The 49,160-nt window shown below is 53.9% G+C and carries 45 protein-coding genes; 7 read left to right on the top strand and 38 right to left on the bottom strand.

From position 1 onward, the window contains the following. Positions 1–191: 191 nt before the first annotated feature. Complete coding sequence (locus WCO56_08210) at positions 192–1,175, top strand: hypothetical protein (GenBank protein ID MEI7729542.1); 984 nt, start codon at positions 192–194, stop codon at positions 1,173–1,175. 107 nt (positions 1,176–1,282) lie between these two features. Here the strand turns inward: WCO56_08210 and WCO56_08205 are convergent, their stop codons facing one another. Together WCO56_08205 and WCO56_08200 are read right to left on the bottom strand one after the other, a co-directional pair. Beyond that, a complete protein-coding gene (locus tag WCO56_08205; protein ID MEI7729541.1) occupies positions 1,283–2,638 on the bottom strand; it encodes a polysaccharide deacetylase in 1,356 nt (451 codons plus the stop codon). 60 nt (positions 2,639–2,698) lie between these two features. After that, entirely contained in the window at positions 2,699–3,961 is a 1,263-nt protein-coding gene (locus tag WCO56_08200; protein ID MEI7729540.1) for a CvpA family protein, read from the bottom strand. 120 nt (positions 3,962–4,081) lie between these two features. Between WCO56_08200 and WCO56_08195 the strand changes: the two genes are divergently transcribed. After that, on the top strand, positions 4,082–5,428 hold the full coding sequence (locus WCO56_08195; GenBank protein MEI7729539.1) for a Gfo/Idh/MocA family oxidoreductase: 1,347 nt from the start codon (positions 4,082–4,084) through the stop codon (positions 5,426–5,428). 58 nt (positions 5,429–5,486) lie between these two features. Here the strand turns inward: WCO56_08195 and WCO56_08190 are convergent, their stop codons facing one another. The 31 genes from WCO56_08190 to WCO56_08040 form a co-directional block, all read right to left on the bottom strand. Continuing rightward, the gene (locus WCO56_08190; protein MEI7729538.1) at positions 5,487–6,302 is read right to left on the bottom strand and encodes a WbqC family protein; all 816 of its coding nucleotides are present in this window, start codon (positions 6,300–6,302) and stop codon (positions 5,487–5,489) included. A gap of 66 nt (positions 6,303–6,368) precedes the next feature. Continuing rightward, on the bottom strand, positions 6,369–7,049 hold the full coding sequence (locus WCO56_08185; protein ID MEI7729537.1) for a PIG-L family deacetylase: 681 nt from the start codon (positions 7,047–7,049) through the stop codon (positions 6,369–6,371). A 43-nt stretch (positions 7,050–7,092) separates the two neighbouring features. Next, positions 7,093–7,674 (bottom strand): hypothetical protein, encoded by a 582-nt coding sequence (locus WCO56_08180; protein MEI7729536.1) that lies wholly within the window; start codon positions 7,672–7,674, stop codon positions 7,093–7,095. A 64-nt stretch (positions 7,675–7,738) separates the two neighbouring features. Further along, on the bottom strand, positions 7,739–8,989 hold the full coding sequence (locus tag WCO56_08175; GenBank protein MEI7729535.1) for a WcaI family glycosyltransferase: 1,251 nt from the start codon (positions 8,987–8,989) through the stop codon (positions 7,739–7,741). Further along, positions 8,986–9,888: a glycosyltransferase family 2 protein gene (locus WCO56_08170; protein ID MEI7729534.1), complete on the bottom strand. Its 903-nt coding sequence runs from the start codon at positions 9,886–9,888 to the stop codon at positions 8,986–8,988. Before WCO56_08170 ends, WCO56_08175 begins: the two co-directional genes overlap by 4 nt. Further along, positions 9,885–10,451, bottom strand: coding sequence for a WcaF family extracellular polysaccharide biosynthesis acetyltransferase (locus tag WCO56_08165; GenBank protein MEI7729533.1), 567 nt, complete (start codon positions 10,449–10,451; stop codon positions 9,885–9,887). The genes WCO56_08170 and WCO56_08165 overlap by 4 nt, the downstream gene beginning before the upstream one ends. Continuing rightward, on the bottom strand, positions 10,448–11,608 hold the full coding sequence (locus tag WCO56_08160; protein ID MEI7729532.1) for a glycosyltransferase: 1,161 nt from the start codon (positions 11,606–11,608) through the stop codon (positions 10,448–10,450). The genes WCO56_08165 and WCO56_08160 overlap by 4 nt, the downstream gene beginning before the upstream one ends. 1 nt (position 11,609) lies before the next feature. Beyond that, the gene (locus tag WCO56_08155; GenBank protein ID MEI7729531.1) at positions 11,610–12,779 is read right to left on the bottom strand and encodes a glycosyltransferase family 1 protein; all 1,170 of its coding nucleotides are present in this window, start codon (positions 12,777–12,779) and stop codon (positions 11,610–11,612) included. Positions 12,780–12,829: 50 nt separating this feature from the next. Then, a complete protein-coding gene (locus WCO56_08150; GenBank protein ID MEI7729530.1) occupies positions 12,830–13,996 on the bottom strand; it encodes a hypothetical protein in 1,167 nt (388 codons plus the stop codon). Positions 13,997–14,328: 332 nt separating this feature from the next. After that, on the bottom strand, positions 14,329–15,558 hold the full coding sequence (locus WCO56_08145) for a glycosyltransferase family 4 protein (GenBank protein MEI7729529.1): 1,230 nt from the start codon (positions 15,556–15,558) through the stop codon (positions 14,329–14,331). Next, positions 15,559–16,569 (bottom strand): glycosyltransferase family 4 protein, encoded by a 1,011-nt coding sequence (locus tag WCO56_08140; protein MEI7729528.1) that lies wholly within the window; start codon positions 16,567–16,569, stop codon positions 15,559–15,561. It lies immediately after the preceding gene. Continuing rightward, the gene (locus tag WCO56_08135) at positions 16,566–17,483 is read right to left on the bottom strand and encodes a hypothetical protein (protein ID MEI7729527.1); all 918 of its coding nucleotides are present in this window, start codon (positions 17,481–17,483) and stop codon (positions 16,566–16,568) included. Before WCO56_08135 ends, WCO56_08140 begins: the two co-directional genes overlap by 4 nt. A gap of 256 nt (positions 17,484–17,739) precedes the next feature. After that, positions 17,740–18,876: a glycosyltransferase family 87 protein gene (locus tag WCO56_08130; protein ID MEI7729526.1), complete on the bottom strand. Its 1,137-nt coding sequence runs from the start codon at positions 18,874–18,876 to the stop codon at positions 17,740–17,742. 71 nt (positions 18,877–18,947) lie between these two features. After that, entirely contained in the window at positions 18,948–19,841 is an 894-nt protein-coding gene (locus WCO56_08125) for an FkbM family methyltransferase (GenBank protein MEI7729525.1), read from the bottom strand. Positions 19,842–19,851: 10 nt separating this feature from the next. After that, positions 19,852–20,979: an exostosin family protein gene (locus tag WCO56_08120; protein ID MEI7729524.1), complete on the bottom strand. Its 1,128-nt coding sequence runs from the start codon at positions 20,977–20,979 to the stop codon at positions 19,852–19,854. A gap of 33 nt (positions 20,980–21,012) precedes the next feature. Further along, complete coding sequence (locus WCO56_08115; protein ID MEI7729523.1) at positions 21,013–21,714, bottom strand: class I SAM-dependent methyltransferase; 702 nt, start codon at positions 21,712–21,714, stop codon at positions 21,013–21,015. Next, entirely contained in the window at positions 21,715–21,930 is a 216-nt protein-coding gene (locus tag WCO56_08110; protein ID MEI7729522.1) for a hypothetical protein, read from the bottom strand. Between the two features lie 9 nt (positions 21,931–21,939). Next, on the bottom strand, positions 21,940–23,034 hold the full coding sequence (locus tag WCO56_08105; protein MEI7729521.1) for a glycosyltransferase: 1,095 nt from the start codon (positions 23,032–23,034) through the stop codon (positions 21,940–21,942). A 12-nt stretch (positions 23,035–23,046) separates the two neighbouring features. Next, positions 23,047–23,964: a glycosyltransferase family A protein gene (locus tag WCO56_08100; protein ID MEI7729520.1), complete on the bottom strand. Its 918-nt coding sequence runs from the start codon at positions 23,962–23,964 to the stop codon at positions 23,047–23,049. After that, the gene (locus WCO56_08095) at positions 23,961–24,809 is read right to left on the bottom strand and encodes a glycosyltransferase family 2 protein (protein MEI7729519.1); all 849 of its coding nucleotides are present in this window, start codon (positions 24,807–24,809) and stop codon (positions 23,961–23,963) included. Before WCO56_08095 ends, WCO56_08100 begins: the two co-directional genes overlap by 4 nt. After that, entirely contained in the window at positions 24,794–26,044 is a 1,251-nt protein-coding gene (locus WCO56_08090) for a glycosyltransferase (protein ID MEI7729518.1), read from the bottom strand. Before WCO56_08090 ends, WCO56_08095 begins: the two co-directional genes overlap by 16 nt. Continuing rightward, on the bottom strand, positions 26,041–27,894 hold the full coding sequence (asnB, locus tag WCO56_08085) for an asparagine synthase (glutamine-hydrolyzing) (protein MEI7729517.1): 1,854 nt from the start codon (positions 27,892–27,894) through the stop codon (positions 26,041–26,043). The genes WCO56_08090 and asnB overlap by 4 nt, the downstream gene beginning before the upstream one ends. A gap of 2 nt (positions 27,895–27,896) precedes the next feature. Beyond that, complete coding sequence (locus WCO56_08080) at positions 27,897–28,970, bottom strand: glycosyltransferase family 2 protein (GenBank protein MEI7729516.1); 1,074 nt, start codon at positions 28,968–28,970, stop codon at positions 27,897–27,899. 1 nt (position 28,971) lies between these two features. Beyond that, the gene (locus tag WCO56_08075) at positions 28,972–30,162 is read right to left on the bottom strand and encodes a glycosyltransferase (protein ID MEI7729515.1); all 1,191 of its coding nucleotides are present in this window, start codon (positions 30,160–30,162) and stop codon (positions 28,972–28,974) included. Positions 30,163–30,187: 25 nt separating this feature from the next. Next, positions 30,188–31,234, bottom strand: coding sequence for a glycosyltransferase family 4 protein (locus WCO56_08070; GenBank protein ID MEI7729514.1), 1,047 nt, complete (start codon positions 31,232–31,234; stop codon positions 30,188–30,190). A gap of 122 nt (positions 31,235–31,356) precedes the next feature. Then, positions 31,357–32,172 (bottom strand): FkbM family methyltransferase, encoded by an 816-nt coding sequence (locus WCO56_08065; protein MEI7729513.1) that lies wholly within the window; start codon positions 32,170–32,172, stop codon positions 31,357–31,359. 35 nt (positions 32,173–32,207) lie between these two features. Continuing rightward, a complete protein-coding gene (locus WCO56_08060; protein MEI7729512.1) occupies positions 32,208–33,542 on the bottom strand; it encodes an ABC transporter ATP-binding protein in 1,335 nt (444 codons plus the stop codon). Between the two features lie 17 nt (positions 33,543–33,559). Continuing rightward, positions 33,560–34,450, bottom strand: a complete 891-nt coding sequence (locus tag WCO56_08055; GenBank protein ID MEI7729511.1) for an ABC transporter permease — start codon at positions 34,448–34,450, stop codon at positions 33,560–33,562. A 12-nt stretch (positions 34,451–34,462) separates the two neighbouring features. Continuing rightward, positions 34,463–35,185 (bottom strand): hypothetical protein, encoded by a 723-nt coding sequence (locus tag WCO56_08050; GenBank protein MEI7729510.1) that lies wholly within the window; start codon positions 35,183–35,185, stop codon positions 34,463–34,465. Between the two features lie 143 nt (positions 35,186–35,328). Next, positions 35,329–35,853 carry a hypothetical protein gene (locus tag WCO56_08045; GenBank protein MEI7729509.1) on the bottom strand — a complete coding sequence of 175 codons (525 nt, stop codon included), beginning with the start codon at positions 35,851–35,853 and terminating at the stop codon, positions 35,329–35,331. Between the two features lie 62 nt (positions 35,854–35,915). Beyond that, positions 35,916–36,377 carry an Rrf2 family transcriptional regulator gene (locus WCO56_08040; GenBank protein ID MEI7729508.1) on the bottom strand — a complete coding sequence of 154 codons (462 nt, stop codon included), beginning with the start codon at positions 36,375–36,377 and terminating at the stop codon, positions 35,916–35,918. 243 nt (positions 36,378–36,620) lie between these two features. Between WCO56_08040 and WCO56_08035 the strand changes: the two genes are divergently transcribed. From WCO56_08035 to WCO56_08020, 4 genes are all read left to right on the top strand, one after another. Then, entirely contained in the window at positions 36,621–37,583 is a 963-nt protein-coding gene (locus tag WCO56_08035; GenBank protein MEI7729507.1) for a sulfate ABC transporter substrate-binding protein, read from the top strand. Positions 37,584–37,668: 85 nt separating this feature from the next. Then, entirely contained in the window at positions 37,669–38,493 is an 825-nt protein-coding gene (gene cysT, locus WCO56_08030; GenBank protein ID MEI7729506.1) for a sulfate ABC transporter permease subunit CysT, read from the top strand. A 3-nt stretch (positions 38,494–38,496) separates the two neighbouring features. Next, positions 38,497–39,414 (top strand): sulfate ABC transporter permease subunit CysW, encoded by a 918-nt coding sequence (gene cysW / locus WCO56_08025; protein MEI7729505.1) that lies wholly within the window; start codon positions 38,497–38,499, stop codon positions 39,412–39,414. A gap of 20 nt (positions 39,415–39,434) precedes the next feature. After that, positions 39,435–40,538 (top strand): ABC transporter ATP-binding protein, encoded by a 1,104-nt coding sequence (locus WCO56_08020; protein MEI7729504.1) that lies wholly within the window; start codon positions 39,435–39,437, stop codon positions 40,536–40,538. A 17-nt stretch (positions 40,539–40,555) separates the two neighbouring features. On the opposite strand, the gene WCO56_08015 is transcribed toward WCO56_08020, so the two are convergent. From WCO56_08015 to WCO56_08000, 4 genes are all read right to left on the bottom strand, one after another. Further along, positions 40,556–43,657, bottom strand: a complete 3,102-nt coding sequence (locus tag WCO56_08015) for an efflux RND transporter permease subunit (GenBank protein MEI7729503.1) — start codon at positions 43,655–43,657, stop codon at positions 40,556–40,558. 1 nt (position 43,658) lies between these two features. Next, positions 43,659–44,666, bottom strand: coding sequence for a hypothetical protein (locus WCO56_08010; GenBank protein MEI7729502.1), 1,008 nt, complete (start codon positions 44,664–44,666; stop codon positions 43,659–43,661). Continuing rightward, on the bottom strand, positions 44,663–46,096 hold the full coding sequence (locus tag WCO56_08005; protein MEI7729501.1) for a TolC family protein: 1,434 nt from the start codon (positions 46,094–46,096) through the stop codon (positions 44,663–44,665). Before WCO56_08005 ends, WCO56_08010 begins: the two co-directional genes overlap by 4 nt. Before the next feature lie 159 nt (positions 46,097–46,255). After that, positions 46,256–46,843, bottom strand: a complete 588-nt coding sequence (locus WCO56_08000) for an acetate uptake transporter (GenBank protein MEI7729500.1) — start codon at positions 46,841–46,843, stop codon at positions 46,256–46,258. 109 nt (positions 46,844–46,952) lie between these two features. On the opposite strand from WCO56_08000, the gene WCO56_07995 reads away from it, so the two are divergent. Further along, entirely contained in the window at positions 46,953–47,342 is a 390-nt protein-coding gene (locus WCO56_07995) for an RbsD/FucU family protein (GenBank protein MEI7729499.1), read from the top strand. Positions 47,343–47,359: 17 nt separating this feature from the next. On the opposite strand, the gene WCO56_07990 is transcribed toward WCO56_07995, so the two are convergent. Next, positions 47,360–48,028 (bottom strand): nucleoside monophosphate kinase, encoded by a 669-nt coding sequence (locus tag WCO56_07990; protein ID MEI7729498.1) that lies wholly within the window; start codon positions 48,026–48,028, stop codon positions 47,360–47,362. Positions 48,029–49,160: the final 1,132 nt, after the last annotated feature.

Here is a 49,160-nt window from a genome sequence, read left to right as displayed (position 1 = left end):
GTTCCGCGTGAATCACCCCCCATGCGGTTTTCCCCGCTGTCACTGACGCATTACGAATGGCGGCGTAAAACGGTTGCAACAAAATCTGGAGGCGAGTAGTCTTCAAAGAAAGTCGCCGGGCGAAATGAGTTGGAACCAATGAAACAACACCTGGCAAACCTGGAATGTATCAGGCCGCTGGAAAGCATAACATGAAACCGGTTCAAACCTACCTGCACGCGTTGCTCAGCAGCCAGCTTGCGCTGGTCGCCCTGGTATCGGGAGCAGAGCCATTCAGTAATCCAAAATCTGATGTCCAGACGACTATCATTAAGCATCCTCCCCAAGGGCTGGAATCCCGGCAAACGGCCGCCGATTCCACAAAGCCCGGCTACCCGTTCATCGCCTGTGATGTGGATACCTATGAAATCACCAAATTCAACGCGGACGGTGAACCGGTCTGGGTCTATTCCCAAGTCCGCCCGATTGACGCATGGCCCATGCCTGATGGTGCCGTACTGGTCGCGTACCTGCCTTCACCCCGCACCGGCAAAAAGGGTGGTGTGCGCCTGATCAGTGCCGACAAACAGACGCTCTTTGATTACCAGTACGAGGACGAAATCATGTCCTGCCAGCCCATGCCCAATGGTAATATCCTGATCAATGAATGCGACGCAGGCCGCATTACCGAAATTGATCGCCAGGGCCAACCCCTCCGCAGTTTCAACGTCAAAGCCAAGGGCAAAGGGCACGCGACCGCACGCTTCATCCGGTTGACCCCGCAAAACACTGTGCTGGTGGGCGAATGCTACTCGCACAAACTTCGCGAATACGACTTCACCGGGAAATTACTCAAGGAGTGGGATCTGCCGATGGCTTATAGCGCCAGCCGCCTGGCCAATGGCAACACCCTTATTTCCGGTTACAAGCCAGCTCAAGTAGTGGAAGTTGATCCAGCAGGAAAAATTGTCTGGACATTGACCGCCACGAACCTTCCCACCGAACTCAACATTGGCAGTTTTTGCGAATCCACACGCCTCGCCAGCGGAAATACCCTCATCGCCTGCGCCTCGCGTTCGTCCAAGCCGGGCGCGCGCGTTGTCTTCCTGGAAGTCGCACTCGACAAACGAATCGTCTGGAAGCAAATGGAGCCTTCCCACACACGGGAAACCACCGCCGTGAAACCCATCCCGTAACCCTAAGCGATCTTGCCCCACAGAGTGCTGAGGCACCCATGAAAATGGGGCGGACAACTACGAACCGTATGCGCTACCATACCAGCGCCAGCTACGGTATCGAATTGTTACCGTAGCTTTTTGTATTCAGACGGGTGAATGAAGACAGCTTTCTGTTCCACCAGGAAGTCAATGATGCGGACGAACTCGTTAAAACGCGCCTCGCCCCATGGAACGGGATGTCCTTGTAAAACGAAATAGTCACGCTCCGGACTCGCGGCGTAGCCAGCGACAAAACGGTCGAAATCCGGTACCCCCACGGCACTTTCAAAATTCACGGCCCAAACCCGATCAAGGATGACCACCTTCCCCTGCCCTTCGAGGGCTTTGCCGGCGTCATCCATTGGCTGGGGATAGAGCCAAGCTTTCATATACGGGTCAGCCTGCATGACGCGATAGGTATTGGCATCCATGCCATCCCCCGTGCCACCGCCCGGCGGACCGAAGGTCTGGAAGGCAAAACCAAGTTTCTCCAAGGCCAACTTCTGCGATTTATCGAACCGCGCCTTCTGATCTTCGTAACTGCGCCCGTTGAATTCCTTGAGTTCGACGCCGTTCTCGACGTGCGTACCGTGATCCCATCCGTGATACCAAAATTCGATGAGGCCGGAGTCGTGGTGTTCCTTGATCCATTTGACATAAGCCGGAGCGGCCTCCTGCAACGTCTCGCACACCACGCCGAACCCGCCCTTGATCTGGCGAGACTTGAGGAAGTCCGCCACTTTCACCCATGGAACGCTGATGTTGCCACGGACTTGTTTGACGTCATCCAGTTTGATGATGATGATCGGCGGAGATTTGCGGGACGGCAACTTGACCGGTTGGCCAGCGCCAGGAGCGGGTGCCACTTTCCGGGGCGGCGCGGGCGGCACGGCAACCGCGTCCGGCGCAATGCCCGCAAAGGCGAAGTCATCGAAATCCACCAACCCGGTAGCACCCGAAAAGGAATGGACCCAGATGCCGACGAACGCGGCGTTGGTGGGTGCTTGGGCCGAGAGGCTATAGGCATTCCATTCACCCTCTTGCTTATCCACTACGCATACCGGGTGTCCGCCACCGCCACGAAACCTCGGGTCTGCGTTGGCGACGGATTTCCCAGCGTCATTTGCGAACATCAGGTAAACCCCGCAGCATTTGGGCACGCCTTTGGCGTAGAAAGAGAGGGTGAATTCCTGTCTGGGAGTCACCGGCAAACGGGCGCTGGAAACCGACGCGCCCATCGGGTTGTATTTGAGGGAACCAATCCGCAGCCCCAACTTCCCAGTGCGCGCGGCCTCGGGAATGATCTGCGAAGAGTTGTCGCCAATGGACCACCACATCTTGTTAGTGCCGTCCTCAAATCCAGCGTTGGGCAGCGGGTTTTCCGCCAAGCAAACTCCGTTCCCCACTACCAATAGCAGCACTAAGAAAACAAAAGTGCGCATTATAAGGTTTTTCTTCGTGAACAAATTTGGTGGCCTCAGGCACCTTTGCCGAACGTTCCATCAGTCATCATGATCAAACACAATGACCCACTTGAATTGGGGCGCGGCCTTGGCGGGCATCTCCATCTTGGTCTCCATCTGGAACCGATCACCATCAATGGAAATCATGACTTTGTTTCCACCGGCGTCGCTGAGTTCGTATTTTCCAGTGCCGATATTATTCCAAGTGCCTTTATCCACTTTCATCACGGGCGGTTCGGGGGGAGCCCCAGGCTGTACACTCGGATGCCCGAAATAGGTGCGCACCACGAACTGTTTGTCCACCAACCCGACCGCGGTACAGCGGAATTCCGATTTGTCAAATGCCTGCCGGAACGCACCCCAAGTTTGCGCCGGATACTTCGGATTGGCGCGCTGCATGGCTTTGAGCGAAGCACCCTGATTTACCGTCCAGCGTCCTAATATTTTTTCCTCCTCAAATTTGGGCGATTTACCGGTCCACAAGTAATTGGTCAAATCCTCGTAATCGAGCTTGAGAAATTCATCGAACAATTGTTTGACCAAATCCGCATTGGTCATCACTCCCTGAATTTTGGGGTCGGCAAGCAGCTCACCGATGGGCTTGGGTGGTTGTTCCATCAGGAGCCGGCTGACCTGCTGGTCGCTGCCGATGGCCTGAAATTCATCGCGCTCGCCGAACACCAGCAACGGCGGATAGCTGGTCAAACGCCCCCACAACATGGGGTTTTGATGCACCAAACCGATGATATCGCAATATTGATAGTACTTTTTGGGCGCTGGATCGAACGCCGCCGCCACCTTGTGCATTTTAGTGTCCTTGAGCGACTCGGCCGCCATGACCAGGTAGCGCATATTGGAAGGATCTTCGCTATTGGAAAGCAACAATGCCGGATAGCCCATCACGTAAATGAGCGTGGCGATCAGGGTCGTGTAAACCAAGGCGCTAACCAAGGCCACGGCGAGGCCAAACCGTTCATTGGTGCGCTTCCAAAGAGTCATCCGCAATTCCGGCTCCTTGTATTTGTAATGAGTTTCCACCTGGTGATGCACCGCGTTGGCGATCACCTTGACCACAACCATCGCCCCAGCCAACACTAACACGGGAGCGATGAAAATCGGAATCAGCGGGTTGGCAAACCCGATTTTATTCAGCATCGGCTGAAGAATGGCCCCACCGGGCACGCAGATCGCGGCGGCGATCATTAAACCAACGGTGGAAACAATCCCCTTCACCGCCCCCTGGGTGTACCCCAGGACCACAGTCGCAACGATGCACAACGCAGCAATAATCCAAATGATCATACGCGGCAATCTAACCAACCCCGCCGCGAAAAGCACGCGAAAAATGCGTCCATGTTTTTTACCGGTTGCAACCGTAGAAAAAAACGGCATATTTCCAGCAACACAGTGCCAAAACAAATAATGAAGACACAAGTAAACCGGCGCGCGTTCTTGAAGCAGACGCGCAATGCCAGTGTTGGTATTGGTGCCACCTTGGCACTTCCAAACATTTTCCTGAATGAAACCAAGGCGGCCACCGGAGAAAATCCCAGCGACCTTGCGCGTATTGGTTTCATCGCGGTAGGCAACCGCGGCATGCAAAACATGGGATTTTTCCTCAAGAAGAAGATGGTGGCCGCCATCTGCGACGTGGATAAAAACATTATCGCCAAAGCCCAGACGGCGATTGTCAAGGCCCAGGGCAAACCGGTTACCGCCTATGGTGATTACCGCAAGCTATTGGAAGACAAAAGCCTGGATGGCGTCGTGATTTCGACGCCGGATCATTGGCACGCAATGCAGGCAGTGGATGCCTGCCAAGCCGGCAAAGATGTCTATTGCGAAAAGCCGCTCACCTTGTTCATCGAAGAAGGTAAAACCCTCGTTAAGATCGCCCGCAAAACCAACCGGATTGTGCAGACCGGCAGTATGCAGCGATCCATGAAAACTTACCGCACCGCCATTGAGATGTTGCGCTTGGGTAAAATCGGCAAGGTCCACACCATCAAAGTCGGGCTCCCGAAAGTCAACTGGGACCCAAAGTTGGATAACACACCCGATAGCGCGCCGCCGCCAGAGTTGGATTATAACATGTGGCTCGGCCCGGCACCCGACCGCCCGTACAACAAGTCACGGGTGCATTACTATTTTCGCTTCTTCTGGGATTATTCCGGCGGCCAGATGACCAACTGGGGCGCTCATCATCTCGACATCGCACAATGGGGGCTGGAGATGGATAATACCGGACCAGTCGAGATTGAAGGCAAGGCAGAATATGATCCGCAGAAACGCTTCGAGGTTTTCACCTGGAGTTCCATCCAATACAAGTATGCCAACGGCGTAAAGATTGACCTGAATCAGGGTGCGAAAGCCGACCAACCGGCCACCAAGAGCAAATCCGAAATTACCGGCACCGTTTTTATCGGTGATAAGGGCATTATTCACGTCAACCGCCCTTTCGTGCGAACCTGCGATACTCAGAAAATGGAGGACTTGGACGACATCCCCGCCATGCCGGATGATCAGCTCAAGCACATTTACGTGAGCTTGGACCACTACCAAAACTGGCTTGACTGTATCAAGTCCCGAAAACTGCCAATCTGCGACGTGGCTATTGGCCATCGTTCCGCCACCGTATGCCACTTGGGCAACATTGCCGCCCGTTTAGGCCGCAAGATTAAGTGGGATCCGGAAAAGGAAGAAATGATGAACGACGCCGAAGCAGCCAAACTGACGGGCAAGGTGTACCGCCCACCGTGGAAATTATGATCTTCTCTCCGCAACGCCGGTATTCGTTGCGGCAGAGCTATTTCCACGGCCAACCAGGCTAATACTGGAAGCAACGAGAAGGGTGATTGAGGTTGGAACGAAGCAATTGTTGAAAACCGGCGACGGCTTCCTCAGGCTCTTCAAGAAACCACTCCATCGCAAACGCGGCAGCGTGGAATGGATGGCCGGAAGTTTGTTTCCAGATTGGGTGTTTAAACTCATGGAAACTTACACCGGTGCCAGCTTGAGCAAAAATTGCCATATCGAGATAAGTACGGGCTCCCGGTCCGGACAAATAATGGTCCCCGCCCACCGCACGGGTGAGATTCAGCATCAGCTCACTTTTAACCCCAACAACCGGAAGCTGTGAGGCAATATGGACAACAGGTTTCAAATGAAACAAATCCAGCGACAGACGCGTCGTGGCCCAGCATACTTCGTCCATGCGTTCAAAGGGGTGATGGTAAATGTACGCTAGTCGTTCTTTGACGTGTTTCCAGCCCGGAGTTTTACCATAGCGATGGCGCAGAGTTTGAAAGTGTTTTGGAAGAATCTGTTTATCCGCCAAAAGCACGTCCTTGATCAATACCCGATTCGTTTGCGTCCCTTTGGAACATACGGAAAGGCTCAAATATTTCAGGCCATGCTCGGTGGAATAGCGGGTGCGATGTTGAAAATCCCACCGGTTATATTGGACAGTATCGAGCCAAATAAAAATATCACTGGCAGCAATTTTGGCCAGCAAACCCAGCCAGGGTAAGTAATGGGGCTGGTGAATGGAAACCACCCGTTGGGCCAGCGCGGTTGCCGCGACAGAACCAACAGATTCACTGCAATTGAGTTTGGAAGGTTGGCTTGCCTCGGGAGAGAGCATACTCCGATCAACGGTGTTCGTTACATGGATTGTCGGCGAAGGGCCTCTGTTTAGGCGCAAGGATGGCTAGATGGCACGAATATAGGTTTGCAACGCCTCGGCATACTGACAGCGCGCCTCAATGCCGCGATAGCGGGCCCAACTCCGAATACCTTCTTCCGAAAGGTAGTTGTCACCTTTTCGAATCTGACTGGGAAAACAGGTCCGGAAGCAATTTAACTTCAGTTTCAATTCCCGCTCGGTAAGCTGCACATAGGTATCCGGCTTAAAATCCGTCTGCGGGCCAAGGGAATGGACATAGGTAGGATTCTCCATGAGATACATTCCTTTGGGGAAAAAACGGGAGGTTGGGCGGGTGGCCGCCATGGTGGCCTCATGGACAGCGCGGTGATCCTGGTGAAAAGAAGGCCCCTGACAGATCAGTAATGATGGGCGCACCCGGTTAATGGTGAATTCAATAATTTGCACCAACGTCCTGAAAGGCACCTGGTCCAACTCGCCGTCCGCATCCAACGGAACCTGCGAATCCGAATGCCAGCGTCCCTCAAAATATTTCACATACGTCTCGTATTCTGCAATTCGTTGCGCGCGCGTGACCGTCCCGGCATGGTGCATCTTGACATCGGATGCGGCCAAGAGCAGAAAGTGATAATTGTACTTCGCGCGAAATTTCTCCAAAAAACCAGCCACGCTGATTACTGAATCATCACTGTGCGCTTCTACAACCAGTACGTTTTCTTTTTTCATTATTTCCCGCCAAACGATTTATCAGACTCGTAGTGCCCTATCTCTATAGGACCATTGTGACGTAAGCCATAATGCCGTCATGCCGGTCAAAAATAAAGAACTTTTGCACCGTGAAGCCAAACTTTTTTATTTTGCACTGATAAAATTCCTGTGCAAAGTCGAAATCCAACCGTGCGGGGTCGGAAATTCCGTAATACGCCTGCCGCCGCCGCCGCCATTCAGGATTGGAATCATATCCGTAGGGATGATAATTGATGTTAAAGATGAGCACGCCATGCTCTTTCATCAGGATTGGAACCAATTCCAACGCTTCAAAATGCTCGCAAAGTTCCCCGTTCTTTCCGAATAAACAGAGTGGATTATCGAATACCAGGAAATCGAACGCATGCGTAAATTCAGGTTGTCGGGCCAGAATAAACGAATCACCGATGCGAATGTTGGCCAGCGGCAAATTACGCCGCAAGGCCGGTTCACACTGCGGGTTGATTTCCCAGGCATCCAAGGAACTTACCTCGGTCGCATAGCTTACCGTATGCCAGTCGCCTTCCCGTGCGAAAAATTCCAGGGCACGCATGGACCTGACCGGGACATCCATGCTTTTCAGCTTGCCCAGCATCCTGCGCATGGGCTGCTGGATTACTTCCGGTGAATAAGTCCGAGGAGAAGCCATAGCTGTTTATAAGTCAACTTTACACATTCTTCTTTAAGGTTTCAGGAAAACGACAAAGGGACCTCAACTCCTGCTCAAAGGCGGTGAGCACAGTTTTCCGGTCAAATTGCCGGACATAGTCGCAGCCAGCTTGGGCCATCCCCGCCAAGGATTCGGGAGATTTTGCGAGTTGCATTATGGTTTGGGCAATCGTAGCAGCATCAAGCGTTGCCAGGGTAATGCCAAAGCGGCCAGACTGGGTGACACGAAAAAGCTCACTTTTACCATCCGCAACCGCCAGCACTGGCTTGCCCAGCGCCAGTGTCGGAAGGAGTTTACTGGGGAAAAACGCATACCCGGTTCCGGGTTGTTGGGTAATTACACACAGATTGGCGTCCCGCAACATAGCGACATACTTGGCTTCAGGTTGCAATGGAAGCAGCAGGATTTGTGATAAATTGCGATCCTTGATCTGCCTGGCCAACGCCTCACGCATGGCCCCATCGCCGCAAAGCACCAATTTAATGGTCTCGTCGCGCAAATGCGCGGCGCAATCAAGCAGCAGCGTCAACCCCTGTTTAACGCCGAGGTTGCCGGAATATACGACCAGAAAGTCATCCTTTGACAACGCGTGCTGTCGGCGAAACGCGCCTGGTTCTTGCGGATAATCCAAGTCGTATGTCAAAGAGATGCTATTGGGAAAATACAGGATTTTATGCTCTGCGACGTGCTTGCGGCGAAACGCCTGTAACATCCCCTGACTGATGCCGGATACTCGCGCTGCCCGACGATACGCAATGGTTTCCAGAGCATACAGACCGCGCAATAACAGGCCAGACTGGACCATTTTAAGCCCCACCGCAGCATCCGGTTGCAAATCCTGAACGTGGAAGACATACGGGCAGCGTTTAATCACGCTCGCGAACCACGCAAACACCCCCAACAATAAGGGAGGGGAAACCACTACGAGCACGTCAGGTCTTGGCAAAGCCATCAGGCGTAAAAAGGCGGTCACCACGAACGAGGCCTCATGAAATACACGCCGCAGACTGGTCACTTTCCGGGGCACATAGTGCCAGCACCGATGAATGGGTACACCGTTCAGAATATCCGTGCGATAGAGCAGATCTTCATCTGCGGGCAATTTGCACCAGGCTGGGTAATAGCAAAACGTGGTGATCATTCGCACCTCATGGCCGCGCCGTTCAAGAAATTCACACACGGCAGCGTTACAGGGAGCGATGCCCACCACCTCCGGCGCGTAATTAATGCCCCAAACAATTATCTTCATGGCGCGGGGTATTGGGGCGGCGTCTTGTGGTCACGAGATTTTTTAAGCTCATAGGCCTTGGCCACGCTTAAAAGTTCATACATGGCATGTAGCCGGGCAAAGTAATACCCCTCGCGCCCGTCCAGAAAACCGCGTTGCCAGAAATAGACATAGAGAAAACGGAGCCATGGCCGGCAAGGCATTTTTTGCGCCAGCATTTTGAGGCGACGGCGACGCGCCACCACCGGATCCGATAGGCAGGCGGCAGACTCGCCAGGTTTCGCCAACGCGAAATGCGCCTCCCAGTTGGAATAGCGATTATGCTTTTCCACAAACACGGAAACCGAGGGAAAAGCGAAATGCTCCATTTCACACTGAAGGCGAGCGGTCGGGCCTGACAAAACAATGTGTTCATGCACTTCATTATCCCCGCTGTCAGTGTCGCCAGCGATTAATTGTTCATAGCGCCCGAGGCGATGTTTGAACAAGCGCAAGTTCCAATTGGGATAATAGGCATGTCGCAACCACTTTCCCATGAACATAAAGCGCCGGTTAATCCAGTAGCCAGCCACATTTGATTGTGGTAACGATAATGCCCGCCGAAATTCAGCCTCGGCTTCCGGTGGCAGCACTTCGTCGGCATCAATAATGAATACCCAGTCATGGCGAAATGGTAGGCTTTCCAGCGCCCAATTTTTCTTCTTCGGCCACTGGCCGGTGTAATTGAATTGAACAACTCGCGCCCCTAACGATTCAGCCAATGCAGCAGATCCATCCGTACTTTGGGAATCCACCACGAAAATTTCATCCGCCCAGGCCACGGAAGCGAGACAGCGCGGCAAATTATGCGCCTCATTTTTGATTGGAACCAACACCGACACCGGCACCGAATCACGCTTGGTGAAAAGAGGATTCGTCATGCTTTAACCTCGGAAGATGTGTCGCGGATTTTTCGCGGTTTCAACGGTTTGCAGGGATGACCGGCACAGACCATCCGCGCGGGCATGTCCTTGGTGACAACGGAGCGGGCACCAACAACCGAACCTTCCCCAATCGTGATGCCGGGGCCAATAAAACATTCCGCGCATAGCCAGGCCATGGCACCCACAGTGATGGGACGGGCATATAACTCAAAGCCTGCGGATTCATAGTCATGCGTACCGGTGCAGAGATGACTGCCCTGTGAAACGACACAACGATAGCCGAGGGTGATTCGCGCCTGCGTGTAAAGCGTGGCCCCGTCGGCGACCCCCACCTCGTCGCCACATTCCAAATTCCACGGCGCCCAAATAATGGCTTTCGGATAGATATGGCAGTTTCGCCCCAGTTTGGCTCCAAAGCAACGCAGCAGAAAGCAGCGCCAGCCATGCAAAGGGCGCGGACTCAAGCGGAACAACACAACGTACACCCACCCCCACACCAATCGTCCTAGGCGATTTTTCAGTGTGAATGAAGGACCGGTAAATGCACACGTATTTGTCATTTGCCAATTCCCAAATCAGCCAACACAGAGATAAACTGTTCCGCCGCCCGTGTCACTTCAAAGCGTTGCCCAAAACAACGCCGCGCATTGCCGCGCATTCTTTGTTGTTCAGCCATCGGCAATTCCAACCACCTCCGGAGTAATCGGTCAATACCGTCCTGCTGGTCTGGTTCGGCAAACCCCGCGTTGTCTGCGGTGATTTCACGGTGGATATTGACCGCTGTGGAAATCAACACCGGCACTCCGCACGCCATGGCTTCCACCACCGCCAGACCAAAATTTTCCTGATGTGATGGCAGGGTAAAAACCTCCGCCGCATAATAGGCCCCCCATTTCAACTCACCTTGCAGCAGTCCAGTCCAAACGATACGGTCAGCCAACCCCAACTGTGACGCTAACTGTTTCCACTCCGCCTGCTGCCCCAGTTGGTCCGGCCCGGCCATGACTAATTTCCAATTCGCATTTAAAATCGCGATTTTCGCAAAAGCACGCAACAGCAGATCCACGCCTTTCTTGGGATGCAAGCGTCCCAGAAACAGCAACAACCGGGAGCCTTTCAAACTTTCAAAATGATTCAAAAATGCCTGGCGCGCTGATTCGGCGTTGGCGGGTGGAGGTTCCACACCCAAATGCGTGATCCGTTCGGTGCAATGATATGGCTGAAACGTGTTTTGTGCCAGCCGCCGCTCTTCTTCACATGTAAATAATACCGCGCGCGCATCGCGCAAAATGCGCCGTTCGGCCAACCGCCAGTACACCATTTGTTTAAAGTGCTTGAGCGGATATTGACGTTTGAACCACGGATCCAACATGCCATGAGGAAAAATGCAATAGGGCGGGTGACGATGACGAAACGCTCGCCAGACCCCCAGCCCGCTATACTGCCAGAGCCCATGGATAATCACCGCATCCATTTCACGCGCATCCTGGATCAGGCGTGATACAAAATCCGCACGGTATCCAAAATTAAAGTGAGCTGGCCCATACGCGATCACCGGAAAAGGAAACGCTCGCACCCAAGCATCCAAGGGGTGGTCAAGGGATGCCACCCGCACGTCATGTCCAGCGCGCTGATGCTCCAGGCCGAACTGCCGGACCACCTCGATGGGACCTCCGCGAGCAGGATTCACGGTACGAATGGAGTGCAGCAGCTTCACGTCATTGTTTGATTAAATTCCGGTAGAGTTGGACGTATTGCGTCATCATGTTGTCCAATGAAAACCGTTGCACATTTTGCAAACCTTCAGCGATCCGCGCCCGCCGCGACGCCGCGGGTTCTTGAATGGCCTGGCCCAACACCTCAGCCGCCGCTCGATCATCACGCGGATTGACAAAAAATGCGGATGCTCCGGCCACTTCCGGCATGGGCTCAACGTCGCTGGTGAGGACGCGACCGCCACATGCCTGAGCTTCAAGAATAGGCCACCCAAACCCCTCGGCCAACGAGGGGAATAATACCAATTCCGCCCGCGTATATAAGGCGCGCAACTCCTCATCACCACAATCCGTAAGGACCGTGACGTGATCCGACAAGCCGTGCTCGGCGATAAAACGACGCAGAACATTGGGCAACGGTTCCCCAACCAATATCAATCGCGGAACTGTGGGTTGCTGCTGCACAAGCAGGAGGTACATCCGCAATAGACCTGGACGATTTTTGTACCATTGGTTGCCGGAAACATGCAGGAGAAAGGGTTCTACCAACTTCGTGGCCGAAAACGACGCCCGCGATAATAAAGCTTTAATGTGCCGCGCAGCCTCACTTTCCCCCATTGGCGCATAGCCATAATTTAGGGCAAGGTGAATTGTGCTCAGCCGTTGGGGCGGCAAGGTGCACAGGCGCCCTACATCGCGTGCGGTTGCCAGGGAGGCAGCCGCAATATGGCAGGCACGGTTTAAACCACCGAGAATTGCCTGCTGAAGTTGTTTCCCCGTCCAGCGGGTGGGATTTTCAGGAAATTCATTTTGAGCGGAGCGAATCGCCAAACAGTCCAGACAGGTCACCAGATGCGGCCAAGGTTGCAAGACCCGGGTATAAACCGCATTGGAGTGATCCAGGATATGAATTAATGCATCCTGTGGCGGGCCGGACATCCATCGCCCTGCCGCACGTGCAAGGCTTTTCGGGAAAAGTAGATATTTATCCAGGTAGCCGAGCCATTTTCCCAAACCGCGATTGGATGGCAGACGACCGCCAAACACCGGTGATGGTTGGATGATTTCACAACGGACGCCAAACTGGGGCAGTGCGTTTGAGAAAAGCCGAGCTAGACGCCACATGCTTTGCTGGCGATCCGGCGGGTAATTGGCAACTAAAAGGACTCTCACAAATTCACGCTCACAGAACCCGAAATTCCATGGGTAAAAAAGCATCCTGCTCATTTAAAAATATCTTCATCATCATCTGACTCGACGGGAGCTTTAGGCTTTCGACCACCATAGGCGCCTGCTGGATACATGGTGCGTTTGGGCTTCGCACTAATTTGATTGATCGGTGGTGCTGAGGAGAGTACTTGTGCAATCGCGGCTTCATCAGCATGTTTTGCCGCAGTAAGTGCCAAGGCGGCACCCAGCACACTAAAGCCAAGCGTGGTGGATTGTCCCCACTGGCCGGAAACCACATTCAAGGCAGAACAACTAAACAACATTAGCGGTAAAATATTTCCACGCGAAACCATGCGATAGCAAAGCTGCCCCATCCATAGGGCTAGCGATAGTCGAAACCAAATCATCGCCACCCCTAATAATGGGCCTAACTCGCCAACCAAACGCCCCCATTCGCCCTCGGACACGAGAAACTGCATTTCCCCTGTCATTAGTTTGGCGCCTACGTTCGTCCCCACCCCAACCCCTTGCCCAAATATGGGAACATCGAAAAGAATCCGAATCGGACCAGTGAATTGGTTGAAAAATCTCTGAGCCAATCCGCCCCCCTCCTTTTCCGTGTTTGATGCTTCCGCAAACCGTGCCCCCAGGACTTCCTTCCCCTCGTCGAAATGTTGCGTGTAGCCCAGAATAAACAAGGCGATCACTACCAAAATCAACAACCGGCTCAAGCCGGCTGCCATTTGACGTGCTCTGACCATCCCAAGCGCGAAGGTAGCCAACACAATGGCGGACTCCAATACTGTGGACCGGCTGCCAGATACCGACAACGCCAAGGCTATGCCAACGGTACTCGCGATCAGCAACCAGCGCGGGTAGATGCTCCGCCCGGCCATACCGTAACTGAGGAACGCCGTAGCCATGGCAAAATAGGAAACCACCCCCGTAATAAATGAGAAGGTGCCCGGTGGTCGTATTTTGCCCATCGCTGACGCCAACTGAAACCCTTCCCCCGCGCCAACCGTGCGGTTAATCCAGGCATCTTGTGGCGCGCGAAATTGATACACCATCAAGATGGCCATGGGCACTGTGCCGATCAAGACCCATCGGCCAATGCGGCGCACGTCCTCCGCGTCGAAGATTTGTGGCAGCAAGAAAATCAACGGCACGTGAAGAAAGTTGCATCGCAAACCGTAAAGCATCACCGGCAGGGTGACCAAGTGCATCCCCAATTGCACCACACCCAACATGCTGGTAATGGCCAAAAGCGCGCTGAAAGTCCCCATTTTATTTCCCACCGGAAGCAAGCGATGCTGGGCGGCTAGAACATAAATCATGATTATGATCGGGTCTCTGATAACCAACAGCGGATTGGAAAATTGGGGCAACCACCATTTGCGAAATGCCCCCTCAAAAATCAGCAGCCAGAAATACACCCAGACCAGCCGCTTGATAAATGTCAATTCGCCCGTTTGGAATGCGGCAGCATAATTCAGCCCCGCAGTTTCCATGGTGCGTCGTGAATTTTTCAGATGCTTCACTTTATCCCCAGTTAATGGTCAGCACCACAGTCCTCAACGATCAACGCATGTGACAGGATTTTTTGCGCATAGGCTGGCCAAGTATATTGCGCTGATTTCTGTCGGGCGAGCAACCCCATTTCAAACAAATCAGCCCGATGGTCGGCAAACCACGCGATTTTTTCCGCCAGCGCCTCCGGCGAGCGGATTGGCACGAGAAAACCTGTGCGTCCCGCCTCAATCAAATCTTCGCCACCGGCATTGGCGGTTACCACCAACGGCAGCCCGCACTGCATGGCTTCCTGCTGCACCAAAGCACGCCCTTCGACAATGGATGGCAGCACCAACGCATCGCATGAGCCCATGAGTGTCAGCACTTCGGCATGCGCCCGGGGCGGTTCATAGATAAAATCCGGATACTGACGCCGATAGAACTCATGAGGCGCCAATGGCGCGCCAAAAACCACGAGGATGATATCCTTGCGTTTTAGCAAGCGCATGGCCGCAAATAGGTCGGCCAAACCTTTGCGCTGGGTCATCGAACCCGCAAATAACAGTCGAAAGGGACGGTTGCGGCTATGTGACGCAATGCTTGCTGAAGGGACTTCAGGCGAACCAAATTCCGCCACAACGCATTTTTTAGAGTGTCGCTCCGGTACCGAGCGTGCCACGAACGCACTCGGGCAAACAACCACGTCAGCCAAATCAATCTCCCGGGTTTTACGTTCCAACTTGGCTGCCGAATCACGCGTACCCACCAACGTTGGTTCCCACTCTGGATAGCGTAGCGCTTCCTCCGCCAAAAGGCGGCGGCTGGTTTCCCAGTAGACGATCGGCAACTCGTAACTGCAACGTAACCCTTGCTGACGTGCCGCTTGAAAAGTCGCCAGTGCGCCATCTTCATAAGCATGCACGGCACCCGAAAACTTAGCCTTACCCAGCGATGTCAGCCAAGTGGCCATGTGTGCATCAAGATCACGATAAACAGCATCCACCGAAGCCCATCCGCACTCATGGCGGGTGAGCCAGGTAAATCCCATGCTAGTAGCCAGTAACCGCACGGATTCTCGCATCGGACGCGTTTCCAAAATGCTTTTTGGCAATGCATAAGCGCGCCGACGACCAACTCTTGCCGGCCACAGACAGTCAGACTTGGCCGTCGCCAGAGTGGTAAAAAACTTCAACAGTACAGCTCTTTTAGCCGCTTCATAAAGCAAGGCCCGAACAAATTCATTGCCGGTGGGATGACTGACAACAAGCATTTACCGTATCGCGGCTTTAAACACCTCAAGATATTGCGCGGCCACCACATCTGGCCGATGCTTTCTTAGGTGCAATTCGCCCGCTTCAAGAAATTTAGCGGTATTGGCCGTGTGCTGTAAAAGCGTTTGCAGCACGCTGGCCAATGCCGTGACATCGCCATTGGCGAACGTCATGCCACATGGCCCAATGGCATCTTTTAAGCCGCCCCCTTCCGAACCCGCAACCACACACCCACAAGCAATGCCCTCAATCGCCACCAACCCGAATGGTTCATTCAATAAAGAAGGCACCACCAAGAGCCGATGTTGGTTTAACAGCGCAGCCAGTTTTGGACCATACACCTGTCCGCAAAACCTCACTTGCTTCTGCAAACCCAATTCATTTGCCAACCTCTCCAACAGCGGGCGTTCCGGGCCATCGCCAATAATGCTCAAGGACGGACGTATTCGCTTCCGTGCGATCGTTGCCAACGCCTGCAGCAATATTGCCGCCCCCTTTTCGGAGACTAAGCGCCCCAAAAACACCAGGTCCTGATTCCGCTGAACATTCGGCAACACACGGAAAACACTCGCCTGATATGGATTGGGAATAACGGTGCAAGCGACCGGCAACATATCAGGAAGCGCTTGGCTGATACAGACATTGGTTGCAAATCGCGTAAGCCAACGCTTCCACCAATCACGTACTCCCACGCGCCCATTGGAACGGGAAATCCACCCATGATGCGCGATCACCCACGGTCTTGCGACCAAAGCAAGCGGCCAGACATATCGCATGCTGATATTATTATGAAAGAGGATTTCACACCAAACAACCGTTCGCAAAAACGCCGCCAGATTGGGTCGGCGCAGCACTTCATAGGGCAAGCGATCGCCGCCAGTTTCAGCGACATGGGTTACTACTTTAAGTTCGTGGCCCTGCCGAATAAACTCCTCCGCCAGCAACCCCCCAACCGTTTCGATGCCGCCCACATGGGGATAATACGCATAGGATGCCATCAGTATTTTCATCCGGAGCGTAGTAATGGATTCAAAATTTGCGCGTAGCGATTGACCAACACCGGCCAATCCGCGTATTCGCGATACCACGCCTGCCCCGCTGCACCGACCGCAGCCAGCTTCCCCTGACTGGCCTCTTCCATAAACCGCGCAACTGCCAATGGCGAACCGTCACATACCATAAATTCTTTTCCCGCTGTGAGCGGCCGGGCGTCACCACCCTGGTGGAATACCGCTGGACACCCACACGCCAGCGAGGTGGTAAAGCTACTAGACTTCCCTGCCAGAGTTGGAGGGTAAAAAGTCAGGTAAAACGATGCCTCCTGAAACGCGCCAATCACCTCATTTTCTTCAACTGAAGCGCGGATGCAAATTTTGTCTTGGGAAACCAGTTGGGCCAAGAAACGAATGTCGTCACTCGGATCCGCGCCGCCCCGTGCCGCATGTCCAACCACCAAAATGCGCAACAAAGCTCCGCGCTGATTCAAATCACGCAGGAAATTGGCATGTGCCTGAATGGTGCGCAAACGGGTGTGTGTTAATCCAAAAACCATGACGGACCAGGGTGGATGGCTGCGAACCTTTATCCCGGCCCCGCGTACCGTGGTTACAACCGAACTGGGAATCGTCATAACCGGTGCGTCCAGCTTGAGCCACAGTGCCATGCGCCGCGTACTGGTCAGGCATCGGTCGGCACGGTGGCTAAGGTTTTGCACCAGCCACCATTGCAGCCAGCGAAGCCAAAATACGCTGCTCCAAGGTGGTCCGACCGACCATAATTCATGAAAAAAAACGACCAGCCGCTGGCCGTTGTTTTGCGCGCGATTTAGTCCTGAAACCAGCCAGAATGGAATGCCACGGTAGTGATACCCATAGCCCACATAATGGAGTAAAACCACCTCGCCCAGGGCATGCGTTCCTAACAAATGCGCTAAATTTTCCCCTGTGCGTTGCCGAACGCCAACGGTCGGGAAAGGAAAATCTGAAGGTGCCCCTGGCCACAGTGGGTCACCCACAATAAATCGCGATGCCAATCCATGATCAGCGTGTAATTTTGCCGCCAATACCCGTGCGTAATCCCCCACCCCGTCCACATTGGGAGGCAGCCGGGGAACGATCTGAACAAGGTTAGCCATCAACGGTGAAAATGATACCCCATAAAACCTTCGTTTTCCCTTGAGCTTAAGAATCGCAAAACGATGAATTTGTGGGGCCCACCGATTTAGACACATCCGCCTGTTTCACTGCAACTTGGGCAGACGTTTCGACGCACAGCCATGCCACCCCGAATATCCAGATTGCACCAATGACGACGGGTAAGCAGCCATGCCAAAGCGGCTCGGTAAACGGAGTCCAAACGGTAATGCCAACCACCAAAAAAGGAAACCAAGCATTTCGCCCATGTGGATTTGGGACTCTTGAAGCGATTGCCACCATTAAAAAGAATAGCAATGATTGGTCATACCGCCTGGAATAACTCCACAACAAGCTCGTGACCGCGCATAAAGCGGCCAGGGTCAATGACGACACATGCTGGTACTTGTGAATAAACCATATACAAATCGAACCGCCAACCACCAGACCGATCACCATCACTTGAACATGATTCAACCCAATCCATTTTAGTCCGTCCAGCAGGCCCATGCGCATATCCTTATGGATAGCGTTATTCATCCCTCGGAAAGATTCCAGGAGCGACTCACCTGAATCCACCCCGCTGACCAAGGTGCCAACGGCAAGATAAATCAATGTTACCATCAGACATCGCCATTGGCGCCGTACCAACGGAATACATGCAAACGGGATGGCCAAATGCGGCTTAATCATGGCGACCCCGAGCAAGATGCCCGCGAGCAATTCCTTTTTCCTTTCCAACAGCCAAATCATCCATGCTAAACAGGCTGTCACAATGATGCTGTATTGGCCCAATCGCAAGCATACCGCCATTCCCGCCACCGCGAACGCCGTACAAATGACAAACCACCGTTCCACATTGGAGTACCCCTTGCCAATCAAGATCAGCCACCACACTAAGCTCAGCAACGCTACTAAATTTACACCGGCAAAATATATTTTGGAAGCGGCCCAAGACATGGATAGCACAAACAGTTGGCCACTAAAGAAAGCCCATGGAGGATATGGCTGATATTGAATCGTTTCCGTTATCGCATCAGGACTTGCCTCCTTCGCAGCCGTTTGTTGACTCAGCCACCGCAGCCGAAGATCCAAGGCACCGCGGTCGCGAAAAACCATGCCATAAAATCCCACGAGTAAATAGGCAGCGGCGAGCAGCGCCAACATCCACGACAAACCGGACATGTGTGTCAACCATTTTAACACCGCAATATTCCTTCTAACCGCCGGGCATCCACTAAAGGGGAATGTGCCATTCAAAACACATGCCATCCCTTATTGTGCGCCAGCGCACTTAAAGCGTCCGGGCACAAGGTGGCAACATAATTTGGTTCCAAATTATAACCCGACAGCTCATTGATTTTTCCCAGCGATGGGCCAGAAAAACGTTTGGCAATCTGAAAAACTTGATAGCCAAAGCCGGTTAGCAGTGGCAGAATTGGAGAGGTTTCACGTTCGTGGTTTTCAAAAAACAAATTTCCCACACGGTGCTCACGCAACATTCGATCCATGCCTTGCAGCACCCGATACTCGTGGCCTTCAACATCCAACTTCACCACTCGAATAAACGGATACGCGGAAAGGTGTTCGTCCAAGGGCACCGCCTGAATGGTAATCAGAGAGCCAGCCTCGGCGCCGACGTTCCCGCTTTCAACCACATGCCCCAACCCGCAATTCAAGCCTCTGGCTGACTGAAAGAAGAGCGACTTGTTTTCGTTGGAAGCAGCCAGATTATGCAAGATTACCACCTGTCCTAGGTTATTTCGGGCAGTATTTTGCTTGAGCTTTTCATAGATCACCGGATCCGCTTCAAAGCTAACACAACGGCCGCGCGGTCCGCACCGCATGGCCATCAGCAGAGTGATGTACCCGATGTTTGCCCCCACATCCACGCATACATCCCCCGGCTGAACCAGCCGCCAAATGAGTTCACTTAACGCCGGGTCATAACAACGGGTATTGATAAGATGATTTCCAATGTAATCTCCCTCCTCCACCAGAATCGTAGCCCCAAACGGCAACACAATCGCCACCTGCAACTGATGGTACTTGCGGCGCAGCAGCAACCGCCGGAGAACATTTTGAGGGCGCAACACATACTCAGGGCTGGTGAAAATCCTGCGGAAAGCGTGTTTAATGCGGATCGGCATGCGTTTGATGTTATTCAGTTCCAAAAATGAACCCGTTTTCTTTGAATGGCTTCAGTAATAAATGAACATGACTAAAAAACCCCTGCGGTCCAAGCCATTCATGATAAAGTTGGTGACACGCCTTTTGACGGGCAACAAACTCAGCCGATGACAAGCCGGAATGAAACGCCGACACCTGCCGGCCAATGTCGGCCAATTCGGATTCTTTCACAATCACGCAATATTTTTCCCAGTCAATCAGCCCTTCGTATGGAAGCACGCAATCCGTATCTACCAATACAGGGATGCGTCCGGCACTGAGCGCTTCATAAAATCGAATATTGCAGTTTGCCCACCCACGCGAGCAAAGCACATAATCGCTGGCCACCAAGTTATTGACAAACTCCCGCCGCCGCACGCGTGCTGCTTCCACAGATCCGCCTGGCAGGAATGCCCCCATCGAATTTGCAAAGGCGGATTGTTCGCGGATGAGAAAATTACATTCCACCAACGGAGATTTTCGCAGTTCCAAGAGCGCCCGAACTCGGGCAGCGTGCGCGGTACGGGTGGGCGCCCATTTTGCCAAGCCCGCATAGTACGCGAATAGCCGCAAGGTTTCCTTTAACTTCTGCCGGCTCCATCGCATGCCCAAAGGAGGTGCGTAACCGCAAAAACCAACAACAGGACAAAGCGCCTTTTCACGAGTGACCAATACCCCCCCCTGCTCATCCTGAATATAATCCTTGCTCCACTGAGGAATAATATGCTCATTCGGCTGTCGCCATGACCGATGCACGGCAATACGAATCACCAATGCGTGAGGGGGCCAATTCACCTTGATTGGGGCGTCACAAATCAAAAATACAATAACCGGCTTGCCGCCCAAACGAGCTGTCGTGAAAATACGTTGTGCCAGTGCGGCTAATTGAGGTTTGGAAATGGTATCATGCCAATCCATCGGTAATAACGCAGCATCAGATTCCGCCAAGGTGGCAACCATCTCGAAAATACTTGACGCATCTCGAAAGTATGACGCCGTGACTTGCCGGTAATTATTTTCTGGGTCGTAACGATCACATCCCCAAAAGGCATCCAGCAGAAAAACATGCGGAACTCCCACCGGGAGCCACTCTTTTTCTGAATATAACCTACGCTTCATGGTCTGGCGTCTGCATCACCCATAGCGCATCGCTCACTGAGGTTTGCGCAACAATAAGGCCGTCGTGTCACCAAAAAACCGTCCGAGACTTCGCGGCAGTAAGGAAACGATAAAGCCCATCGTAAAATAGAAAGCCAAGGCCCCCGGAGATTTACTGCCACCGCCACGCCGAATCGATTCATAGGTGCCAAAACTGAATATCTCGAATCCCACGCCACGCGCGATTTGTTCCCAAATGCGCGTCGGATTTAAGTTAATATGTCCGTAAATTTCATATTCTTTCCCACGAATGGACGCCTCGGCGGTCACTACCTCCGCCTTGTCCGGGCGGGCATATTGTTGCCGGTATTGCCCTTTCAGCCACACCGGAATGCGGCGCACCATTTGCAGCGCGGAGGGCGAATTGTCCGTGGTCAAAATCAAAAATCCACCGGGCTTTAATATGCGAAAAATTTCGGCAAACAAATTCTCTGGTGCAACCAGATGCTCCACCACTTCCGAACAGACAGCCAGATTCTGTGAGTCACTGGCCAATGGCAAAGGCTCCACCAAAGCCGCCTGGATGAATTCCCAGTCCAATGGTATTTTCGCCTCAGTGCCACGCCAAAACTCCCTGCCGCGGGCCAACAAATCAGAGTCACCTTCGATCAAGTGCAAGCAGGTGCGCTTCCACGGTGGCGCCTGCTCAAAACCATGGGTGAGCTTGTGAAGCAAAAAGCGCGCGTCATGCCCCATCTACGCCCCCACGTCCACTACATGCAATGCCTGTTCGGTACCGGGTTTGAGCGCAGCCAAAGCCGTCTCGAAAAACTGCCATAGCAAATGCTTTTTATAGACGCGGAAATTCAGGTAAAGGATATCCGCCAGATGAGACCCAGGATCGCTCAAAAAGACGGCCAGCGGATCACTGGCGGAAGGCACATCGGATTGGTCAGTTTGAGAATTATTCATAACCGCAAATCAGCATGGGGCGGGTTGCTTGAGGGCCGCCAAGACGCCCCGCAGACACCGCAGTAAAACAAACCACCGGGCCCCCGCCCCCAGCCCGGGCTTTTTCAACAGGCGCAGCAACAAATCCAGCCGTTGTTGCCGATGGTAAAAAACGGCATAGCACTTCGCCAGGTGATCCGGATTCTGAGAACGCCAGCGCCGCCCCTGGATTTGGCTGGCGCGGGACAGCACTTCGGCCGCACGGTGGCGGTAGGAATGCCGGGCAACTACCTCCGCCTGGCCGCTCCGGGCAATCGTCTCGCGTTCCTGATCGTGCGCAAGGAAGTAATCAATTTTACTCACCAGTTCTTCCGGACTGGAATAGACCGCATAATGACGGTCCTCCTGAAATAATTCGCTCATACCATGCCCGACCGGTTCTGTGAGGAGTAGCGCGCCCGCCGCCATGGCTTCAAAGTTTCGCATGTTAAAGCTGCTGAGATTGGGAATATTGACAACGATTTTTGACTGATTATAGACCCGGTACATCTCATTTCCAAACACTGGTGTTTGGTACTCATTCATCCGATATTTGGCCGCCAGCATTGGCAATAACCGACGGCGTTTTTCATGGCTCGGTAGATTTGTCGCCCCCACAAAACCGACTTGATATATTCTGGCAAGGTTCTGATTGTATTCCAGCGTGTCATCAAACCCATGCGGCAACCAAAAAACATTGTCGCATCCTTTGCTAATCATCCTATTCAAACCGTCCTTTGAAGTTAGAAATACCAAGTCAAATAACTGGGCCATCGGCAGATATTCGGCGTCCGTTTCTTCAGAAAAGTAGTCATGCCAAATGGCAGTCGGACATGCCAGTTTCACCAAGTCCCCATATAATACCGTCGGTGAACCTAAGTATAGTGCGGAGTCATCCCGATACTCAGCCAATCGCTCCTGGAGGGATACATCCCAAGAAAAACCAGGTGCCTTGCGAAACGGCGCGGCAAACCGCTCGACCGTCACATTGTTTTTGGCGAACCCACTCGCCAGATGGTCAAACCACCATTCCGTCGGATGGTAACTCAACGCCACACGCTGAATCGGATGTTCATTCGTCGCCATATACAATGAAAATTACTGATTACCACGAGCCAGCATTGCTCTTCTAAAACGCCACAGCCAGAATAATTTAACCCCCAGTACAGGAATGAAAACCAACCATTTCCACATTTCGTAGAACACCTGCGTTTTCCATGCGGCTTGTGTCAATCCCATCGAAAACTGTTTCGTCGTGCGCATGTGGTCCAATAGTGCCGTACCCAAACTTCGTGCCAGACATCGGTGCAGCGGCCAGGCGGGGTCCAGCCCCTCCTTGGTCTTCAACTGGTACAAAATGATCCACCGAGAATGCATCACGCTTTTTAACAAGCGCCTCAAACCAATAGGGTATTGCGGATGATTTACCACGGCATCAGCGCAAAAGATAATCGAACCACTGCGCTTAATTCGTGCGCCAAATTCCATATCTTCTCCTCCGGCTTCCAAAAAATCTTCATCAAATCCGCCAATCTGGTGGAAAAACGTGCGTTTAACAGCGAGATTACAACTCCAAAAAACCCCGCCCGAATGATTTTCCACGGCATGAGTCAAAGGCCGGTCTTGCTTGTTGGGAATCACCGTACGCCCCTCAATAACATCCACCGAATTCCCTCGCGCTCGACTGATCAAGGCGGGCAACCAGCCTGGCGACGGAATGCAATCATCATCCAGAAAGGCGACCCACTCGCCCTGCGCCATTTGCGCCCCATGATTGCGGTTCGCCGCCGGCCCACGCTTCGGTCCGGCCGTCCAGTGCACGTAAGGAAACTGATCCCCCAACAAGCGTTCCGCCGTGGTATTCACACCGTCATCCGTGACGATGACTTCATATTCTTCGGAAGCCAGATTTAGAACATCCGGATGCAAAAGGGCCAAACAGCGCGCCAATAGGTCGTTGCGATGACAAGTGGGTATCACCACCGAAATAAAAGGGGCATTTGCCATTTTGCTCATAACGCCAGCAGCGTTTTCCCACGCCGGCAGTGACAACGCCACCACGAGCGCCAAAACCGGTAGTGCGGACAAAAAAGGCTAACGGGCACGCTTAATAAATCACGGTCGCGCAAATCCGCCATTGCCATGACTTTGAAAGCAAAAACAATATTCTTGAAATATTCCTGATAACTGGCCGTTTCCGCCTCTCCAGCGTACCACCGCCAATAACGTTCCAATACTTGTCCCAACGTATTGTGACCGAGGGACATGATCTTTAATTTCGGGTCCTGCACCACGTCATACCCAGCCTTTAGTAACCGCCTACCTAATTCCGCATCTTCTGAATGCCGCAGGCGATGATCATAGTTCCCCACCTGCCGAACCGCCGATGCTCGCACCATGGCACCACCTGAGGCGAGCAGTGCGCCATGGCGCACCTCTGCGTTTACGCCCACTTGGAACAGATGCCGCCCGCGCCAGCGTTCCGCCAAGTTTCTAGCGGTAGGTTGGGTGACGATGCCGTACACTCCCGCCACGTTATCATGCGCAAACCAAGGCAATGCATGCTTAACAAAGTTATGGTCCAGCGTTGTACTGACGTCACAACACAAAACCAACTCATGCTGAGCCATCGTCATGGCCGCTGCACGAGCGGCGCCTCGTCCAAGATTTTTCTCCAGCCGTAGAACCCGCGCCCCTTTGGCGATTGCAACCTCGGCAGACCCATCGGTTGAGCCGTCATCCACCACCAGTATTTCATCCGGTTGAATTGACTGGTTTTGCAGGCTTGTCACCGCCTGCTCAATGCATGCGACTCTGTTAAAGCAGGGAATGTAAGCGCTTATCTTTAATCGGTTACACACTTTTTCACATCGGTTGGCACCAGTTTTTGGTACAATTCCAGGTGTGCGCGAATCATCCGCTCTTCACTGAAACAATCCTGCACTCTCATTCTGGCGGCTGCTCCAATTTGCCGAATCCGTTCTGGACGACCCAACGCCAGCCGGAGCGTTTCTCCCAACGCTTTGCCGGAAATACTCGCAGCCAACAGTCCTGACTTGCCGTGTTCAATTTGTTCCACCACCCCGCCCGTCGGAGTTGCCACCACACAGCACGCGCCAGCCATTGCCTCCAGGATTACGCATGGAAAATTCTCGCTGGATGACGCAAATAAGAATATGTCTGCCGCCTCATAATATTCCGCCAGACGCACTGCGTTCTCAACATACCCAGCCGAATGACACGCATGATATCCGGCAAGTTCGCGCGCCGCCACATCGCTATTTTGTCCCGCCAAAACCACCTGGGTGGCCGCACTGGCAGAATCAACCAACGCCTCGCGAATCATGCCGAACCCTTTGTCCACATCCAAAAAATTCCTGGTGACCGCCAGAATCACCAACGCGTCAGGCTGCAGGCCAAGGCGGCTGCGAAAATCGGCATCCCGCTTGCGGGCTCCCGTAAAACGGGCCGCAGACACCCCATTGGGGATAACGTGCATCGCCCAACGCCGCCCCACCCTGCTCTCGCGCACCGTCTTAGCCAAGTGCTGTGACGGCGAGACTACATGGATAGGCGCGGGCCCAAGCACCTGGATTTTCCGACGCAATTCTTCCCCGGTGCGATCCACCGCCCCAATCGGCCACTTGCCCACCTGCGGACATTGGCCGCATTGTTCCATAAATCGGCGGCAATCCAAGGGCGGATCGCAACCACCCGTGATTCCCCAATAACTGTGAAACGTCCAGACTAGTGGTTTATGCTTCGCTAGGAAAGCAAGAGCCTCCAGCGAAACATAGTTGGCATGGAAACTATGCAGATGAATCACATCATAGTCGGACGCTGCCAATTTTCGAAATCGGGGCTCACACCATGATAATCTGGGAAACACTCGTTCTACCCAAACGTTAAAACGGGTATGGCTCAAGCGGGTTAATATTTTGGGGTAAAATGAATATATTCCCTTTGGAATTACAGGTCCAAACGCGACGTAGTAGTGTGCCTCGTGGCCCGCCTGACGCACCCCCTCGTACACTTGGCGCGCCACCGTCTCCGCCCCGCCAAACTGGTACAAATTGTTGAGAATGGCTATTTTCACGCCGTGGCAGCAACCGCACTACCTTGTTTTCCCGACAGCCCATGCCTTTCCAACCATAGCCCCAGTATGAGTAACACCCAGGTGCGATACCCATTCTCTTCAGTCCAGCCTCTGACCGCAGTTGACGAAAGATACTGATAGAGTTTGCTTTGACTATTCCCGAACACCGAATGTTTGAGTTCTTGAATTTCCGGTTGTTTAAACCAATCCCAAATTGGCGGGCCAAATCCCTGTTTGGCTCGACGCCGAATCGAAGCCGGCCAGGTTTGCTCATACACCTGCCGAAGCAAAAACTTGTCGCAGCTCGTGGTAATTTTAAGTCGGTACGGCAATGTGAGGCAAAACGAGGCAAAATCCATATCCAAAAACGGGCAACGCATTTCCAGCCCCCATGCCATGGACGCACGGTCGGTCTTTGTCAGAATGTCTCCGGCCAGGTAATTGTCCACATCCCAATGCATGACCGAATTGAGATCACCAACCGTAGTGCTGCCACCATCACTGAGCGGCAAATCCACTCCCATCCCCCTCAATTCCTGGTCATTGAAATTCACAGTGCGAGCCGTATGCGCGGCCAGACTGTTACCATAATGGGATTTCAGAAAGAAACCCTCCCATAATTCCGCCAGCGGACGTGGCAACGTAGTCCGACTTAGCTTGCACAGCGCCGCCACCATCCGAATAAGCGTCGCAGTAATTTCCGGCAACCGCCGTGCGCGCTCGAGTTGAAATAGTGGCCGGTACCAAAAAGAATAACCTCCGGTTAACTCATCGCCCCCCTCGCCTGCGAGCGCCACCGTGATATGTTGCCGAGCTAACCGCGACAATAAATACGTGGGGACATTCGCCGGATCTCCCAACGGTTCGTCGTACACCACCTGCATTTTAACCAGCAACTCTGCCAGATCGGAACGGTTTTCCAGCAACTCCAAATGCTGGGTATGATATTGGTCAGCCACCTCGCGCGCGTACGGAAGTTCATTAATGGACTTGCCAAAACCAAACGAAAAGGTGCGGCATTGCGGATGATTCTTGGCGGCGACTGCCACAATAGTGCTGGAATCCAACCCGCCACTGAGAAACGTACCAACCGGCACATCCGCCACCAATTGCCGTGCCACCGCCTGATCGAATAAATGCCGAAATTGTTCCGTTGCTTCTGCCAGGGAAATGGATTCCACCGTCTCCGGCAGTTTCCAATAACGTTTTACTTCCACGGTTCCCTGTTTCCACAATAGTTGATGCGCGGGAGGCAGAGTGCATACATTGCGGTAAATGGTCCGGTTGGGATTGACATACCCACGCCGCAGGTAATCGCACAACGCCTCCGGGTTAAACTCTGGTTCAATCAAGCCGGTCGCTAGAATTGCTTTGATTTCTGAGGCGAAAATAAATTCCCCAGCCCGGCCGATCGCATAATAAAACGGCTTTTCGCCAAACCGATCGCGCGCGCAAAATAACTCCCGCCGGCGATCATCCCAAATGGCAAACGCGAACATGCCTGGTAGTCGCGGCATCATATCTGCTCCGTCGCGCTCATACATGGCCAGAATCACCTCCGTATCGCCGACCGTCCGGAACGGATACGGGGACAACTCCTGACGCAGGGCTTTGTACCCATAGATTTCACCGTTGAAACTAATGGCGACCTGGCCACCTGCGGTCACCATGGGCTGCTGTCCACCGCCTAGATCCACAATGCTCAAGCGTGTGTGTCCCAGCGCGCACGTGGTAAAAAAATGACGTCCATCATCATCAGGCCCACGATGCTTGAGCGCCTGGATCATCCCCTCAAGCCGGGGACGATACGTTTCTGCGGCGAGGGCCACAATGCCAGCTATGCCACACATGGTTATGCGATTTGTGAAGAACAGGACGGTGGTTTGCCGTACAGTGTGTTTTTCAAAGCACCCCGTGTTACCAGGCGCACCAGTTCATATCGCTCTTTCAAGGTCGGCTGGCCATACGCGCGCAAGGCGGAACGGTTGAATGCCCGCCAAGTCCAGAACCCCACCCCCCCGGCACTATGACAAACCTGATACCAACGTTCATAAAGAATTTGGCGGAGCGGGTTAGACTGATAAACCCCGTGTTGCTGATTGCCTGCATCAATCTTTAGCAGCCATTCTTCCGCCAACATCACCGCGCTTTGAGCGGTTCCGTGGTGAAACTGCATCATTCGCAAATGCACTGCCATTTCCTCCGCTGTTGGCTCAATGCCCAAGCGGAATAACTGTCTGCTCATGATACGCTCCAGGCAATCCGTGGCCTGATCCCTTTTCCGATGCGTCAAATTTTGCGGATGTTCCCGATACCAAGTGAGCACCTTGGGTACCACATAACCCATATATGAAACCACCAGACGCGACCAAAATTCATAATCCGAGGCAACCGCCAAAGTGACGTCAAAACGTTCTTGCGCCACACATTCCCGCCGACATATAAACGTCGAAGTGCTCAGACAATTATAAAATAACAGCGTTGCCGCCAATTGTGCCGAAGCGCCCTTAAATCCATAAGCAGTTCCGGTGGGATCGCCTTGATCGTTCATGTTCTGCACCCAACCATTGACCATGCCGCATTCAGAATGTTGCTCCAAATAACCAACTTGTAATGCCAACCGGTCAGAACTGGCAAGATCATCGCAATCAAAAAACGCAATGTAACGGCCCCGCGCTTCCTGAAGACCAAGGTTGCGAGCCGCTGCTGGTCCTTGATTCTTGGGCTGCTTAAAACAGCGCACCCGTGGGTCACCAATGGATTTAAGCGTCGCCCAACTCGCATCCGCAGACCCGTCATCAATTGCCAACAACTCGAAGTCTCCCCATGTTTGCCCCAAAATGCTCGCGATGCCGGCTCGCAAAAACGGTTCACCATTATAAACCGGCATGATTACCGAGACCTGTGGATGAGAGTCGGACACCATATTACCGAGACGCTAATCCCATCTCCTTAAACGCTACTTCCAGTCGCTTCTGCCAGGTGTGGTCTCGGCGACTGCGCTCCAACCCGGCTATCCGTATGCGCTCCCGTTCTTCGTCATGACTCAGGTAATAAGTGGCCTTTTCAATCAACTCGTCGGCATTTCTAAAGCAAACGATTTCTTTCCCGATTTCAAAAAAGTTCTCAAGCTCATCAAAGTACTCCGCCAGGTAGAACCCGCCACTCATTGGAACCTCGAAGTCTCTCAACCGCACCTGCTGTATGCGCTGATTTGTACGGTGGGTTTCTCCGCAGGAAGAAAACCCAAGGTTAATCTTGGAGCGGCTATAGAGTTTGATCATTTCCTCATCCGACAAAACGCCACCGATGATACCGCCCGGCAGCGCGACGTGCGGCGCACTGACAACAGTTGGCGAAATAGGATCTGCATCTCTCTGCAAGAGCGGAGACGCCATAAAAATGTCCTTATATTTGGCTGCACGGCGTCGAAGACCGCGCCAAACTCGTTGGGCATTCCATTTTTCCGGCGATATGGGATTGGGGGAAAAATAGTTCCAATTCTCCCCCCACACGCGAACACCCAAGCCAGCCTGCAGCAACTGCCGGATATACTCGGGGCGATCGCCATACGCTTGACCGACGAAGGTCAAATCGTATTCCCGGGGTAAATCATACGCCCGGTAAATGGACGGATTCGCCGCCATTTGACAATAAATCGGCCGGGCACCAATCCGCAGATAATCAGGAATCCGATGCCGCTCCGGCGTTAAAATATAATCGTACTGCGGGCTTGTTTTCTCAATGAGATGAAACTGATGTGACGCGTTGCAATACCAATTGACCGTCACGATGCCCATGGCTTTAATCGCCTCAATTGCCTCCGGCATGATACAGGCATCATAAAAATAACTAAACATGAGAGCCACCGGCTTTTGCTCGTGAAGACGGCGTAGCTGTCTTACTAAGGCTTCGCTCAGGCGCGGCCTATTAGTGGCAATATACGCGGCTTGAGACGGATCCGACGGATCCAGTTTCCGCATGGTCTCGGTCAAATCATAATCGAACTCGACCAACTCATGCCCCATCTCCTTCAGGGTAAGATGGAAACTATTGCGCCAAATCTGCGAGGCAAAATTGGCGTTGGGCGTGTCCACGATGGCATAGAAGATACGCATAAAGTGATGGCCGCGTCAGCTTGCTCTAAGCGCCCTCGATCTGGCAGAGTTGGGTCAGCCATTGCTCGCGCAAGCGAGCCGGGGCAAAAACCTGTTCCGCCCAAGCGCGATTTTCCCGACTGATGGCACCCATGTCGTTCTCGGCACACCAACTGATTTTACTGGCCAGATCCTTCACTTTGGGAAGTTTGAAATGAGCCTGAGGAATATATTGAGTTTGTTCCGCCGGATATTTTCCCCACTTGGTGGCCACCAACATGGACTTACGAGTCACATATTCGTTCATTGGGGGGTAATCAGTCGTAATTAACGGCATTCCACTTGCCATCGCCTCCAACAGTGCGAACCCCAGTCCTTCGCACTTGGAGGGATGTACCGCAACATCGCCTTCTTTGTATAAATCCCGGAAATCTGCGAGATTACCTCGCTTGATCTGGATACGCGAATCGTTAATAGACACTGTGAGTTCATTTTGTACTCTTACAATCAATTGTATCTCAGGCTTGCGCACCAATGAAAATGCTTCCAACGTTTCCACGGTTGCTTTGCGATCATCCTTCTCAAATAGTCCTGCATTATGCACAAACACTCGAGCTGGGCCTGATCGAATGCGATTAGGCAGGGAAGCCACATCCACAGGCCACGTCAATTGAACCGTGTTACGAAAGCCAAATTTGCGCATCAATTGCGCACTGAAGCCTGTATTGCATACAAACACATCGCAGCTTTGCCAGATCTTCGCATAATACCGAAACCATTCCCAAAGCACAAACATGACCACTTTGATCCCCATGGAACTGGCTGCTTCAATGGTCTTATGCGCGTACTCACTATCTTCAAATAGGATAATTCCATGAAGTCCGGCCAACTGGCTTTGCAACACTTCCCCACCCTGCTCCCAGACCAGCATCGCGTCGCGTCCTGAAAGCGGATTGGATTTGAGACGTCTGTTCGGAGCGACCAAGACCCGAATGGGATCCAAGAGACGGCGAAGATCTTGGGTCATTCTGCCCACCCCGGTCTCATTGTTAGGCGCCACAATGGCCCATTTTTCAAGGTTAATCACATGCATAAATCAATGACATTTGACTTGGATAATGACCAATATATGCAGTACGTCTTAGTAACTGTTGCCGTTGTCGCCATTGCGCAGTGACTATTTGTCGCCCCTTGCGGCGATTATGCATTCCAGAATTAAAACCGCAAATTCTTATATAAAATGACACCTGTTTGGCCCTGTTTCACACCTCGTGCCGGTTGGATTTCAGATACCAACGCGAAGCCCTGCTGATCTGCCATGGTCTGGATTTGACGTTGCCCCCCCCCCCCGCGATGCCAGGAATGCCATTCCACCAGCAAGTACCGCGCCTGCCGAGTCAAGTCGGAATAGCTCGACAGAAACTCATACTCAGCACCCTCCACATCCAGTTTTATCAAATCATACGGTCCAGGAAACTTCCGCGCAATCTCGATGGCCGTCAGTACTTTTACTCTTGCCACCGTACCGATCTGCCCATCAATCGCCTTAAGCGAAGAAGCCATGTAGCCACGTTCCACGAATTCGCATTCACCAGGCTCATTAGCGATGGCACCAAGTTGGAAAGTCCATTGCTGGTCCAATCCGTTAATACGGATCAACCGCTCTAACCATGCCTCATGCTGACGGTCAGCGTCCACCAATAAAGCCGCGCAGATGCCGTTTGCATTTTGACGACGACGCTGCCAGAGCAGCCACAAGGAAAAAAATCCCGCATGACACCCCATGTCCACCCAGCATTGCGGCATGGGCATTTTCTCCAACAAATTATCGTATTCCCGTCCTAGAAAAATTTCAGAAAAACAACTTCCAATATCTTCGTTAAAAGGAGGACAGCAAAGCCCTTGCCCTAATGGTACGCGTATATCCAGTTCCGGCGCATAATGCAGTTTGATCTGAAATATCAGGCGTCGGCGCCAAGCACCCCAACCCAGAAAAACCCTCCAAAATAGATTATTTATGCTATGCAACATGGCTTGCTCTGCTCATTTTAACCAGCTCCACTTGGTCAGGGTTCACGCCGACCGGTGGTTAAAGCAGGGATGGTCTCAACTTTCCATGCCAACCTTGGACGCACAATACCCGGTAATTTAATTTTAACGTGCCCATGCCGTTCCAAATCCTGAACCTGGAAACTCAAACAAAATGGCGTTAAGATGCTCATACTCCCTAACGGTGTTTCGGCACCAAGTTGAATTTGATATTGCCCTTCATTCAACACGTATGGCGGAAATCGGCACACACTTACATAGACATTAGGTTGGCGAACATTGTCCATTGCCTCGTTCACATCATTTGACCCACACACCACCACCCCTTCGTTCGTTTGCATCATGAAACCAATGCGCATCCCGCTAAGGTGCTTGCTCAATTCATATTCCACGCAAATATCAAAACCCTCATCATGGTGGACCGTGTTGACAATGTTCCCGGCACCATTTCGAATGTAAGCACAATGCATGACGAAACCGTCCGCTTGCGGCGCCTCATTCGCGTTCCAAGTCACGATGGTTTCCCCGGTTGAACTGCCTTCCAGATACCTCTGAATTGTCTCTGCCGACGCTCCGTCAAAAGCCTTCGTGCCGCCCGTCAGCAACAAAGACCGGGTGCATAGTGCTCGCAAGGCTGCCATGTTATGGCTGACAAACAACACGGTCCGTCCAAGATCGTGCGAGACTTGTTTCATTTTGCCAAGGCACTTTTGCTGAAACGCATGGTCGCCCACAGCCAAGACTTCATCAATCAAAAGGATTTCGGGGTCGAGATGCGCCGCCACAGCAAAGGCCAGACGCACACACATTCCGCTGGAATAGCGTTTCACCGGTGTATCTATAAACTTTTCCACCCCGGCAAAATCCACAATCTCATCGAACTTGCTCCGGATTTCCGCCTTGGTCATCCCCAAAATCACACCGTTTAAAAAGATATTTTCTCGGCCAGTCAGTTCCGGATGAAAACCCGTTCCCACCTCCAGCAGACTCGCGATACGGCCTTTAATGCGTACTTCTCCCCGGGTCGGCGCCGTAACTCGTGAAAATATTTTGAGCAGCGTACTTTTTCCCGCCCCATTGCGCCCAATGATTCCCATCACTTCACCGCGCTTGACTTCAAAGGAAAGATCGCGCAGCGCCCAAATCTCATCGGTTTGAAGACCACTGGCGACATCACCACCCGCTCTTGTCCCGTTGGCGTTGTCAGCCGGTTCGATTGCCGCATACGGATCCGATTTTCCACGTACCCGGTGCCACCAGCGGTTCAAGTCGTGGCGCAACGTACCGGTTCCAACTACACCGAGTCGGTATTTTTTCCACAGACTGTCCACCTGAATCGCAATATCACTCATAGCCGAAGGTCCTTCGTCTAAACTGTATCCATGAACGTCCGCTCGACGTGGTTGAACAGCACTATGCCCACAAATAAAATGATGACTGTAGTCACCGCACTGATCAGTAGATGGATAGGATTAAACGTTCCCGCCCCTAAAAACGCGTAGCGAAATGTTTCAATGACCGGGGCCATGGGGTTTGCCAGCACGATCCAACGATACTTTTCTGCGATGATTGAGAGTGGATAAATAACCGGCGTAGCATACATGGCCAGTTGCACTCCAAAGGTGACCAGAATTTGCAAATCCCGATATTTTACGGTCAGCGCCGAAACAATAATGCCAGTACCCAACCCCAGCGCGGCCATGATCAGCAGCAAGACCGGGGTCAGGAGCACCAAAGCATTGGGATGAATAGCCGCCCCCTGCACCCAATAGTATGCCATGAAACTGGCAAACAGCAGAAATTGGATCCCGAACTTAACGAGGTTACTGAAGACGATCGAAAGTGGAACCGCTAAACGCGGAAAATACACCTTCCCAAAAATATTGGCGTTATTGATGAAAGTTCCCGAAGTGCGGTTCAGGCATTCAGAAAAATAGTTCCACCCAGTGATGCCAGCCATATAAAACAAGACCGGTGGCAGACTATCGGTGGAAAGTTTCGCCACCTTTCCAAACACCACGGTAAAAAGCAGCGTCGTGAACAGTGGTTGAATGAAATACCACAGCGGTCCGAGGATGGTCTGCTTATATTGTGCGACGAAATCGCGCCAGAAAAACATCATCGTCAAGTCACGATAGCGCCATAATTCCCCAAGTTGTAGTTCAAACCAGCCGTGGCGGGGACGCAGAATCGTGTCCCAGCTCGATTCACTCAATTGGGAACCCACCAGCGTGGGATTGAAATTAGTATTCTCGCTCATAGTCCGATCTGATTACGCTACCGCCACTCGCCGCGCTACGCCTTCGTTGTATAATGACGAACCAGGTGATACGGTTTCCCGAAGCTCATAGCGTATAATATCGTGTTTCACCTCGACATGATATGCTCCGTTTTTGCTTGTGATATATTTTGTTAAAGCATCAATTGTAGGATAATCACCCGTACCGACAAAGTGCCGTGCATCATCAATTAATAGAATATGATTCAGCATTTTCGCATTGAAAACAGCATCCAATTCCTCCCATATTGGACACTCTTTATCTCCTTTTGCTGTTGGGCCTGAGGAGTAATGTCCATCCAACCAAAATATGGCGGGTTCATTTATAGATTTTAAAATGTTCGGCAGCATTTTCCCACTATCGCCCTGTACAATGCGAACGTGTTTATCCTTGGCAAATCTTTGTTGTGCCTTCACAAACAAATCAACTCCCAGCTCAATCGAAATAATTTTCTTGAAGTTGGTTTTCTGCGCTTCCACCATATCGCCATTGAACGTCCCCGTTTCCACCAAAATGTTGTATCCATATTTGCGTTGATACTCTCCAATGGTCCTTTGTTTTACGATATGAGGCGGTGGTACCGGACACCCCCTTGCCTGCCAATCGGCGATTTCCTTTTTACCCAGCCGTTCGACTACGGCCATTTTCCGCCGCTCCAACACGATTTGAGGAACAAACGGTCGTAGTATTTTCTTAATCAAGTTCACCGTTTCCATGGTTTTTCGTTATAACACTGGTCATGGTCTGGTCTAATCATGCTACCGCCATTCGCCGCCATCGCACCTTGAGCGCGATGGGCGTTCTCGCCTTCACCACGATGTTTAATCCGCCGTTTCATACGACGGTATGTCTATCTGATTTACCCGAGCAGTTTGGCCAGTACGGGTGCCAATTGCCGCCCCCGCTTTTCCCACTGTCGCAGTTTCCGGACGCGCATGCCCAATTCTCCCCGCTCGGATTCCGGTACCTGAGCCAAACCCCGCTCAATTCGTTCCAGCCGTTCCAGACTGGATTCAAAATGCGGCCCCAGTTGCTTGCTCAAAAAACCGCCCGCCAACCGGCGCAATTCGGTTTCCGCCTTGAAATGGTCGCACCGACTGCCAGCCGCATACACAGTTTGAACCGCTCCCAGATTGCGCAAAAACTTGAGTCCCTGGCTGGCCGACCCCTTGCTGACTGACAAACGGCCCATGATTTGGTCCATGGAGAGTGGCTGCAAACTCAAGAAGAGCAGTCCGTATATTTCCGCGACGGATTTAGGCAAGCCGAGCAGGCGTGCCAGATGAACGAAAAAATCAATGACTTCAGTTTCCAGCGCCGTTAGTGGCGCAGGAGACTGACGATCTCGTGGAGCAAGGCTACGAGATTCCAATTGCAGCGTCATGGGCATAGGCTAGCCTAATTTTCATTTTGTTCAATAAAAAATGAACATTTTTCCATACCGCGTCAAATCACGTAATCCGTCGGATTGTTTAGATCACCTTGGAGCTTGCGATAACGTGCGCAAAGGTCTGCCACCGTGATGTTATCCATGGTTTTCACAATGGCATCACGCACCTCTTTCATGATGCTGCGGATGCCGCATCGCGCCTCATCCGGGCACGAGCATTGCTGATAAAAATTCTCGCTTACGCACCGGACTGGCGCCAGCGCCCCATCCAAGTGCCGAATCACCGAGGCTAGGGAAATCTGCTCGGGCGGCTTGGCCAGGCGATACCCGCCATTGGTACCGCGTCGGCTTTCCACGATGCCGGCATTTTTTAAATCGTTAAGAATTTGCTCTAAGAAGCGTTTAGGGATATGCTGCTGGGATGAAATTGTTTCAATGGGGACCACCGGCTGCTCATAGGACATCCCCAAGACAGCCAGAGCACGGAGAGCATATTCACTGCGCAACGTTAACTTCATGGCCATATTGTGGATACTTGACCGATTTTATCAAGTATAAAAACAAATTTGACATTTTGCTGTGATTCAGCATTTTATGCATCCTTAGTATTTCGATTATAAAAGTGTGTTTTATGGTTTATGAAAGTGATTTTTATGAAAATGGCACCGTTGAATTCCGGTCAATCTTTCGTTAGCTGGCCAGCGTTAGCTGTCGCGATTTACGGTCGTTTGATAAGCGCGGCAGGGGTGCTGCTTTGCGGTATGGTCCTGAGCAACGTTGCCGGGGCCGGAGAATTCACGCTGCTCAACGCCTCGTATGATCCCACGAGGGAGTTGTATCGGGACATCAACACGGTATTCATCAAACAGTGGGAGACCAAGACGGGTGATAAGCTTTCCATCCAACAATCCCATGGCGGGTCCGGCAAACAGGCCAGGGCGGTCATTGATGGGTTAAAGGCCGATGTGGTGACGCTGGCACTGGCCTATGACATTGATATGATTGCGGAAAAGGGTCGGCTTTTGAGTGCGGATTGGCAAAAGCGCTTACCGCATAACAGCACCCCGTACGCTTCGACCATCGTTTTCCTGGTGCGCAAAGGAAATCCTAAGAACATCAAGGATTGGGATGACTTGGCCCGGCCCGGCGTTTCAGTGATAACTCCCAACCCAAAGACTTCGGGCGGCGCGCGCTGGAATTACCTGGCGGCCTGGGGCTATGCTTTGAAGAAAAACCAAGGCGATCAGGCGAAAGCCAAAGCGTTTGTCACGGCCATTTTCCGCAATGTTCCGATCTTGGATTCCGGGGCGCGCGGCGCTACCACCTCCTTCACTCAACGAGGCATCGGTGATGTGCTGATTGCCTGGGAAAATGAGGCCCATCTGGCGCTCAAGGAAATGAGCGGCGAAAAGAATGAACTCGTGGTGCCTTCCATCAGCATTCTGGCCGAACCGCCGGTGGCCATCGTGGACGAGGTCGTGAAACACAAAGGCACCGAGGCCGTTGCCAAAGCGTATCTGAATTTCCTCTACAGCGAAACCGGGCAGGAGATCATTGCCCGACATTATTACCGTCCGCAGTTTGAGCCAGCGGCGTCACGCGCGGAAAAGCAATTGGGGAAAGTGCAACTATTCACGATTGATGAACTGTTTGGCGGTTGGGCAAATGCCCAAAAGACGCATTTCTCCGAAGGTGCCGCCTTCGACCAGATGCCGCGGCATTAGACCGGAAAAAGTTTTCAAGAATGCTTGGCTTTTTTTATCATGCGCCTAGAGTTACGGAAGTTCAGGTTTGAAAACCTAATTGCGCATGCCTAATCGCCCAAAACGATTGTTGCCCGGCTTCGGCCTGACGATGGGCTTTTCTCTGTGTTATCTGAGCATCCTCGTGCTGATCCCCATTGGCGCGATGTTCTTGCGGGTCGCTGAAATGTCATGGGCGGACTTCTGGCGATTAGCCACCACCGAGCGCGCCTTGGCCGCCTACAAGCTCACCTTTGGCGCGTCGTTTGCCGCCGCGCTGGCCAACGCCATCTTCGGCACCCTGCTGGCCTGGGTGCTGGTGCGCTATGATTTTCCCGGTCGCCGATTTCTGGACGCGCTGATTGATTTTCCCTTTGCGCTACCCACGGCCGTGGCAGGCCTGACGCTGGCCAACCTGTTTGCGGCCAACGGCTGGCTCGGCCACTTCCTGACGCCCCTGGGCATCCAAGGAGCTTACAGCCGGCTGGGAGTGGTGATCGCCCTGACCTTCGTCGGCATGCCGTTTGTGGTCCGCACCCTGCAACCGGTCATCGAAAGCATGGATCGCGATGTGGAAGAAGCCGCCGCCATCCTCGGCGCGGGGCGCTTCCGCACTTTTTGCAGCGTCATCGCCCCCACGCTCTGGCCGCCGATCCTCACTGGGTTCTCCCTGGCCTTTGCACGGGCCATTGGCGAATACGGTTCCATCGTATTTATCTCCGGGAATCTGCCGTTTAAAACCGAGATTGCCCCCTACCTCATCGTGATGCGCCTGGAAGAGTACGATTACCATGGCGCAATTACGCTGGCGGTGGTGCTGCTGGCGATTTCCTTCGTGCTGCTGGCACTGGTCAACTGGCTCGAACAATGGGCGAGTCGCTTTCAACACTGAACTATGGCTGGCACCATCAAACGCAACTGGGCGAAGGAACGCCGCCAATCGCAGCGCGGCTCGGAAGAGCATCCCGTGGTCAAATGGACGCTGATCGTGATCGCCCTGGCGTTCGCGCTGGTGTTCCTGCTGCTGCCGCTGCTGAACGTCTTTGTGCAGGCGTTCGCCAAAGGCTGGGCATACTATCTGAAATCCCTGACGCACCCTGACTCCTGGTCCGCCATCAAACTCACCCTGCTGGTATCCGTGATTTCCGTGCCGCTGAACGTGGTCTTTGGCGTCGCTGCCGCCTGGGCGATCACCAAGTTCGAGTTCCGGTGGAAATCATTTCTCATCACGCTGATTGATCTGCCGTTTTCCGTCTCCCCGGTGGTGGCGGGGTTGATGTTCGTGGTGCTGTTCGGCACCCAGGGATTCCTCGGCCCCTGGCTGGGCCGGCACGACCTTCAAATCATCTTCGCCGTGCCGGGCATTGTACTGGCCACGGTGTTCATTACCTTCCCCTTTGTCGCCCGCGAACTGATCCCGCTCATGCAATCGCAAGGCACCGAGCAGGAGCAGGCGGCGCTGACGCTGGGTGCGAGCGGCTGGCAAACCTTCTGGCACGTCACCCTGCCCTCTATCAAGTGGGGCCTGCTCTTCGGCATCATCCTGTGCAACGCGCGGGCCATGGGCGAATTCGGCGCGGTCTCGGTGGTCTCGGGCCACATCACCGGGCAGACGGATACCATGCCGCTGCGCGTGGAGAAACTGTACAACGAATACAACGCCGCCGCCGCCTTTGCGGTCGCCAGCCTGCTAGCCATGCTGGCGCTCGTCACCCTCCTGCTCAAGACCTACCTGGAATGGCGGACCCACCGCGAACTGGAACTGGCGCAAACGGTGGAAACCCCGCCCCTCGAAAACGAACCGCACTACTGATTGCAACGCCACAACGCCACATGAGCATCCAACTTAAAAACATCAGCAAACGCTTTGGCGACGTCGCCGCCGTCAGCCAGATCAATTTTGAAGTCGAAGACGGCGAACTCATGGCGCTGCTCGGCCCCAGCGGCGGCGGCAAGACCACCGTTCTGCGCATGATCGCCGGTTTGGAAACGCCCACCGAAGGCGACATCTTCGTCCATGGCCAAAAGGTCAACGATGTGCCCGTGCAACAACGCAACATCGGGTTCGTGTTCCAGAACTACGCCCTCTTCAAGAGCATGTCCGTCTTCGATAACATCGCCTTCGGCCTGAAAATCAAAAACTGGAAGCGCGAAGATCGCGAAGCGCGTGTCCAGGAACTGCTCGAACTTTTCGGCCTCCAAGGCTTGGAAAAGCGGCATCCGCACCAGCTCTCCGGCGGGCAGCGCCAGCGCGTGGCCATCGCCCGCGCCCTCGCCTCCAAGCCGGACGTCCTGCTGCTCGACGAACCGTTCGGCGCGGTGGACGCCAAAATCCGGCAGGAACTCCGCGAATGGTTGGTCCGCCTGCACCACGATCTGAACGTCACCACCATCTTCGTCACGCACGATCAGGAGGAGGCCATGGAAGTCTCCAAGCGCATCGCCATTTTCTCCCGTGGCCACCTTGAACAAATCGGCACCCCCCGCGAAGTCTATGAGCGGCCGGTCAACGAATTCGTCGCCCGCTTCATCGGCGTCATGAACATGCTCGAAACCGAGGTAAAGAATGGCGTGGCGCGCTACGGCGAACTGGAATTCCCGGCGCACGGCCTGGGCGAAGGCCAGAAAATGCGCATCGGCTTCCGCCCCTACGCGGTGCAGATTTCCGGCGACCTCACCCAATACCGTTACCACGCCATCCTGCGGCACACCTTCTTTCTGGGCGTCGCCTTGCGGTTGGAATTGGAAATGCCGTCCGGCCTGACCGTGCGGGCGCGTGTGTCCAAGGAAGACTATTCGGTCCATGGCCTCTCCGAAGGCAGCGAAGTCTCGTTCCAGATTAAGCAGTACCGGGTGCTGGCCCAAGAGGGTGCCGAACTGCCGCCGGAAACCTCGGTGGCCCACGAACTGCCGCCCAACTTCGCAGACGGAATCTAAGCGTCGCCGCTGCGGCGTTATTCCGCCTGATTGAATTTGGCAAAGTGCAACGCCAGCGTGGGGAGCACGAGGAGGTTGAGCAGTGTTGATGTGGCCAGACCGCCCAAGATGACCATCGCCATGGGGCCTTCAATCTCGCGACCCGCTTCCCCCGCCCCCAAAGCCAGCGGCAACAACCCCAACGCGGTGACGGTGGCGGTCATCAGGATCGGCATCAGGCGTTCGGAAGCGCCCCGCAGGGCCGCATCCACGCCCCAGGTCATCCCTTCGTTTTTCACGAGGTTCTCAAAGTGGGAAATCATCATGATAGAATTGCGCATGGTGATGCCGAAGAGGGTCACAAAACCCACCAGCGCGCCGATGCTCAAGGTGCCGCTCTCGCCGAACTTCTTGCAAAGCCAAAGGGTTAACACACCACCCACCAAGGCAAAGGGCAGATTGCACAGCACCAGCAGCAGGTTGCGCCAGCTACGAAAGGCCACCGCCAGCAACAGCAGGATGCCCACCGCCGCAATGGCGGAATGGAGGAGGAGTTGATGGCGGGCCTTCTGCTGGGCTTCGGCGGCGCCGCTGTAGTTCAAATAGAGGTCGTGGGGCAAGGTGACTTTGGCGCGGATGCTCTCGCGGGCCTCGGCCACGAAGGTTTCGATGTCACGATTCTCCACGTTGCAGGTGACGGTCTGCCGCCGGCGCGCCCCCTCGCGCAGGATGCTGAAGCGGCCGTTGCCCATTTCAATTTCGGCCACTTCACTCAGCGGCACCGAGAGCCCTTGGGAATTGCGGAGCATCAGCGTGCCCACGGATTCCGGGTCGCGACGGAAGGAGTCGGCCATGATGACGGCGAGATCGGTGACTTGGTTGCCGCGATAGGTCTGCGCGGCCACGGTGCCTTGATAGGCGGTTTGGATGGCCTCCAGCACCTCGACGGGCCGCATACCGAATTGCGAAAGGCGGTCGAAACGCAGGCGGATGGTCAGGCGCGGCGAACCGGGCGGCGACTTGACTTGCACATCGCGGGCGCCCTTGACGGTTTGCAGCACCTGCGCCACTTCCGCGCCCTTTTCATCCAGCAGATCGAAGTCGTCGCCAAAGAGGCTGACCACCACCTGAGCGGTTTCGCCGGAGATGGATTCACCAATGCGGTCACCGAGGAAGGTGAGCACTTCAAATTGGATGCCCGGAAACTCGCCGAGGATTTTGCGGATTTCGTCAGACATCTTTTCCTCTTCCTCAGCAGGCATACGTTTCAATTCAACGTGAAACTCGCTGCGATGCGGGCCCCAAGGATCCTCCCCCTGCTCTGCCCGGCCGATCTGTTGCTCCACAGTGTCAATCTTGGGATGCGCCAGGAGGGCAGCCGCCAGTTGTTTGCCCAGCCGCATCATCTCGGGCAGCGACGTGCCCGGCGCGGTGCTGACTTGCAGGACGAAATGGCCTTCGCGAAATTCCGGCAGGAACTCCCCGCCCAATTGCGGCAACCGGGTGACCGCCCACACGCACGCCGCCGCGACGAGAATGATCAGCAGCGAGGGAACGCGCAGAATCCATTTGAGAATCCAGCCGTACGCCGCCTTGAGCATCCGTTGCAGCCATGGTTCCGATAAGCTGCGAACCCCCCGGCCAAAAAAAAGGAAGGCCAGCGCGGGCGTCAGCGTCAGCGCCATGACCAGCGAGGCCAGGATGGCCAGGATGTAGCTTTGCGCCAGTGGCGCGAAGAAGCTCCCTTGCAGGCCAGTGAGCGTCAGCACCGGCAGGAACACCAGCACCACCACGAACGTGGCAAACACCACCGCCCGGCGCACTTCCAGGGAAGCGTCCAGGACCACCGCAAAGGCCGGACGCGGTTGGGCCAGCGCCCGATTCTCCCGTAATCGGCGAAAGATATTTTCCACATCAATGATTGAATCGTCCACCACTTCGCCCAAGGCGATGGCTAATCCGCCCAGGGTGATGGTGTTCAGCGTAATGCCCAGCTTGTCCAGAATGATGACCGCCGTCAGCAAGGACAGCGGAATGGCCGTGATGGAGATCAGCGCGGTGCGGATGCTGCCCAGCAGGATGAACAACACCACCGCCACCAGGATGCCGCCCAGCGCCAGGGAGCCTTTCATGTTGGTGAGGGCCGTCTCGATAAAGGTAGCGGGGCGATGCAGGCGCGGATAGAGCGTGATGCCTTCCTGCTTAAACACGGGCTTCAATTCTTCGAGCGCGACTTCAAGTTCCCGCGTAACTTCCATGGTGTTGGCGCCGTATTGGCTCGACATGGTGAGCAGGATGCCCGGCTTGCCCATGATCAGGGAATCGCCGAACTTCGGCTCCACGCCCTCCACCACCCGGGCCAAATCCCGCAGCAGCACGCTCTGGCCATCCCGATGCGCCACCACCACGCCGCCCAGGATTTCCGGATCGAGCGTCTGCCCCTCGGTTTGGAGCAGCACCCGTTGGTTCTGGTTCTCGATGAACCCGGCGCCTTGCACGCCAGTGGCCGCACGCGCGGCCGCCAGGATATCCGTCAGCGCCACCCCGCGCGCCCGCAATTTCTCCGGGTCCACCTGGATTTGCCATTGGCGGACATCGCCGCCGAAGACGCTGCACTTGGCCACGCCCGGAACCGCCAACAACCTGGGCCGCACGGTCCAATCGGCAAACGTCCGGAGTTCCATTGGCGACATTTTATCGGAGAGCATCCCCACCTTGAGCATGTCCATGGTGGATGAGGTTAGCGGCGACATCTTGGGCGTCCTGACACCGGCCGGCAACTGCCCGACCACCGCCGTCAGCTTTTCCGCCAGCATTTGGCGGGCGGTATAAATTTCCGTGCCCTCCTTGAACACCACGGTGATGATGGAAAGCCCCTGGATGGACTCGGAGCGCATGGCCTCCTGGTTGCCGAGGCCGTTGACCGCAGTTTCCACGGGGCGCGTCACGAGCGCCTCGACCTGCTCGGGGGATAGCCCCGGAGCTTCCGTCTGGATGACCACCTGGGGCGGCACAAAGTCCGGGAAGACATCCAGCTTGGCATTCCGGGCCACGTACAAGCCGAACGCCAGCAGCAGACAGGCAAGCGCCACCACCACACCCCGGAACCGGAGGGAAAACTGAACGATAGCTTGCAACATGTTAGTCAGCGCCCCCCTTGGCCTTGAGTTCTTCGGATAACAACTGCTGCGCTCCAGCCACGACGACTTTGTCCCCCGTCTTTATATCTTTGATCACGAATGCACCGCGATCCGTGAACCGTTTCACCACCACCTCCACACGCTCAAAGGTCTCAGCGCCGGTCTGGACATAAACGAAGTTTTCCCCCTCATGGCGGATCAACGCCTCGCGAGGCACCAGCACGCCCGTTTCTGATTGGCCCGGGATAGTCATCCAACCGACGACCGCGCAACCCGGCGGCAGGGAAATCTGGCCGGGATCCGTTTGGAACATGAACCCCTGCCCTTGCGTCAGCGGATCGGCACTGGTGACGGCACTGAGAAACCGCGCCTCCAACCGGCTATCTTCTGCCGACAAAGGAGCCACTTGCGCGGACAATGGCTGGCCGGAGATGGCGGAGCCCAAAGGCAAATCCAAGCGAACCAGCACGGTCGTCTGCTGAATTAACTGACGAATGAAGGCGGATAAATCCGATCGGGACGCCACCGCTTTGCCCCAAGCCAGCGCGATCCGCTCCTGGATCGCCGCAATCTGCAGGCGGCTCTGCTGGACGGTGGTTTCCGCCGCTTCAATGGCGCGCGCCGAGGCATTCTGATCCTGCGCCAACCGGCGCAGGCGCTCCTGCTCCTTGAGCGCGGCCTGCATCGCGTTCTCAATCACGGCCAATTCTGAAACCATGGCAGCCAGGGGGGCGGGGTCCAGAACGCGCCCGAACGTCTTCACTTCAGGCTTGAGCTGGGCGACGGTCAAGGCCGCCACTTGCAGACCGCTGCGAGCCTGCGCGGCGGCGTCCAGTTTGAGGAAGGTCTGGCCATTGGTGGTATGCTGGAGAAAGGACTCCTTTTGCTCGCCGTGGGCTTCCTCTTTCTTTTCGGGAGCTTTCTCCTCGTGGCCGGAGTTGCCGAACCACCAGGCGCCCAGGCCGCCAAGCGCCGCACCAAGGACCAATCCTAAAATGATGTTTTTCACGGTTTTGTTTGCTGAGGGGTTATGGGTTTGGCGGCATCAGATGGCGCCGCTAACGGACCGACCTGGCTGGCATCCAGCCAGGTTAAAAATGCCTGTTCCACTTTATAGCGCGCTTCGAACAGCGCCAGTTCATTGGCGGCCAACTCCACCCGCGTGGCCAATAGATCCAGGCGATCCAGCGCGCCGGCATCCACCAGGCTTTGCTGCGAGCGGCGCTGCGTTTCCAAGGCCGCGCGCACCGGCTCCATCGCTGCTTGATGCGCTTGCGCGGCCTGAAGCGAGGCGGAGGCTAGGTCCAAATCCGAGAGCACGCGCGCCTGCAACGCCATGAATCGTACGGCCGCCGCCTCGCGCCGGGCTTTGGCCTCGGCAATGGGGCCCTGGTTCTGGTTCAGCACCGGCAACTCCAAACTCATGCCGAGCGTCCATTTGCTATTGCCCTGATCCCATTGATAGCCGGGCGAGAGATGCACATCGGGATATTGCCGCGCGATCTCAAGCTGCAAGGAGGCCTGAGTGGCGGCGTACTCCTCCAGCGCGGCCAAAATCTCCGGGCGCTGCTGCAGCACCTGCTGGCGGCGTTCGGGAATATTGAGGGACGCTGCCGGGCGCGGGGACGGTCCGGCAAAGACATCCATGCTGATATTCACCCCTTGCAGAGCGCGGGCGGGCAAGCCGATGGCATCCGCCAACCTGGGCAAAGCTTCCATGGACACCCGCTTGGCATCATCCAGATCTACCAGAATCCTGGTTCGCTGCACCCGGGCGGGCATGAGTTCCACCGCCGTCAGCGCCCCAGCCGTCACCCGCTGTTCCAGGGAACGGATCATTTCATCCTGCGCCTGCAATTGGGTTTCAAGAAAAGTCTGGCGCTTGCGGGCGGCCGCCCATTCCAAGGCAGTTGCCCGAATGTGCGTGCGCACCTGCCAGGCCGCCGTTGCCACTCCAAAGTAGGCCGCGAAGGAGGCGTGCCGCGCTTGTTCGATGCGGTCATTGCGCTTGCCGGCAGTTTCGATCGGCACGTCGAGAGAAAGCCCCGGCATCCATGGATTCAGGCCGGTGCCAGCGGTGGCGCTATAGCCGAACACGGAGGAAATTACGGGATTGAGCCGCCCGCCAGCGGTCACAATTCCGGCCCGTGCGACTTCGTATTGAGCGCGCGCCACCGCGATGGAAGAATGGAAATGCCAGCCGGCCCACGTCAGGCTCTCGATGTCCCATGATTTGCGGGGCCATTCCCGCGCCAAAGCGGGGGCGTTGGTGGCGAGAAACTGCCGTAACGATGCATCCTCGAGGCCGCGAGCCTCCAATGCCGCCGCAGACTGCATCGGCATTAACGGCTTGGCTTCGTACCGGATACACCCGGTCATCCCAGCCGTCAGAGCCAGGATCGCACACAAATTAATGGCCTGTCTCATCAGGTTTGTCATGGCACAATTCGCGGCATCATGCACAAGTCCCTGGATGAAATGAAGCAGAATTACGAATTTTCAGGCGTCAAAAAACTTTGACGCGGGAGACGGGCCAACCAGCCACACACTGCAAGGGAGAATGCAGCGCCTCAAGCCATTACCAGCCAACGTATCCCGTCAGGCCTTGGGGCATTCGCCGATGGGCAACACCGTCCGGCCATGCATCTCATTCAGCACTTGAGCCGCACCCAGATAAATAGCGGAGAGACCGGTGAAAATACCCTCGTAGCCGGCAATGGTGGTCCACATGGCATTGCCGGTGAAATCGCCAGCGGCCAACAAGAAGAATAATAGGGTCAAGGTGGCGAATACCGTAATCAAGGCTTTATTGGTTTTCAAGGCCCCCACGAGGAGAATGAACGTGAATAATCCCCAAACGACGAGATAGCAACCCACCGCCTTTTTATCGGTGGCAGTCACACCTGCCACTTTGGGCAGCACCCAAAGCACAACCAAGCTCAACCAGAACAACCCGTAGGAAGTGAACGCCACCGTGCCAAAGGTGTTCTTTTTCTTCCACTCCATAATGCCGACGATGACTTGCGCCACGCCACCATAGCAAATCCCCATGGCCATGATCATACTGTTCAACTCATAGAACCCGGCATTATGCAGGTTGAGCAACACGGTAGTCATGCCGAAGGCGAACAACCCGAGCGGGGCTGGATTGGCTGTATTATCTTTTATAATGGTCTCATTAGTCATAACAACGGGCAAACCTTACCTTGAACTTTGGTTTTGTCGAACGGAATTTTATAGATTTTGGCACCCCCATGATTTAAGCTGTGGACGGACCTTAAATTTATAACTACTTATGTTGAAAACTGGCATTTTGAATCCGCGCATCAACGACCTGCTCAGCCGGGTGCGTCATACGAACACCTTTGTCATCTCGGATCGCGGCTTTCCGTTCTGGCCGCAAATCGAGACGGTGGATATTTCCCTGGTGGATGATCTACCGACGGTACTGCAAGTGCTCAATGCGATCCGGCCTAACTTTGTGCTCGGCAAGGCCTGGATGGCGCGGGAATTCCTGGAGCATAACACCCCTGCCACTCAACTTGCGTTTGCGAAAGCCCTCAAAGGGGTCACCCTGACCCATGAACCGCATGTGGAGTTCAAGAAACGCGTACCCCAGGCGATTGGACTGATCCGCACGGGTGATACCACCCAATATGCGAACATGATTCTCGAATCGGCCTGAGGTTGAGCGGCGGGCCATCAGGCAGACCGCGAGGAACCGAGCTTGCCGGCATGGGCCTTATCCAGTGCGCCGCAAATCTGCGCTTGAACCTGATCAGGCGGTTGGGTGCCATCCGCCTGCACGATCATTTCCTTGCGGCTGAACAAATCCAGGATGGGTTGGGTCTTGTCGTGATATTCCTTGAGGCGTTCCTTGATGGAATCCGGGTTATCATCCTGGCGGCTGATCAGTTTACCGCCGCAGACGTCGCAGACATCCTCTTGTTTGGGTCGGTGGAAAATCAGGTTATAATCCAGTCCGCATTTGGAACAGAGCCGGCGGCTTAGCATTCGGTCAACCACCACGTCATCGGGCACTTCGATATTGATCACGGCATCAATATCGTATGATTCCAGGAAAAATTCTGCTTGCGGGCGGTTACGCGGAAAGCCATCCAGGATGAACCCATAGTTCCAGTCATGCTGGTCCAAACGAAACTTGACCACTTCCTCGACCACATCATCGGAAACCAGCGCCCCGGAAGCGATGATGCGCTGCACACGCGCGGCCATCTTGGTATGGTTTTGGATGTTCCAGCGGAAAATATCGCCCACGGAAATATGAATGAGGTCATAGATTTTGCACAAGCGGGTTGCCTGGGTGCCCTTGCCAGACCCATTGGCTCCCATAATGATGTATTTATTCATGGTTATTCCTGTCGTTCACTGCGTTTCGTTTTGGCACAGAACACAGGCGCATGGAATCGCCTTGCGCCTGACCAGATACTACGGTCAATACCATGCCTTGTTGTCACAATTTTTGCAATCAAACAAACGACAAATCTTTTAACCGGCTAGAACAGGTTCGTTGACATCAGGATTGTGCTAAAATTGTGCATGGGTAACAAATTCGAAGTCTGAAACCGGAACATTTTTGCAGAAATATTGTTGGGCAGAAAAATTAAAGTGAAGAAGACAGGGGCTTGGAGGCAGGAGTTAAAGCGGGCGAGGAATGCAAACCGCGAAATATGCTAAAAACGCGAATTCGAAAGACAGGATGAACGGGATGGACAGGATGGAATAAGTCCGAAGCGCGAAAACGGCAATCCGAAAGAACTTTTGCAGAAATATTTTGGGGCAGAAAAATCACCGCCAAAAGGTAGAAGCTGGGAGTTTGGAGTTGGAATGCCAGGAAAAAGTACTCCAAAAGTAGCCCAAAATTACACCAGTGTGGGCGGTGTAATGGTGAAGTTTTATGGGAGATTTGGTTCATAAGCCATTGCAAGGTAGACGGTTGAATAGTTTGCGCCGACTCACGTCGGCGACTACGCCACGGATAGGTGGTACAGTTTTGGAAATTGTGATGTTTTTGTGATGAAATAGAATTTTTCACACAAATTGTGATAAAATTGTGATGAATTTGATTTTCCACCACGGATGGGAAATCGAACATGGCAGAAAAATTTATTGGCATAAAAATTATGACCAGAAGGTGCCAAGACCGAAGACCGGAGCCCGCGAATCACGCCAATCCACGCGAATGGTTGCCGCCAGTTCGGAGTTCGCAATTCGGGTCTCGAATATATATTCATATTCATGTCATTCATGGGCCTCATGGTAGCAGGGACTGGTTGGAGTTGGTTGCCTCCCAGAGGAGAATAATTCGATTTCGGATTGCGGAGTGCGGAATGAAATATGTTCAGGCATAAAAATGCAAAATGGGACGGTTGCCAATGGGATTCCATTTTCAGCCGCCCCATTTTGATGGTTTGCATCGAGGGAGTCGGTTATTCAGGGACACTGATCATCCAGCGTTTGGCGCGGGTGCGGCGGTCGAGGT

This window comes from Verrucomicrobiota bacterium (assembly GCA_037139415.1).
Lineage (GTDB): Bacteria > Verrucomicrobiota > Verrucomicrobiia > Limisphaerales > Fontisphaeraceae > JBAXGN01.
The sequence above is the reverse complement of the archived record's forward strand: the minus strand, read 5'-3'. Positions and strand labels throughout refer to the sequence as shown.

Coding starts and splice junctions, on each gene's coding strand:
- WCO56_08210 (MEI7729542.1), top strand. CDS start 192: ATGAAACCGGTTCAAACCTACCTGCACGCGTTGCTCAGCAGCCAGCTT.
- WCO56_08205 (MEI7729541.1), bottom strand. CDS start 2,638: ATGCGCACTTTTGTTTTCTTAGTGCTGCTATTGGTAGTGGGGAACGGA.
- WCO56_08200 (MEI7729540.1), bottom strand. CDS start 3,961: ATGATCATTTGGATTATTGCTGCGTTGTGCATCGTTGCGACTGTGGTC.
- WCO56_08195 (MEI7729539.1), top strand. CDS start 4,082: ATGAAGACACAAGTAAACCGGCGCGCGTTCTTGAAGCAGACGCGCAAT.
- WCO56_08190 (MEI7729538.1), bottom strand. CDS start 6,302: ATGCTCTCTCCCGAGGCAAGCCAACCTTCCAAACTCAATTGCAGTGAA.
- WCO56_08185 (MEI7729537.1), bottom strand. CDS start 7,049: ATGAAAAAAGAAAACGTACTGGTTGTAGAAGCGCACAGTGATGATTCA.
- WCO56_08180 (MEI7729536.1), bottom strand. CDS start 7,674: ATGCGCAGGATGCTGGGCAAGCTGAAAAGCATGGATGTCCCGGTCAGG.
- WCO56_08175 (MEI7729535.1), bottom strand. CDS start 8,989: ATGAAGATAATTGTTTGGGGCATTAATTACGCGCCGGAGGTGGTGGGC.
- WCO56_08170 (MEI7729534.1), bottom strand. CDS start 9,888: ATGACGAATCCTCTTTTCACCAAGCGTGATTCGGTGCCGGTGTCGGTG.
- WCO56_08165 (MEI7729533.1), bottom strand. CDS start 10,451: ATGACAAATACGTGTGCATTTACCGGTCCTTCATTCACACTGAAAAAT.
- WCO56_08145 (MEI7729529.1), bottom strand. CDS start 15,558: ATGCTTGTTGTCAGTCATCCCACCGGCAATGAATTTGTTCGGGCCTTG.
- WCO56_08140 (MEI7729528.1), bottom strand. CDS start 16,569: ATGAAAATACTGATGGCATCCTATGCGTATTATCCCCATGTGGGCGGC.
- WCO56_08130 (MEI7729526.1), bottom strand. CDS start 18,876: ATGTCCGGTTTGTCGTGGATGTTGGCGCTGCTCGCCGCTGCCTATTTA.
- WCO56_08125 (MEI7729525.1), bottom strand. CDS start 19,841: ATGCCGATCCGCATTAAACACGCTTTCCGCAGGATTTTCACCAGCCCT.
- WCO56_08120 (MEI7729524.1), bottom strand. CDS start 20,979: ATGAAGCGTAGGTTATATTCAGAAAAAGAGTGGCTCCCGGTGGGAGTT.
- WCO56_08115 (MEI7729523.1), bottom strand. CDS start 21,714: ATGGGGCATGACGCGCGCTTTTTGCTTCACAAGCTCACCCATGGTTTT.
- WCO56_08110 (MEI7729522.1), bottom strand. CDS start 21,930: ATGAATAATTCTCAAACTGACCAATCCGATGTGCCTTCCGCCAGTGAT.
- WCO56_08105 (MEI7729521.1), bottom strand. CDS start 23,034: ATGGCGACGAATGAACATCCGATTCAGCGTGTGGCGTTGAGTTACCAT.
- WCO56_08100 (MEI7729520.1), bottom strand. CDS start 23,964: ATGAGCAAAATGGCAAATGCCCCTTTTATTTCGGTGGTGATACCCACT.
- asnB (MEI7729517.1), bottom strand. CDS start 27,894: ATGTGTGGCATAGCTGGCATTGTGGCCCTCGCCGCAGAAACGTATCGT.
- WCO56_08080 (MEI7729516.1), bottom strand. CDS start 28,970: ATGGTGTCCGACTCTCATCCACAGGTCTCGGTAATCATGCCGGTTTAT.
- WCO56_08075 (MEI7729515.1), bottom strand. CDS start 30,162: ATGCGTATCTTCTATGCCATCGTGGACACGCCCAACGCCAATTTTGCC.
- WCO56_08070 (MEI7729514.1), bottom strand. CDS start 31,234: ATGCATGTGATTAACCTTGAAAAATGGGCCATTGTGGCGCCTAACAAT.
- WCO56_08065 (MEI7729513.1), bottom strand. CDS start 32,172: ATGTTGCATAGCATAAATAATCTATTTTGGAGGGTTTTTCTGGGTTGG.
- WCO56_08060 (MEI7729512.1), bottom strand. CDS start 33,542: ATGAGTGATATTGCGATTCAGGTGGACAGTCTGTGGAAAAAATACCGA.
- WCO56_08055 (MEI7729511.1), bottom strand. CDS start 34,450: ATGAGCGAGAATACTAATTTCAATCCCACGCTGGTGGGTTCCCAATTG.
- WCO56_08050 (MEI7729510.1), bottom strand. CDS start 35,185: ATGGAAACGGTGAACTTGATTAAGAAAATACTACGACCGTTTGTTCCT.
- WCO56_08045 (MEI7729509.1), bottom strand. CDS start 35,853: ATGACGCTGCAATTGGAATCTCGTAGCCTTGCTCCACGAGATCGTCAG.
- WCO56_08040 (MEI7729508.1), bottom strand. CDS start 36,377: ATGAAGTTAACGTTGCGCAGTGAATATGCTCTCCGTGCTCTGGCTGTC.
- WCO56_08035 (MEI7729507.1), top strand. CDS start 36,621: ATGGTCCTGAGCAACGTTGCCGGGGCCGGAGAATTCACGCTGCTCAAC.
- cysT (MEI7729506.1), top strand. CDS start 37,669: ATGCCTAATCGCCCAAAACGATTGTTGCCCGGCTTCGGCCTGACGATG.
- cysW (MEI7729505.1), top strand. CDS start 38,497: ATGGCTGGCACCATCAAACGCAACTGGGCGAAGGAACGCCGCCAATCG.
- WCO56_08020 (MEI7729504.1), top strand. CDS start 39,435: ATGAGCATCCAACTTAAAAACATCAGCAAACGCTTTGGCGACGTCGCC.
- WCO56_08015 (MEI7729503.1), bottom strand. CDS start 43,657: ATGTTGCAAGCTATCGTTCAGTTTTCCCTCCGGTTCCGGGGTGTGGTG.
- WCO56_08005 (MEI7729501.1), bottom strand. CDS start 46,096: ATGACAAACCTGATGAGACAGGCCATTAATTTGTGTGCGATCCTGGCT.
- WCO56_08000 (MEI7729500.1), bottom strand. CDS start 46,843: ATGACTAATGAGACCATTATAAAAGATAATACAGCCAATCCAGCCCCG.
- WCO56_07995 (MEI7729499.1), top strand. CDS start 46,953: ATGTTGAAAACTGGCATTTTGAATCCGCGCATCAACGACCTGCTCAGC.
- WCO56_07990 (MEI7729498.1), bottom strand. CDS start 48,028: ATGAATAAATACATCATTATGGGAGCCAATGGGTCTGGCAAGGGCACC.